The following is a 54,070-nucleotide window of genomic DNA, read 5'->3' as shown; positions in this document are numbered from 1 at the left end:
ACGAACGCCCAGCCCGCGAGATACCCCCAGAAGGGGCCCAGCCGCTCCCGCCCGTACACGTACGTCCCCCCGGAGGCCGGGTAGCGGGCCGCGAGGTCCTCCGAACAGCCCACCGAAAGGGAAACATCCCGATGGCGATCCAGGTCGGCGACAAAGCCCCCGACTTCGAGCTCAAGGACAACCACGGCCGGACCGTGAAGCTCTCGGAGTTCCACGGCGACAAGAACGTGGTCCTGCTCTTCTACCCGTTCGCCTTCACCGGTGTGTGCACCGGCGAGCTGTGCGAGCTGCGGGACAACCTGCCCAAGTTCTCCGACCGTGAGACGCAGGTGCTCGCCGTCTCCAACGACTCCATCCACACCCTGCGCGTCTTCGCCGAGCAGGAGGGCCTGGAGTACCCGCTGCTCAGCGACTTCTGGCCGCATGGCAACGTCTCGCGCGCGTACGGCGTCTTCGACGAGGACAAGGGATGCGCCGTCCGGGGCACCTTCATCATCGACAAGGAAGGTGTCGTGCGGTGGACCGTGGTCAACGGCCTGCCGGACGCGCGCGACCTGAACGCGTATGTGAAGGCCCTCGACACCCTGTAGGCCGACCGTGGCCGACACCTGTGATTCTTCGGGTCCACGGTCTGCGGGGGGCGGGAACCCGTCACTAGGATCGGCACGTTGATCCCATATCCGAAGCAGACGGGGCTTTCCGCCCCTGGACACCACATGGAGGACTCGTGGGAGTCAGCCTCAGCAAGGGCGGCAACGTATCGCTGACGAAGGAGGCCCCGGGCCTGACCGCGGTCCTCGTCGGTCTGGGCTGGGACGCCCGCACCACGACCGGCAGCGACTTCGACCTCGACGCGAGCGCGCTGCTGCTGAACAACTCGGGCAAGGTCGCGAGCGACCAGCACTTCGTCTTCTTCAACAACCTCAAGAGCCCCGAAGGCTCCGTCGAGCACACCGGTGACAACCTCACGGGTGAGGGCGAGGGCGACGACGAGGTGATCAAGGTCAACCTCGCCGGTGTCCCGGCCGACATCGAGAAGATCGTCTTCCCGGTGTCGATCTACGACGCCGAGAACCGCCAGCAGTCCTTCGGCCAGGTCCGCAACGCCTACATCCGGGTGCTGAACCAGGCCGGCGGCCAGGAGATCGCCCGCTACGACCTGAGCGAGGACGCCTCCACCGAGACCGCCATGGTCTTCGGCGAGCTGTACCGGCACGGGGCGGAGTGGAAGTTCCGCGCCATCGGCCAGGGCTACGCCTCCGGTCTGCGCGGCATCGCCCAGGACTTCGGCGTCAACGTCTGACGTACACCGGCGTCAGCGTTCTGACGTACGACGACCGAGGACCCCGCAATCCGTCCGGCGCCGCACCGTTTACGGGCGGCGCCGGACGTGCAGGACAACCAGGGAAGCACCACTAGGGGAGGACCAGCATCATGGGCGTCACGCTCGCCAAGGGAGGCAATGTCTCCCTCTCCAAAGCCGCACCGAACCTCACCAACGTCATGATCGGGCTCGGCTGGGACGCGCGTTCCACCACCGGCGCCCCCTTCGACCTGGACGCCAGCGCGCTGCTGTGCGACGCGGGCAACCGCGTGATGGGCGACGAGTGGTTCGTCTTCTACAACCAGCTCAAGAGTCCCGACGGCTCGGTCGAGCACACCGGCGACAACCTCACCGGTGAGGGCGAGGGCGACGACGAATCGATTCTGGTCGACCTCGCCAAGGTCCCGGCGCAGTGCGAGAAGGTCGTCTTCCCGGTCTCGATCCATATGGCGGACGAGCGCGGCCAGACTTTCGGCCAGGTCTCCAACGCCTTCATCCGCGTGGTGAACCAGGCCGACGGCCAGGAACTGGCCCGCTACGACCTGAGCGAGGACGCCTCCACCGAGACCGCCATGATCTTCGGTGAGCTGTACCGCTACCAGGGAGAATGGAAGTTCCGCGCGGTCGGCCAGGGCTATGCCTCGGGCCTGCGCGGCATCGCCCTGGACTTCGGGGTGAACGTCTCGTAGCCGAGGGCTGCCCCCAGGGGCCTGTGCTGTGGCTTTTCGGTGAGGGTTGCCCTGAGCGGTACCGCCGGTAGGGTGCACCTCTAGACTCGGGGTCAATGTTTAGCAAAGCCGAGTACGGCGCGGGGCAAACCCGTACCTTCACGATTGGGTAGCCAGTGCTTCTGAAAACCTTCGGCTGGTCGTTCGCGGTGACCGCGCTCGGCCTGGTCGCCGCGATCTTCTACGGGGGGTGGGAGGCCTTCGGCGTCGTGGCGATCCTCGCCGTCCTCGAGATCTCGCTGTCGTTCGACAATGCGGTGGTCAACGCCGGAATCCTGAAGAAGATGAACGCCTTCTGGCAGAAGATCTTCCTCACGGTCGGCGTCCTCATCGCGGTCTTCGGCATGCGGCTGGTCTTCCCGGTCGTCATCGTGGCCGTCACCGCCAAGCTCAACCCCTACGACGCGGTCCACCTGGCCCTCACCGACAAGGACCGCTACCAGCAGCTGGTCACCGACGCCCACCCGGCGATCGCGGCCTTCGGTGGCATGTTCCTGCTGATGATCTTCCTGGACTTCATCTTCGAAGACCGGGACATCCAGTGGCTGCGCTGGATCGAGCGGCCCCTGGCCAAGCTCGGCAAGGTCGACATGCTGGCCGTCTGCATCTCGCTGATCGCCCTGCTGATCACCTCCTTCACCTTCGCCACCCAGGCCCACCAGCACGGCGGCGCCCACGCCGACAAGGCGCAGACGGTCCTGATCGCCGGCATCGCCGGCCTGATCACGTACATGATCGTCGGCGGTCTGTCCGGCTACTTCGAGGACCGGCTGGAGGAAGAGGAGGAGCGCGAGCACGAGGAGGAGGAAGAGGCCGCCCGCACCGGCAAGAAGAAGCCGGCGGTGCTGATGGCCGGCCAGGCCGCGTTCTTCATGTTCCTCTACCTGGAGGTCCTGGACGCGTCCTTCTCCTTCGACGGCGTGATCGGCGCCTTCGCCATCACCAACGACATCGTGATGATGGCCCTCGGCCTCGGCATCGGCGCGATGTACGTCAGGTCCCTCACGGTCTACCTGGTCCGCCAGGGCACCCTCGACGACTACGTCTTCCTGGAGCACGGCGCCCACTACGCCATCGGCGCCCTGGCCGTGATCCTCATGGTCACCATCCAGTACGAGATCAACGAGGTCATCACCGGACTCGTCGGCGTCATCCTGATCGCCTGGTCCTTCTGGTCCTCCGTCCGCCGCAACCGCGCGGTGGCGGCCGAGGGCGAGGGCACCGACGAGAAGGCCGAGGTCTCCTCCGGGGTGTGACACCCTGGCAGGTGAGGAACGCTCTGAGCGGGGCGGCCGACAGGGTCGGCCGCCCCGACGGCGTTCACCACGGTCACCAGGGGGCGGGAATGGGTTTCTTCGACGGATTGCGGGGCGCCAGCGTCGCCGACTTCGACTCGGGCAGCGCCGCGACCAACTCCATCGAACTCACCAGGCGGCACCAGACGGTGTCCCTCACCAAGCAGGGCGCGTCCACCGGCCATCTGCGCATCAACCTCACCTGGCGGATGCGCACCTCCGACTTCGACGGCAACCAGCGCACCAGCCTCTTCCGGCACCCCTTCAAGGCCCTCAGGCCACCGGAGGTCCTCGGCCACGGCCAGAGCATGGTCAACGTCGACCTCGACCTGGGCTGCCTCTACGAACTGACCGACGGCTCGAAGGGCGTCGTCCAGCCGCTCGGCAACTACCTGGGCGACGTCAACGCACCGCCGTACATCAAGCTCAGCGGCGACGACCGGTTCGGCTCGGCGTCGGGCGAGACGATGTACATCAACCTCGACCACCTCGACGCCATCAAGCGCCTGCTGGTCTTCGTCTACATCTACGACCAGACCCCGGCCTTCGACCGCACCCACGCCATCGTCACGCTGTACCCGAGCAACGGCCCCCGCATCGAGATAGGCCTCGACGAACGCCACCCGCAGGCCCGCTCCTGCGCGGTCGTACTGATCGAGAACGTCAAGGGCGAACTGGTCGTCCGCCGCGAGGTGAAGTTCGTGTACGGCTTCCAGGGCGAGCTGGACCGGCTGTACGGGTGGGGGCTGCAGTGGGGCAGGGGCTACAAGACGAAGGTGGAGCGCTGAGCCGCCCGCTCACCGCCCGATGAACTGCGGCCCCTGCGGAGGCAGCCGGAAATTCGGGTCCACCGGCCCCACGGCCACCGGGACCGGTACCGGCTGGGGCTGCGGATACCCGTACGCCGGGGGCGCCGACGTCGGCTGCGGATACCCGTACGCGGGCGGCTGCTGCGGAACCGCCGGGGACATCTCCTCCGACTCGTCCACCGAGATGCCGAAGTCCGTCGCGAGCCCCTTCAGCCCGTTCGAATACCCCTCGCCCAGCGCGCGGAACTTCCAGCCCTCCCCGCGCCGGTACAGCTCACCGCAGATCAGCGCGGTCTCCGCACCCGTCTCCGGCTTGATCTCGAACTGCGCCAGCGGCTCCCCGCCGGCGACCGCGGCGTCGTACAGCAGGATGCACAGCGCCGGCACCTGGTCGAAGGTGACCCCGTCCGCGGACGCGACCAGCAGGATCCGGCCGACTTCCGGCTCGACGCCGGGCAGATCCGACTGGATCGTGTCGGTCAGCACCTCGGAGACGCGCTTCTTGCCCAGCCGCCACACCTTCCCGGACGGGTGCCGGGGCTGGTTGTAGAAGACGAAGTCCTCGTCGGAGCGCACACGGCCGTCGGGGCCCAGCAGCAGCGCCGAGGCATCCACGTCCGGAACCCCCTGTCCGGGCGTCCAGCGCAGTACGGCGCGGACCGTCTCGGCCTCCAGCGGGACGTTCGACCCCTTCAGCATCGCGTGCGTCATGCGGTCATCCTGCCTTCTCGGTCCTGGCCACGACAATGCGGGGGGTGGTGTTCCACGGCGTTGCCGACATGGTCGAGTTACCAGAAATTCATGCCCGCTGGGAACCCCTGACATGGATCCCTACGTACTATTACCGGCCACCCTTTTACCGAACACTGACTCGGGCCCGCGCCCTTGAGGGAGTCCTATGCGTCATTTCGGGCACATCGCCCCTGAGGTGCGGCAGCGCCTGTTCCACCGGGAGCCGAGCGCGTTCAGCGCCGCCTCCCCGGCCCGGCTGCTCGCCGCCGCCCTCGGCGCCACCCTGTACAGCCCGGCCACCCGGCCGCGGCTCGCCGACGACATCGTCAAACAGGCCGGGAACGGCGTGGTCTCGATGGTGCTGTGCCTGGAGGACTCGATCGACGACGCGGACGTCGTGGCCGGCGAGGAGAACCTCGTCCGGCAGTTCGCCGACCTGGCCGCCCGGCCCGGAAGCGAGCCGCCGCTGCTCTTCGTCCGGGTGCGCACCCCCGAGCAGATCCCCGACCTCGTACGGCGCCTCGGCCCGTCCGTGCGGCTGCTGTCCGGATTCGTACTGCCGAAGTTCACCGAGGAACGCGGCATCCCCTTCCTGGAGGCCCTGTCGGCCGCCGAGGCCGAGAGCGGGCACCGGCTGTTCGCCATGCCCGTCCTGGAGTCCCCGGAGCTGCTCTACCGCGAGACACGCGTGGAGACCCTGGAGGGCATCGCCCGCGCCGTCGACAAATTCCGCGACCGGGTGCTGGCGCTCCGCCTCGGCGTGACCGATTTCTGCTCCTCCTACGGCCTGCGCCGCGCCCCGGACATGACCGCCTACGACGTCCAGATCGTCGCCTCCGTGATCGCCGACGTCGTGAACATGCTCGGCCGCGCCGACGGCACCGGATTCACCGTGACCGGGCCCGTCTGGGAGTACTTCCGCGTCTCGGAGCGCATGTTCAAGCCGCAGCTGCGCCAGAGCCCCTTCCTGGAGGTGCAGGCCGTCGAGCTGCGCGAGAGGCTGATCGAGCACGCCATGGACGGACTGCTGCGGGAGATCTCCCTCGACCAGGCCAACGGTCTGCTCGGCAAGACCTGCATCCACCCCTCCCATGTGCTGCCCGTTCACGCGCTGTCCGTGGTCAGCCACGAGGAGTACAGCGACGCCCAGGACATCCTGCGGCCGGAACGCGGCGGCGGGGGTGTACTCCGCTCGGCCTACACGAACAAGATGAACGAGGTGAAGCCGCACCGGGCCTGGGCCGAGCGGACCCTGCTGCGCGCCGAGGTCTTCGGCGTGGCCCATGAGGACGTCGGCTTCGTGGAGCTGCTCGCCGCCGGAATAAGGAACGCATGAAGTACGCAGTGAACGACACGGTCTGGTCCGGCAGCTGGGTCGCCCAGCGGCTCGGGGTCGAACTGGTGGGGGACGACGGCCTGCCGGCCCTGCTGGGACTCGCCCTGCGCCGCAACCCCAAGCGGGCCCACCTGCTGGTGTCCAACGTCCTCGGCAAGCACGTCCCGCAGTCGCCGACGGTGGTGTACGAGTACGGCCACCGCCTGGGCCGGCGGGTCGCCGCGCTGCTCGGCGAGGCGTCGGCGGCCACCGCGGTCGTCCTCGGCTATGCGGAGACCGCGACCGGGCTGGGCCATGCGGTGGCCGACGGCCTCGGCACGGCGCCGTATCTGCACTCCACGCGGCGGCCGGTGCCCGGCCTCGCCCCTGCGGGCGGCTTCGAGGAGTCGCATTCGCATGCCACGTCGCATCTGCTGCTGCCGGAGAATCCCGGCCTGCTGGCCGGCGATGGTCCGCTGGTGCTCGTCGACGACGAGTTCTCCACCGGTAACACGGTGCTGAACACCATTCGCGACCTGCACGAACGGTATCCCCGGGGGCGCTATGTGGTGGTCGCCCTGGTCGACATGCGCTCACCCGAGGACACCGCTCGGATGGAACGGTTCGCCGCGGAGATCGGCGCGCGGGTGGATCTGATCGCCGCCGCGTCCGGGGCCGTACGGCTGCCGGAGGGTGTGCTGGAGAAGGGGCAGCGCCTGGTGGCGCACCATGAGTCCGCCGGGTGCGGGGCCGATGTCCCGCCGCGCGCCCCCGGGGTGGTCTCGCTCGACCTGCGCTGGCCGGCCGGCCTTCCCGACGGTGGCCGCCATGGCTTCACGCCCGCTCACCGGGACCGGCTGGAGGCCGCGCTCCCCGAGATGGCCGCCCGGATCAGCGACGCCCTGCCCGACTCCGCCCGCCGCGTCCTCGTCCTCGGCTTCGAGGAGCTGATGTACGCCCCGCTGCGGCTCGCCCGTGAGCTGGAGCAGGCCACGGACGCGGAGGTGCGCTTCTCCACCACCACCCGCTCACCCGTCCTCGCGCTGGACGACCCCGGCTACGCGATCCGCACCCGGCTGGTCTTCCCCGCGCACGACGACCCGGCCGACGGCCCCGGCGAGCGCTACGCGTACAACGTGGCGGGCGGTGGCTTCGACGCCGTCGTCGCCGTGGTCGACTCGGCCGCCGACACCCCCGCCCTGCACGCACCCGGCGGCCTGCTCGCACGCCTCGCCGCGCACACCCCGCACGTCCTGCTCGCGGTCGTCCCGTCGTACGTCCCGCCCGCTCCCGAAAGGCCGGCCATGCTGCCCGAGCCCCTCCGTGGCCCCGCATTCTCCTCGTACGCGCCCGACGAGGTCGGCTGGCTGCTCCAGGACCTCTCCGAGGTCACGCTGGAGGCGCCGACCGAGGAGCGGGAGGAGGCCATCCAGAGCGGCGGTGCGCACTACGCCGAGTCGCTGCCGGTGGAGTACCAGCCGAGCGCGCAGTACCAGGAGCTGTTCCACACCGCCCTCGACGCCTCGGCCGCCCGGCTCGCGCAGGCGGTCGGCGTGGTGACCGAGGCCGTCATCGCCGAGCGGTCACCGCGCCCCGTGCTGGTCTCGCTCGCCCGCGCGGGCACCCCGGTCGGCGTGCTCATGCGCCGCTGGGCCCGGTACCGGCACGGCCTGGACCTCCCGCACTACGCCGTGTCGATCGTGCGCGGCCGCGGTATCGATGCCAACGCGCTGCGCTGGCTCGCCGCCCACCACGACCCGCACGACATCGTGTTCGTCGACGGCTGGACCGGCAAGGGCGCCATCACCCGCGAACTCGCCCAGGCCGTCGAGGAGTTCGAGCAGGCGGAGGGCATCACCGGCTTCGACCCGGAGATCGCCGTACTCGCCGACCCGGGCTCCTGTGTGCGCACCTACGGCACCCGTGAGGACTTCCTCATACCCTCCGCCTGCCTCAACTCGACCGTGTCCGGCCTGATTTCGCGTACGGTCCTGCGCGCCGACCTGGTCGGCGCGGACGACTTCCACGGCGCGAAGTTCTACCGCGAACTCGCCGGCGCCGATGTCTCCGCGGCCTTCCTCGACGCCGTCTGCGCCCGCTTCCCCGAGGTCGCCGACGCGGTCGGCACGGCGGTCAAGGAGCTGATGGCCGAGGACCGCACCCCGACCTGGGCCGGCTGGCGGGCCGTGGAGCGGATCAGCGAGGAGTACGGCATCCACGACGTGAACCTGGTCAAGCCCGGCGTCGGCGAGACCACCCGGGTGCTGCTGCGCCGGGTGCCCTGGAAGATCCTGGCCCGGAAGGGGGCCGGGGCCGACCTGGACCACGTCCGCCTGCTCGCCGGGCAGCGCGGGGTGCCGGTCGAGGAGGTCGGCGAACTGCCGTACACCTGCGTCGGGTTGATCCACCCCCAGTACACGCGCGGTGCCACGGGCGCCGACGGCAAGGCGGTGAACCTCTGATGCCGGTGCTGGTGGCGAGCGACCTCGACCGTACGCTGATCTACTCCTCGGCGGCCCTGGCGCTGACCATGCCGGACGCGCGGGCGCCCCGGCTGCTGTGCGTGGAGGTGCACGAGGCCAGGCCGCTCTCCTACATGACCGAGACGGCGGCCCAGCTGCTGACCGACCTCGGTGACACGGCCGTCTTCGTGCCGACGACGACCCGGACGCGCAAGCAGTACCAGCGCATCAACCTGCCCGGGCCGCCCCCGAAGTACGCGATCTGCGCCAACGGCGGCCATCTGCTGGTCGACGGGGTCACCGACGCCGACTGGCACGCGGGCGTGCAGGCGCGGCTCGCCGACGAGTGCGCGCCGCTGGCGGAGGTCCGCGAGCATCTGCTGCGCTCCGCCGACCCGGTCTGGGTGCGCAAGCACCGGGTCGCCGAGGACCTGTTCGCCTACCTCGTCGTCGAGCGCGAGCTGCTGCCCGAGGACTGGGTGAAGGAGCTGGCGGTGTGGGCGGAGGTGCGGGGCTGGACGGTCTCGCTCCAGGGCCGCAAGATCTACGCCGTCCCCGGGCCGCTCACCAAGAGCGCGGCGGTACGGGAGGTCGCCCGCCGCACCGGCGCCGAGCTGACGCTGGCGGCCGGCGACTCCCTCCTGGACGCCGACCTCCTGCTGGCCGCCGACCGGGGCTGGCGCCCGGGACACGGCGAACTGGCCGACACGGGCTGGACGGCCCCGGAGATCGCGGCGCTGCCGGAGCGGGGGGTGCTGGCGGGGGAGCGGATCACCAGGGAGTTCTTGAAAGCGAGCCGCACGGCAACCCCCTAGGGGCGCGGGGAACTGCGCGACAAACCACGATGGCGCGGCAGCCGAACGACGGCGTGCCGCGGCACTCACAGTGGAGCTAGCCGCAACACCCTCCACCGCAACAACCGCCCCCGCCCCCGCCGCCCGGCGGGGTGGCGGCCGCGCCGCCCACCGACACGGCCGACAGAAGCTTCACCGTGTCGCCATGCCCGGCAGGGCACTGCGCGGGGGCGGCCGACTCGGCCATGGGCCGGCTCAGTTCGAACGTGTCGCCGCAGGTACGGCAGCGGTATTCATAGCGAGGCATGGGCACACACTAGCCGCCGTCCCCACGCTCCTGCTCGGCCGCGTCGGGATGGCGGGCCCGCCAGTACGGGTTGTCGTGCGGCAGGGTCGAGCCGACCCGGCCGTACATGCCGAAGGTCATCAGCAGCAGGCCCACGACAAAGCTGAACAGCACGTTCTGGATCTTGAACGCCAGGAAGTTGTGCGGGGTGTCGAGCAGGCCGAGGAACAGGAAGCCGTTCAGCAGGAACAGCACGCCGAGCACCATGTTCAGCGTCGATGCGACGTTCCCGCCGATCACCATGCCGATCAGCAGGATCGCCCCGATGCAGATCGAGAGCACGCTGAGCGCGCCGTTGGTGTTCAGCCCCGCGGCCGTCGCGCCACCGGTGCTGAAGAAGCCGATGTGGTTGATCAGACCCAGGATGCCGAAGGCGACGAGGAACGCGCCGATCAGGCCCGCACCGATCCGGTAGACCGTGTTCAGCCGATGGTCGACGGGCAGGTGCTTGTCGAACTCGATCCGCCGTCGCGGTCCTGTGTGCACTGCGTGTGTGGCCATGTCCGCCTCCCTCGGGCGCTAGCGGAGGCCATCCGTCCACCCAATATCCGCCTGCCCGACCCACGCGGCAACACACGTACCCCTACGGCGGGCCCCTCAGTGCCCCCCGCGCTCCTCACGAATCTGCGCCACCACCCGTGCCGCCCCCTGCCGGACGGCCTCGGTCTCGGTCAGGAAGTGCCAGTAGTCGGGATGCCGGCCGGTCTCCAGCGTCCCGATCGCCCGCTCCAGCCGGCCCACCGCGTCGTCCAGCGGCCGGGCGTGCCGGGGATCCGGGGTCGTACGGCCCGTCATGGCCAGCCGCTGGGCGTCCCGGATCGCGAACCGCGTGCGGTCGATCTCGGCCTGCGGATCCTTCTGTACGGCGTTCAGCCGGGCAAGCCGGTCCCCGGCGGCCGACACGGCCTCGTCGGTGGTGTTCAGCAGCGCCCGTACCGTCGACAGCAGCGAGGTGGCCTCCGGCCAGCGCTGGGCGTCCCGGGCGGTCTGCGCCTCGCGGAGCCTCAGCTCGGCCTGCCGTACGTTCTCCGCGGCCTGCGCGGGCACCTGCTGCAGGTCCTGCCAGCAGGCGGCTGCGAACCGGCGCCGCAGCTCGCTCAGCACCGGGTCCACCTGCCCGGCCCGGGTGGTCAGCGCCTGGGCCCGGGTACGCAGGCTGACCAGCCGGTGATCGATCTCGGCGGCCTTCTCGGGCAGCCGCTCGGCCTCGGCCCGGATCGCCCCGGCCTCCCGCTGCACCCGCTCGGCCCGCTCCAGCGTCGGTGCCACGCCGTGCTGCCCGGCGCCCTGGTTCAGCCGGGTCAGCTCGGGGGAGAGCGCGGCGAGCCGGCCGGCCAGGTCATCGGCCCGCAGTCCCTGCTCCCGTACGGCGTCCAGGGCGTTGCTTGCGCCCAGCAGCGCCTGCCGGGCCCGCTCCACGGCGGGTGCCAGCCGGGCCAGCTGGGTCTCGGCGCTGCCGAGCAGCGGCCCGAGCGAACCGCCGAACCGGTCCAGGTCCTGCTTGGCGCGGACCAGCTCGTCCTTGGCGGACGTCAGCTCCGAGCGCGCGCGAACGGCGGCCGAGGCCTCCAGGTCGTCCCGGTCCAGGTCATGGGCGTCGACGGCCTGGATGTAGCGCTGGCTGACCTCGTCGATCCGCTGTCCGAGCGCCTCGAAGTCGCTGACGACACGGCGGGCGGCGGGGGAGTCGTCCACGGCCGTGATGGTCTCGATGGAGATCCTGAGGTCCCGCTGGGCGGTGTCCAGTTCGTAGAACGCCGCCGCCGCGGCGTCCTTCGCGGCCTGCGCCTCGGCCCGCTGGCTCTCGGCCCGGCCGCCGAACCAGCGCCGGGTGCCGCCGCCGGCGAACGCGGCGGGCAGGGCGAGCGCGGCCAGCACCGGCAGGGTCATCAGGGTGAGGGTGTCGCGCAGGGCCGTGGACCCGGACCGGGTCCGAGCGGCCGACGGAGGGTGCGACCGCGTCGCTGGCGTGCCCGGTGTCGCCGTCACATCCCTCTCCCGTGTTGTGGTCCGCCGTGGGTGGTGTCATTCTCCCACCCGTAGTAGACGAACACACGGGCCGGTCAGTTCGCCGTACGGACCGTGACCTTCCCGTTCGAGGAGTCCGCGGACACGGCGTGCGGGCTCTTGTCGTCCCGGGGCACGGACACCGACACCCCTCCGTTGTCCGACTCCGCCGTCACGTGGTACGCGGCGCGGGGCAGCGCGATCGTCAGCGGGCCGTTGTCCGTGTTGACGTCCACGCGGTCCGGTACGCGGCCGAGGGTGAGGTCCACCGGGCCGTTGCTGCTCTCGGCCCGCACCCGGGGCGCGGAGACGTCGGCGCGGACCGGGCCGTTGTCCGAGTGCAGGTCCAGCGGTCCGCTGGAGTCCGTGACGCGCACGGATCCGTTGCTGGTGCGGATGCCGAGCGGATCGGTGAAGCCGCGCGCCTGCACGCCGCCGTTCCCGTCGTCGACGGTGACCCCGACGCCGTGCGGCACCTCGATGCGGTACCGGGCCGAGCAGTCGGCTATGAGCCCGGAGCAGTGCATCCGCAGCACCAGCCGGTCGTTCTGGAGGGACCACCGTACGGTCGGGCTGTGGCCGACGACGACGGAGCCCTGGAACCACCGGGTGACCTGGACCGTCCCCGCCTTGGTCCCCTTCGCGGCGACGATGTCCAGCGCCGCGTCGTCGGAGTCGACGGTGAGGGTGCGGCCGTGCAGCGCGAAGGAGCGGTGGTCGGGGTGCTTGTCGTCGTCGGCGGAGGCGCCGCAGGCGCTCACCCCGGCGACGAGCACCCCGGTGACCACGGCCATGGCGGCGGCGCGGACGGCAACGGAACGGGCCATGCGAAAATCTCCCCCTGAACTCGGTCTGCGACGACCGTAAGCGATCATCAGCCCGCCAGGGATCCGGGAGGCTCCCGGAGTCGGGGTGGGGATAACCCCCGCAACCCCCTCACGCCCCCGGACACGGTCCCTTACGGGTTTGCGGTGCACCGGTCCTGGCAAGGTAGGCTGTCGACTCGTCCTGGGCGCGGAGCCTGGGTATCGGGTGCGTAGCTCAGGGGTAGAGCGCCTGCCTTACAAGCAGGATGTCGGCGGTTCGAAACCGTCCGCGCCCACCAGTGGAGCCCCCGACCGTCGGCCGGGGGCTCTCCTTATTTCTCTCTGGAATCCTCTCCGGATTCCTCGTGCTTCAGCTTGGTGCGGGCGTCCACGCGGTCCGCTGCGGCGACCTCGGCCCAGAAGCGGTGCGTGCTGACGAACACCGCCAGTTCGTGCTCGCGGCGGCGCAGCTTCTCCACCTCGGCCTGCTCGTCCGCCGTCCAGCCCGGCGACGCGGGCCGCTCCACCTTGCGCCAGCCGTTGTTGGAGCTGAAGCCGTCCATCGGCGCCACCGACCAGGGCAGTCGCTTGAGCAGAGCCGACAGCTCGGCCCGGACCTGATGCAGCTCCTCCTGACCGGCGAGGAGGTCACTGGGGAATTCATAGGTCGTAGCCACGCGGCAATGCTACGCCTGTTCGATTTTGAGGGGCGAGCTGCTTCGTGGGGTGGAGGGGAGGTTCAGCCGAACGGGTGGCGGCGCGCTCGAACGAGTGATCGACTGGCGCGGCCGCCACGCGTTCTCAGTGGCCGGCGGCCCGCACTTCGTCCACCAGGCGCGCCGCCACCGGCACCGGCACACCGTGCCGGCCGGCCGCGCGCAGCAACGCCCCGCCGATGGCGTCGAGTTCGAGCGGGCGGCCCGCCTCGGCGTCCCGCTGCATGGACGACTTGGCGCCGGGCGGGAAGGCGTCGTACCGCGCCAGCGCCCGGGCCGGGTCGGCGGGGGCGCCGCAGGCGCGGCTGACGGCGGCGGTCTCGGCGACCAGGGACTCCAGTTCCTCGCGGTGCCGGGTGCGGACCTCGCCGAGGGGGAGGCCGTACCGGGTGGTGAGCAGGGCGAAGGGGGCGAGGAACGCCATCTTGGCCCACAGGGCCGCGGTCTCGTCCTCGGTCGCGCGGGCCGTCACACCGGCGGAGGCGAGGGTGGCCGCCAGGCCGTCGAGACGGGGGCGGGGCACGCCGTCCCCGGCCAGGTCGATCTCCGTGAACGGGCTGCCGTGCTCGATCACGCCCGGCGCGAGGCGGGTGGACTCCACGCGGATCACGGCGGGTGCCACCCGCTCGGGGCGGTAGCGGGCGCGCAGGGCCGCGGGGTGTTCGACGCCGTTCAGCAGCGGTACGACGAGCGCGTCGCCCAGGGCCGCGGGCGGCACCCGGGTGAGGGCCGCGTCGAGCGCGGTGTGCTTGACGGCGATCAGGCAGGCGTCCACGGGCTCGCGCAGCTCCGCGTCCGCCTCGATGGGGGCGGTGAAGTCGCCGAACTGGCGGCTGCGGACCTGGATGCCGGTGCGGCGCAGGGCGTCGGCCGTTTCTTCCCGGGCCAGGCAGATGACGCGGTGGCCGGAGCGGGACAGCAGGGCGGCGAGGAGGCCGCCCGTGCCGCCGGGGCCGAGGATGGCCACGGTGTTCTTGGTTGCCATGAGGCAGTTCCCTTCGACGGTCGGCCCCGGGGATCGGTGGCCGCCTTCGGCGTGATCATCGCACCGGGACGGGCCGCGCGCGAGACTGGGGGCATGTGCCGGAGCATCAAGACGCTGCGCCCGCCCGTGCTGCCGGGTGAGGCCACGGAAGACGACATCCATGCCGCCGCGCTGCAGTACGTGCGCAAGGTCTCGGGATTCCGGGCACCTGCGGCGCACAACCGCGAGGCTTTCGACCGCGCGGTGGCGGCGGTGGCCGAGGTCACCGCCGAGCTTCTCGGGAACCTGGAGGTGCGGGGGCAGTCGGTGCGGAGCGCCACCGCCACTTCCCGCGATCCGGCCTGACGGGCGGCTCCGGTCGCGGATGTCCGATGCCTCCGCCGCGTGGATTCGGTCACGCTTTCGAGTCTGGCCAAATGTTGAACTTGCAAGCATTGATAAGGTCGCCCTAATCTGGGTCCCTCGTTCGGTACCGCCGCCCCCACGACCGGCCAGCCATCCCTACGTCCCCGGCCGGCCCGACCGACACCGAAGAGGAGAACCCCCGCATGTCCGCACGTCTCAACTCCGCTCAGCCCTACGTCCTCGGGCTGTTCCGCATCGTCATAGGCCTGCTCTTCGCCGTGCACGGCGCCTCGTCCCTCTTCGGTGTCCTCGGCGGCGCCGTCGGCACCCAGGGCGGCACGATCCCGGCCGGCACCTGGCCCGGCTGGTACGCGGCCGTGATCCAGCTGGTCGCCGGCGCCCTGGTGCTCCTCGGCCTCGGCACCCGCGGGGCCGCGCTGATCGCCTCGGGCTCGATGGCGTACGCCTACTTCGACGTCCACCAGCAGGTCGCGCTCTGGCCTATCCAGAACGGCGGCGAGCTGTCGGTGCTGTTCTGCTGGGCGTTCCTCCTGCTGGTCTTCACCGGCTCCGGCGCCTTCGGCCTCGACCGGCTCGTCGCCCGCCGCACGACCGCGGGCGACAGGGCAGCCGCCGAGCAGGCCCCGATAGCGGCCTGACGCGCGTGGGCCCGGCAGCGGCCCGACAGGTGCGGCGCCCTTCCCCGTCATGAGGGGGAAGGGCGCCGCCGTGCGTCCGGTCCGCTCTGCCGGCGATTTCTCGCCTGACGAGCTTGCCTCAGGAGGAGTTCCCGCCGAACGGCACGGTGAAGCAGGCCACCCGGCTGCCCTTGGTGCCGGGCTCGCTGTGGATCACCACCGAGGCGGCCTCACCCTTCCGGAAGGTCCACTCGTGCTGCGCGGTGGCCGTGCCCGAGCCGCGGCTGTCGGACTGGAAGTCCAGCCAGACCTCGTTCTGGGCATTCACGTGGTCGGCGTCCATGCCGACCTTGTCCTGGTAGTGCGAGCCGGCCGCGGCCGGGTCCGCGCCACAGGCCTTCTGGTGGACGTGGACCCCGAAGGCGTGGCCGGGCTTGACGCCGACCACCCGCATCAGGACGGTTGTGGCGCCGCTCCGTTCGGTGTGCTGCCGGACCCGGATCCACGCGCCCTCCGGGACGAGGCTCTGGTTGTACGTCACCGCGTGCGACGACGCGTACGCGTGCGACGACGCGAACGCGGCCGGCGGGACGAACTGGCCGAGTGCCTCCACCGAGAGGCCGGGAGTGCTTGCGCTCCCGGACGCGAACAGGGCTGCGGCGAGGGCGCCGGCGTATACGGCTGCGACCATGATGTGCACCTTTTTCTGCGCTGCTGCGCCGTGTCGTTCGGATGTGTGCCTGATTCCGTGGGCAGGCCTCCCTTCGTTGCTACGGGACACGGGACGGCTTCGCCGCTCGGGGTGCGCCGACCGGGTGAAGGTTCCCAGCAGGCCTCATGAGCCCTTTGAGCCCCCCGAGACCCTCCTGTCACACCCCCGGCGTACGCTGTATGGCTGTCAACGGGGGAGTGACGGGAGTCGTCGTGTTCGAGAGTCTGGGGGCACTGGCCGCCGGACCGTGGATCTATGCCGCGGTGGCCGTGTCCGTACTGCTCGATGTGTTCGTGCCGGTGCTGCCGAGCGGCGTACTGGTCATCACGGCCGCCACGGCAGCGGCGGCGGGGTCGGGAGCGGCGGACGGCCGGGTCGCGCATTCCGTGCCGGACGTGCTGGCCCTGATCCTCTCGGCGGCGACCGCCTCGGTGCTCGGCGATCTCGTGGCCTACCGTCTGGCCTGGCGGGGCGGCGCGCGGCTGGACCGGGCGATAGCCCGCTCCCGGCGGCTGACCTCCGCGCAGGAACGTCTCGGCGATGCCCTGGCCCAGGGCGGCGGCGCGCTGGTCGTAGTGGCCCGTTTCGCCCCCGCCGGCCGCTCGGTCGTCTCCTTCTGCGCCGGCGCCGCCCACCGCCGCGCCCGCGACTTCGTGCCCTGGTCCGCCCTGGCCGGGCTCTCCTGGGCCGCCTACAGCGTCGCCCTCGGCTACTACGGCGCCCGGTGGCTCGGCGCGACCTGGATCGCCACGGCGGTCTCCCTGGTCGCGCTCTTCGGTGCGGGCGCGGTGGCCGGGTATCTGATGAGGCGCCGGCCCGCCTCCTGAGGCACCGGCCTCGGCCGGGGCCGAACCTTCGCATCCCTTACGATGGGAAGCGCAGAAGGGGAGTAGCTCTTCGCCGGACCGTCGACATACTGCTCAGCCAGCCTGAGCCGGCGCCCGGAGGCGGACCTCACGCAGGCCCGCCAGCGAGACCTTCGGCAAGCAGTGCACGTCCGTGCCCCGTGGCGCGGACGCCGAGTGTGCTGCCGTGCCGAGGTGTCATCGCGTGACGTACCGCACTCTCGGCGGGGCAGCCCCGACCGATTGAGGAACCTTGATCAGCATCACCGTGACGGCGCTCGTCTTCGGCATCATCTTCCTCGCCGAACTGCCGGACAAGACCGCGCTCGCCGGACTCGTCCTCGGCACCCGCTACCGCGCGAGCTACGTCTTCGCGGGCGTCGCCGCCGCCTTCCTGCTGCATGTCGTCCTGGCCGTCGCGGCCGGCAGCGCGCTGACCCTGCTGCCCCAGCGCCTCGTGCACGCGCTCACCGGTGTCCTCTTCCTCGGTGGCGCCGCGATGCTGCTGCTGAAGAAGGACGACGGCGAGGAGGAGATCAAGAAGCCCGCCGACCAGTCCTTCTGGAAGGTCGCGGGTACGGGCTTCATGCTCATCCTCGTCGCCGAGTTCGGCGATCTCACCCAGATCATGACCGCCAACCTCGCCGCCCGCTACGACGCCCCGGTCTCCGTCGGCCTCGGCGCGGTGCTCGGCCTGTGGGCCGTCGCCGGCCTCGGCATCGTCGGCGGAAAGGCCCTGATGAAGCGGGTGCCGCTGCGCCTGATCACCCAGATCGCCGCACTCCTGATGCTCGCACTCGGCGCGTGGAGCCTGTACGAGGCGGTCGCGGCCTGAGCGGGGCGCGACCGGTTGGCCTGGGCCGGGCAAGGGCGAGCGGCCTGGGCCGGGCTAGGGGGGCGGCTTGGGCCGGGTGCGGCTGGTCGGGCCGGGTCGGGTGAGGGCGGGTGTCCTGAGCTGGGTCAGGCTGGGCGAGCTGAGCCAGTGAGGGTGGGCGGTCGCTCTGAGCCGGGTGCGCTGGATGAGCTGAGTCGGGCGCGACCGGGTGCCCTGAGTCGAGTCCGGGCGGGGGAGCTGAACGGGTGGTGAACGCTTTTCGGGGGTGGTGGCGGGAAGCGCCATGGTTTTGTACCGTGGAGGAACAAAGTGGCTCCCGCCCGTTTACCCTGACCGGCGGGCGGGGCCGCCTTGTTCCTTCGATCTGGGCTCCGACCTGGGGTCTTCTCGTTCCTGGAGCTGCCGATGACGGCCACCGCCGCGCCCACCGTCCTCCTCGCCCGCGCCCTCCTGCTCGACATGGACGGCACCCTCGTCAACTCGGACGCCGTCGTCGAACGCATCTGGCGGGGCTGGGCCGAGCGGCACGGGCTGAACGGTGACGAGGTGATGCAGGTCGTCCACGGCCGGCAGGGGCACGCCTCCATGGCCCTGCTGCTGCCCGGCCGGCCCATGGAGCAGAACCTCGCCGACAACGCCCGCATGCTCGCCGAGGAGACCGCCGACACCGACGGCGTGGTCGAGATCCCCGGTGCGAGCGCCTTCCTCGCCTCGCTGCGCGGTCTGCCGCACGCGCTGGTGACCTCCGCCGACGCCGCGCTGTCCACCGCCCGGATGAACGCCGCCGGGCTGCCGCTGCCGGAGGTGCGCATCACCGCCGAGTCGGTGGGGGCGAGCAAGCCCGATCCCGAGGGTTTCCTGAAGGGCGCGGCCGAGCTGGGCGTGGATCCGGCCGACTGCGTGGTCTTCGAGGACTCCGGTGCCGGGATCGCGGCCGGGCGCGCCGCGGGCATGGCGGTGGTGGGCGTCGGTCCTCGCGCCGGGCTCCACGGCCCCGACGTCACCGTGCCCGACCTCACGCGGGTGCGGGTCGAGGCGGCGGGCGACGGGACGATACGGCTGCACATCGGCTGACCGGAACTGACCGGAACTCCGACCGACCGGCCTCGAACTCCCCCGCAGGGGGCACCCCCAGACCGCTGAGACGGTTCGGCTTCCCTCACGGGGCCTCCGTCTCCGCCTCCAGGCTCCTGCGTGTCGCCGGCCCGTATACGCCCGGCGTGTCGCCCTGGATGCCGCGAGCCAGTTGGTAGTTGCGTACGGAGTCCTCCACCGAGCGGGTGTAGACGCCGTCGATCCGGTCGTCGTAGAGGTTCAACTGCCATAGGCGATCCTGGAGTTCGGCCACACCCGGGCCGCGGTCGCCGGGCCGGAGCACCGGGACTGCGGCGGGGGACATCCGCGCGGTGGGGGACGCCGTCATGGACGAGGTGGGGGAGGCCGGGCGGGACGCGGTCGCGGACGCGGCGGGGGTGGGGGTCGCCGTCGGGGTCGGCGAAGCGGACGCCGTGGCGGACGGGCTCGGACGACGCACCGGCACGGGTGGGCGGGGCACGGTGGGGGAGGGGGATGCCGTCGGGGACGCCGGGGCCGGTGTGCTCACGTCCGGGACGCTCTCCCTGACCTCCTGGGCCGCCCGGTCCCGGGACGGCGCGTGGTACGAGAACAGCCCGCTCGCGAACCCGGCGGCCGCCACGACCGCGACACCGGCACCGGCGACCGACAGCAGGACGCGGGCGCTCCGCGAGGTCGGCCGTGGTGGGTCGTCGTTCGGCTGCGGGTCCGCCGTGGCCGGTCGCTCCCCCGAGTTCCCGGCTTCACTCGAACCCGGGGGGACCCCGACCCCCGTCGCGGCGGAGCCGCACATCGAAACAGCGCCCCGCACCCCTTCCATTTCCATGGTCTCGACGGCCTCGACCTTCACATACGGCCGTATCCGCAGCGGGTCGAAGTCCGCCGCCGCTGCAGCCTCGGCCGTACGCGTCTCGCGGAGCGCCTCCGCGGCGCGTTCGGTGCAGTCGCAGGACGGGCTGTGGTCCGGTCCCCTCGGTGCCCCGCACTCCGGGCAGCTGCGGCCCTCGGAATCAGTCACGCGTTCGCCCCGTCCCTCGTGTCCCCTCACGAACTCCAGAGACTATGCGGACCTTCTCCACATCCGCCGCCGGAAACGCCGGACTCAACAGGCCATAAACGGTGACACCGACCACGATGGAAGAGGTGTACCCGAGCCCCGGCCCCGGGAGGTCTCCATGGCCCTGGACACGCACGGCACGGAGAAGGAGACAGCGGCCGCCGAGCACGTCACCGGCAATGTGCTCGTCTCGATCGGCGCCCTGCTCCTCGGACTGCTGCTCGCCGCGCTCGACCAGACGATCGTGTCGACGGCGCTGCCCACCATCGTCAGTGACCTCGGCGGTCTGGAACATCTGTCCTGGGTGGTCACCGCCTATCTGCTGGCCTCGACCGCCGCGACCCCGCTGTGGGGCAAGCTCGGCGACCAGTACGGCCGGAAACGGCTGTTCCAGACCGCGATCGTCATCTTCCTGATCGGCTCCGCGCTGTGCGGCATGGCGCAGAACATGGGCGAGCTGATCGGGTTCCGGGCGCTGCAGGGGCTGGGCGGCGGCGGGCTGATGGTGCTGTCGATGGCGATCGTCGGCGACATCGTGCCGCCCCGCGAACGCGGGCGCTACCAGGGGCTGTTCGGGGCCGTGTTCGGCGCGACCAGCGTGCTGGGTCCGCTGCTCGGCGGGCTGTTCACCGAGCATCTGAGCTGGCGCTGGGTGTTCTACGTCAATCTGCCGGTCGGTGTGGTCGCGCTCGCCGTGATCGCCACCGCCCTGCGCATCCCGCGCCGCACCGCCCACCACGTCATCGACTACCTCGGCACCCTCCTGATCGCCGCCGTCGCCACCTGCCTGGTCCTGGTCGCCTCCCTCGGCGGTACGACCTGGGCGTGGGGCTCGGCGCAGATCATCGGGCTGGCCGTGCTGGGCGTGCTGCTCGCGGTGGCGTTCGTGGCCGTGGAGCGCCGGGCCGCCGAACCCGTGCTCCCGCTCAAGCTGTTCCGCATCCGCACCTTCAGCCTCTCCGCCGTGATCAGCTTCGTCGTCGGCTTCGCCATGTTCGGCGCGATGACGTATCTGCCGACGTTCCTCCAGGTCGTGCACGGCGTCTCGCCGACGATGTCCGGGGTGTACATGCTGCCGATGGTGTTCGGGCTGCTGCTGTCGTCCACGGCCTCCGGGCAGATCGTCAGCCGCACCGGCCGCTGGAAGGTCTTCCCGCTCACCGGCACCGCCGTCACCGCCATCGGCCTGCTCCTGCTGCACCGGCTCGACGAGCACAGCCCGACCGCCGAGATGGGCGCCTACTTCTTCGTGTTCGGCCTCGGCCTCGGCCTGGTCATGCAGGTCCTGGTGCTGATCGTGCAGAACGCGGTGTCGTACGAGGACCTGGGCGTCGCCACCTCCGGCGCGACCTTCTTCCGCTCCATCGGCGCCTCCTTCGGCGTGGCGATCTTCGGCACGGTCTTCGCCAGCCGTCTCGGCGACAAGCTCGCCGCCGCCTTCCGGGGCGTGACCCTGCCCCCGGGCGCGTCCGCGAACGCGCTCAAGTCCGACCCGCGCGGCATCGCCGCCCTGCCGCCCGCCCTGCGCCCGGCGGCTCTGCACGCGTACGCGTCCGCCATCACCGACGTCTTCCTCTACGCCGCGCCCGTCGCCGTCCTCGGCTTCCTGCTGGCCTGGTTCCTGAAGGAGGACCGGCTGCGCGGCTCGGTCACCGCCCCGGACGTCTCCGAGACCATCCCGCCCAACCCCGTCGAGCGGTCCTCGTACGACGAGTGCAGCCGTGCGTTGTCCCTGCTCGGCACCCGCGAGGGCCGCCGCGAGGTCTATCGGAAGATCACCGAACGGGCCGGGTACGACCTGCTGCCCGCCGCCAGCTGGATGCTGCTGCGCATCCGCAAGTACGGCTCCGTCGAGCCGGCCGTGCTCGCCGAGCACAGCACCGTCCCGCTCGACGTCGTCCTCGCCGCCGCCCGCCAGGTCGAGGAACGGCACCTCGCCGAACGCCGGGGCCTGGACCTGTACCTGACCGAGTCCGGCCGCGAGGTCGCCGAACGGCTCGCACGAGCCCGCGAGGAGTCCCTAGCCGAACTCCTCGGCGACTGGTGGCAGCCCGGCCGCTCCACCGACCTCGCCCAGCTCGTCAGGGAACTCACCGGCGAACTCTGCGGCACCGACCGCGAACGCCCGCGCGAAGGGGCGCCGCCCAGGGCCAGGTGACCGCGCGGACCACTGGAAAGAGAGATGACCGTCATGTCGGACAGGACGAGCAGCGGTGTGGCGGGTGAGAGTGCGATGCCTGATGACGGGCTGGGTGTCCCGTCCTCCGGGGAGGTGTCCGGACGCGAGGCGCACACGACCGAGTCGCGGGACCCGGACGCCTGGCCGGCGGCACCGCGCGGCATGACGGCATTCACCGGCCCTGCCACCACACCCGGCACCGGCGCCGGTGAAGCGGCCCCCGCTCCCGCCGGTCTCGGTGCGCCGCTCCTGCCCCGGGACGAGACGGAGCGGTGGGAGCAGCGGATGCGGCAGGCGGCTGCCGGGTTCGCGGATGCGCCGCGGGGTGCGGTCGAGCAGGCCGATCGGGTGCTGGAGGAGATCGCGGGGCGCTTCGAAGAGGCCGTCGAGCGTCGGCGGCGTACGCTGCGACGGTCCTGGGAGGCCTCCGAGGACCGTGGACCGGGCTCGGAGACCGATATCGAGCAGCTCAAGCTGGCCCTGCGCGACTACCGGGAACTCGCCGGGCGCCTGCTACACCTCTGACGGGGACGAGCCCGGCACCGCACCCCCGGCGACGGCCCTGCGCCGCCGCCACTCCCGTACGACCTCCTCGACGTCGTACGGCTTCTTGCCCAGCGGCGGACCGGGCGGCGGCTTGAACATCATGTCCTTGATCTTGACGTTGACGTCCTCGACGATCTTCCGCGCGATCCGCTCCGAGGGCGCCGCGTAAGCCGCCTGGAGCGCGTCCTCGGCCTCCTTGCGCAGAGCGAGGGCCGGCGGCAGCACGGACAGCCCCTCGCGCACCAACTTCCGCTTGATCCACCACAGTTCGTCATACGTGGAGTCGACCTCGATGGGCAGCGGCTCGCCCACCCCCGCCAGCCGCTCGAACTCACCGCGCCCCTGCGCGTCACGGATCTGCTTGTCCACCCACGAGTCGAACGGCACACCCGGTGGCTTTCGCTCGGTCATGGCTCCATTGTGCCGGACGCCGCCCCGCCGGGCGTTCTATCATGCGGCGGCGGCAGGGCGATCCGGCCGCAGGGCAGGACGTCGAAGGACGTCGGACCTGGAACGTCACAGGGGGAACACGCGTGCTCGAACTCACCATGGCCACCGTCTCGGGGGCGGACGCGGGCGCCACGGCCGGTATGTCGATGGCGGACGCACCGAGCGAGCCGGGCGCCGTGCTCCGGGTCGGCCGGGACGCGTCCGTGTGCCGGCTGGTCACCCCGGACGACTGGCTGTTCGTCTCCCGGGTGCACCTGGAGTTCCTCTGCGGCCCGGACGGCGGCTGGCAGTTGACCTGGCTGCGCGGTTCACAGGCCGATCCGTCGTCCGAAGTCCGGCTGATGTCAGGGGAGTTCGCACAGCCCCTCGGCTACGGCGCGACCGTACGGCTGCCGCACGGCGGGTCCGGCGAGATCGTCGTCCAGGACCGCACCGCGCCGCGCAGCGTCAACGTCGGCTTCTACCACGAGGTCTGAGCCACGACTCACCCGAGCCCGGTGGCTCAGTCCAGCACGCGGGCCAGCGCGAAACCGTCGTAGCCCTTGCTGCCGACCGTCTGGATCGCCGTACCGCTCAGCCGGGGATGCGTGGCGATCAGCTCGATCGCCGCGCGCGTGCCCACGATGTCGGGGTCGGTGCTGCCCGCGTCGGCGACCTGGCCGCCGCGCACCACGTTGTCCACGACGATCAGGCTGCCGGTGCGGGTGAGCCGCAGCGCCCACTCCACGTAGTGCGGGTTGCTGGCCTTGTCGGCGTCGACGAACACCAGGTCGAACGGGGCCGGGTTCTCGTCGGCGAGCTTGGGCAGCGACTCCAGGGCCGGGCCCACCCGCACCTCCGCGATCCGGTCCAGGCCGGCCCGGGCGATGTTCCGGGTCGCCACCTCGGCGTGCTTGGCGTTGCACTCCAGCGACACCAGTCTGCCGTCCTCGGGCAGCGCGCGGGCCAGCCAGATCGTGCTGTATCCGCCGAGCGTGCCGATCTCCAGGATGTGCCGCGCGCCCTGCACCTGGGCGAGCAGCTGGAGGAACTTGCCCTGTGCCGCCGTGACGGCGATGTGCGGCAGCCCGGCGGCGTCGTTCTCCCGCAGGGCCGCCCGCAGCGCCTCGTCATCGGGCGCGAGTTGGCTGTTGAAGTAGTCGTCGACGTCGTCCCAGAGCTGGGAGTCGCTCATCGTCCTGCTGCCTTTCCCGAGTGCCTGCCCTTCCCACCGACATGGTCTCAGCCGAGGGGCGCCGACGGAGTGATAGGAGGCGGAGCCTGTACGGGCGGCGGCGGGATCACCGGGCGCCGCCGTTGCCGTACGACGATCACGGTGACGGCGGCGGTGACCAGCAGCAGCACGCCGCCCACGGTCAGCAGCCAGGCCGGTGCCCCGGCGATCTCGCGCAGCCGGTAGTCGTAGATCACCTGCTGGACCGGGGTGTCGGCGGCGGCCCGGACCAGCTCGTGGTCGCCGGAGATACGGCGGGGGTCGGGGAACTGCTGGGTGAGCGCGGTCAGATACGGCGTGCCGGCGGCCAGTTCGCCGAGGGCGCCGGAGCGCGTGTGCAGGCGGCCCGCGAAGACCACGCCGGGCTGCGTGCCGCCGATCGCCGTGCGGGTCTGCATGCGGTGCGCGGCGAGGACGTACAGGCCGAGCGACTGCGGGAGGCCGGCCAGGCGGGACAGCCGCATCGGGTACACCGGGGCGTCCGCGGCGAAGGTCAGGTGCAGGGGGTCCAGCGAGCCGTGCAGCGCGGTGCCCGCCCGGTCGGGGGCGAGGCGGACGGCCACGTACTCCCAGTGCCGGTCGACGTACGGCTGCAGGGCCGTCTTCAGCCGGGCGGGCAGGGAGAAGCCGTGGGCGTGCAGCCAGTCGCTGAGGGCGGCCGGGTCGGTGGCGGTCAGCCGGGCCACGTCGAAGGGGCCGAGCCGCTGGCGGTCGACCACACCGACGGCGCCGCCGGCGCGGGGTGCGGGGGCGGCGGCGGACGTGTCGTCGCCGTCGAAGGGCCAGTCGCCGTTCTTCGGCCAGAAGTGATACCGGGTGCGGTGCACGGGGGCGATGGCCGTGGCCAGCTGGTTGAAGAGGGCGGGGTCGCCGAGGCGGACGGTGGCGCGGTGCGGGACGGGCATGATCCAGGCGGCGTGCCGCGCGTCGCCGTTCACCGTCAGCCGCATCACGATCTGTTCCCGCCGGCCGTCCCAGCGCAGTACGGACTGCTCGTCGCTGACGGATATCCGGGTCGCCGGGTCCGGCACCATCGCCCCGCACCCACAGGCGTAGGCCGGGGCGATGAGCCAGCTCAGCTGGATGCCGAGCAGGGCGAGGACCAGGGTGAGTATGCGGGCGCGGGCGTTTTTCACAGGCCTACAGACGGCGCGCCCCCGTGAACGGTTCCTCCGGCGCCATACAGACGTGCGGTAACTGCAACCCCCCAGGGGCGCGGGGAACTGCGCGACCAGCCACGGCGTACCCGCACCCGGCACACAGCCCGCACCCCTACGGCGCTCAGCGGCCCTCCACCGACGGCGCCGAACCCGGCAATGGCCGCCCCGCAGACTCCGACATCCGCCACACTGCAACACCGCCCACGACAGCCGCCGCCATCATGTAATACGCGGGCATCATCATGTTCCCCGTCGCCCCGATCAGCGCGGTCACGACCAGCGGTGTCGTGCCGCCGAAGAGGGAGACGGAGACGTTGAAGCCGATGGACAGGGAGCCGTAGCGGACGCGGGTCGGGAAGAGCGCGGGCAGCGCGGCCGGCATCGCCGCCGTGAAGCACACCAGCAGCAGACCCAGCGCACCCATGCCCAGCGCGACGGCGACCAGGCTGCCCTGGCGGATCAGCAGCAGCGCCGGGACGGACAGGAGCAGGAAACCCGCACAGCCCGCCGCGATCACCGGCCGCCGCCCGATCCGGTCGGTCAGCGCGCCCGCGAACGGCTGCACGATCATCATCAGCGCCATCACGCCCAGCACGACCAGCAGGCCGTGCGTCTCGTCGTACTTCAGCTCACTGGTCAGATAGCTCGGCATGTACGACAGCAGCATGTAGTCGGTGACGTTGAAGACCAGCACCAGCCCCATGCACAGCAGCAGCGCCCTCCACTGGCCCGCCACCATCTCGCGCAGCGGCACCTTCGGCCGGGACGCCTCCGCCTTCTCGACCTCCGCCGCGAACGCCGGGGTCTCCTCGAGGCGCATCCGCAGGTACAGGCCGATGATGCCCATCGGGCCCGCGATCAGGAACGGGATCCGCCAGCCCCAGGAGACCAGGTCGTGAGACGACAGCAGAGCCGTCATCAGGGTGACCAGGCCCGCACCGCCGATGTAACCCGCCAGCGTGCCGAACTCCAGCCAGCTGCCGAAGAAGCCGCGGCGCTTGTCGGGCGCGTACTCCGCGATGAAGGTCGACGCGCCCGCGTACTCACCGCCGGTCGAGAAGCCCTGCACCAGCCGGGCGGCCAGCAGGAGCAGCGGTGCGCCGACGCCGATCGTCGCGTACGACGGGATCAGGCCGATCGCGAACGTGCCCGCCGCCATCATGATCATCGTCAGGGCGAGCACCTTCTGCCGGCCCACACGGTCACCCAGCGGCCCGAAGACCATGCCGCCGAGCGGCCGGACCAGGAAGGCCGCCGCGAAGGCTCCGAACGTCGACAGCAGCTGCGCGGTCGGATTGCCGGACGGGAAGAAGACCTTGCCCAGGGTGACCGCGATGTAGCTGTAGACACCGAAGTCGAACCACTCCATCGCGTTGCCGAGCGCCGCCGCCTTCACGGCGCGCCTGACCAGCGCGGGGTCGGTGACGGTGACGTCGGCGGGGGCCTGTGCGGCCCGCGGGGCCTTCAGAAGCGGGGAGACGGCTGTGGCGGTCGCCAAAACGGGGCTCGCCTACCTTTCGACGGGGACAGGGCACGGCCTGGATCCGTACGGCGGCGCTGGGCGCTGCCGGAGGAAACGGGCCGAAAACGACCATAAGGGGACTGCGCCCTCTCGCGGTCTGTGTGTGTTCAGTTGCGCAGCGCAGTCAAACGGCGCATACGCAGGTACGTCTGCCCACCCGGCGCACGGCATGCCGCTCGCGCGCTGTGATCCTTCTCGCGCCCCGGAAGAGCAACCACACACACCGCCGACTATCGTCTTCCGGACAAAAGGAGGACGGACGTCAGGTGAAGCGGGGGTTTCCCGCGTCCTCCTCCGGGGGCTGCGCGACCCTTCATAGGGTGCGCGGAAGACCCCGGCGTGAACGGCGCCGGGACCAACGGGGCGGGAGGCCGACGGGGCGTGGCGAACGTGGAGCACAGCGGGAGAGCGGCGGACACCTTCGGAACGGCCACGACCGAGACACGGCTGCTCGCCGCCCGGCTGGGCCTGTGGGCGGTGGCGGCCGTCCTCGCCGTACGGCAGCTGACCGTCGTCCTGACCACACCGCGCACCGAGCGGCTGACCGACCTGGAGACCTGGGTCGGCCCGCACGGCGTCCTGCATGTGAACGGCTCGATCTACGACTCGACCAAGTTCACCGGCACCCCCTTCGGCGGCCTGGTCCTCAAGCCCCTCACCCGCTCCGCGCAGGCCGCCCTCGGCTGGGGCTGGACCTTCGGCACCCTCATCCTGGTCGTCGCCCTCGGCCTGGTGGCCGCCCGCGCACTGCCCCAGCCGATCGGCCGCCGCACCTCCCTGCTGGCCGCGCCGGTCGCGATCAGCCTGCTCATGCTGTCGCTGCCGGTCCGCAACGCCCTGTGGCTCGGCCAGACCAGCATCATCCCGGTCCTGCTCGTCCTCCTCGGCTGCTTCACCGTACGCGGGCAACGCGGGAGCGGCCTGTGCATAGGCCTGGCCGCCGCCCTGCAGCCGACCATGCTGCTCTTCGCCCCGCTGCTGTGGTTCACCGGCCGGCGCCGGGCCACCGCCGCCACGGCCGGCACCTTCGCCGCCTGCACCGCGCTCGCCTGGGCGGCGCTGCCGCACGACTCGTACACGTACTGGGTGCACCACATGGCCGGGACGGGCCTCGGCGGCAAGGCCGACGCCCTCGGCAACCAGTCCCTGCACGGCGCCCTGCTCCGCCTCGGCCTGACTGGCCCGCTGGAGATCGCGCTCTTCCTGGTGCTCGCCGCCGCCGTCGCGGCCCTCGCCCTGCGCCGCGCCGTCCGCTACGCCCACGACGGCCAGCTGCTGCTCGCCGTCGCCATCACCGGCTGCGCCGCCATCGCCGTGTCGCCGACGGCCTGGCAGTACCAGCTGCTGTGGGTGCTGCTCGCGCTGGTCGGCCGGGTCGGCAAGCGGGCCTCCGACCGGTACGTCTGGCCGGTGGCGGTCGTCCTCGTCACCTCCCTCCCGGCGAAGATGATGCTGCCGAACATGCCGGCGATGTACCCGCTGCGCGACAACCTCGTCCTGCTCGCCGCGCTGGCCGCCGCCGCGGCCGTCCCCTTCCTGTCCCGGACGTCCCCCTCCTACCAGACCCCGATCCCGACGCGGTACGCGCCGGCCGTCCCCGCCCGCTTCCGGCGCATCCCCCTCCTCCCGTTCCTCAGCCGCGTCCTCACCCGCCCGAACCTGCTCCTCGAACTGCTGCTCATCCGGGTCGTCTACGCCGCCTACCAGCAGGTCCGGCTCGCCGCGACCGGCGGCACCAACTCCGGCGGCCGGGCACGCGCCGAGCACCACGGGCACATCGTGCTGGACATCGAACGCTTCCTCCACATCGACATCGAGCACGCGGTCAACCACGCCGTCGTGAAGATCGGCTGGCTGCGGCACTTCTTCGACTTCTACTACGAGTCCTTCCACTTCGTAGTGCCCCTGACAGTCCTCGCCGTCCTCTACTGGCGCCGCCCCGTCGACTACCGCTGGGCCCGCGCCTCCCTCGGCTTCGCCACCTTCCTCGCCCTGATCGGCTTCTGGCTCTTCCCGCTGGCCCCGCCGCGCCTGATGCCCACCCTCGGCATGATCGACACCGTGCACGGCGTCCAGGACTTCTCCAAGCCGGACTACGGCACCCTGACCGCCCTCACCAACCAGTACGCGGCGATGCCGTCGCTGCACTTCGGCTGGGCTCTGTGGTGCGGCGTGGTCATCGCGGTCATCGCCCCGAAGTGGTGGATGAAGGCCCTCGGCCTCCTGCACCCCCTCTTCACCGTCTCGGCCATCGTCGCCACCGGCAACCACTGGGTGCTCGACGCGGTCGGCGGCGCGGCGGTGGTGAGTGCGGGCTTCGGCCTGTCGTACCTCCTCCAGGGCCCACGCGCGGCCGCGGGTCCGACGGCGGTGAAGATCCCCGGGAGGCGGCGCTACGAGGACACCGAACTGTCCGCCGACACGATCGGCTCATGACACTCGAACCAGACCGTCTTGCCTCCGGCGGTACCGGCCGACACACCCCACTTGTCGACCACGGCGTCCAGTAGGGCGAGGCCGCGTCCGCTTTCCGACTCCTGGTCCAAGTCGCCCTTGGCGAGCGGGAGTTGAGCGAAGGTGTCGGTCACCTCGGCCCGAACGCCCGCGGTCTGCCGCGCGAGCAGTACGGTGCAGCGGCGGTCCGGCACATGTCGTACGACGTTGGTGACCAGCTCGCTGACGCCCAGCTCCACGGCGAACGTCAGCTCCGTCAGCCGCCATTCGTGGAGCAGTGAGCGGACGATGCGGCGGATGTGGCGTACCGAGTGCTCGCCGGCGGTGAGGTTCATGCGGTACTGGGGAGTGTGGGGAAAGTTGAGGTTCACAGGACGAGGTTGACCTCGCGTCACTACGCTGGGCTACAGAACGAACACAACGGGTCCCGCAGTGGTGGGGCCCCGTTGCCGGAGAGGGGATCCACCGTGGTCAACGTCAACACCCTCGACCCGAGCGCCTCACCGCTCGACTACTACGGCTTCGAATTGCGTCGCTTCCGAGAAGCGGCGGGCCTGACACAGAAGCAGCTCGGGGACATCATCAACTTCACCGCGTCGCTGGTGGGCCAGGTGGAGACGGCACGGAAGCTGCCCACGCTGGACTTCAGCCAGCGGTCGGACGCGGCGCTGTGCACGGGCGGTTTACTGACCCGGCTCCACCCGCTGGTGATGCGGAGCCAGCTTCCGGCGTGGTTCCGGGAGGTGGCTGAGCTGGAGGTGCGGGCGACGGAGATCTGCACGTTCCAAACCCACATGATCCACGGTCTGCTTCAGTCCCCGTCCTATGTACGCGCGGTGCTCGGAGTGCTGGATCAGGACAAGTTGGAGGATCGCGCGGCCGTTCGGCTCGCTCGCCAGCGCATCTTCGAGAAGGAGGAGCCGCCGGTCTTCTGGACGATCCTCAGCGAGGCCGCGCTGCGTCAAGAGATCGGTGGCCAGGAGGTCATGCGCGAGCAGCTTGCCCGCCTGTTGTCCTTCGAGGACGACCCCCGGATCAACGTGCAGATCCTGCCGTACTCGGTCGGGGAGCACCCGGGACTCCAAGGCTCGTTCACCGTCTTCCGCTTCGTCAGCGACCCGAGCATCGTCTACACCGAGGGCTACGGCAGCGGGCATCCGACCGCGAACCCGGACACCATCAAGGACTGCTCGCTCCGTTACGATCATCTTCGAGCCGCCGCGCTCTCTATCAAGGACTCGGCGGGGCTGATCCGACGGGTGATGGAGGACCGCTATGGGGAGCAAGTGGCGTAAGTCCAGCTACAGCGGCGACCAGGGCGGCGAATGTGTCGAGTGCGCGCCGCTCGGCCCGCTCGCATGGCGCAAGTCGTCGTACAGCGGCGACCAGGGCGGTGATTGCGTAGAGATCGCCGACACCCCCTGCGCCACTGTCGCGATCCGTGACTCCAAGACCCCGGCGGGGCCGATCCTCACGATCGACCCCGTCACTTTCACCACCTTCGTGAACTGGGCGTCTACAGGCGCTGAATGATCGTCCCGGTCGCCAGCCCACCGCCCGCGCACATGGTGATGAGCGCGAACTCCTTGTCCGCGCGCTCCAGTTCGTGCAGGGCGGTGGTGATCAGGCGGGCGCCCGTCGAGCCGACGGGGTGACCCAGGGCGATCCCACCGCCGTTCACGTTGACCTTGTCCAGGTTCTGTTCGAAGACCTGGGCCCAGCTCAATACCACGGACGCGAAAGCCTCGTTGATCTCGACCAGGTCGATGTCCTTCAGGGACATCCCCGCCTTGCCGAGCACCGCGCGCGTCGCGTCGATCGGGCCGTCGAGGTGGAAGTGCGGGTCGGCGCCGACCAGGGCCTGGGCGACGATCCTTGCCCTCGGCTTCAGCTTCAGGGCGCGAGCCATCCGCTTGGACGCCCACATGATGGCTGAGGCGCCGTCCGAGATCTGCGACGAGTTGCCCGCCGTGTGGACGGCCGTGGGCATCACCGGTTTCAACCCCGCCAGCGCCTCCATCGACGTGTCCCGCAGGCCCTCGTCCTTGTCCACGAGCCGCCACATGCCCTGCCCGGCGTACTGCTCCTCCTCGGTCGTCGGCACCTGGACGGCGAACGTCTCCCGCTTGAAGCGTTCCTCGGCCCAGGCGAGGGCGGCCCGCTCCTGGGAGAGGAGGCCCAGCTTGTCGACGTCCTCCCTCGTCAACCCCCGGTGCCGGGCGATCCGTTCGGCCGCCTCGAACTGGTTGGGCAGGTCGACGTTCCACTCGTCCGGGAACGGCTTTCCGGGGCCGTGCTTCGAACCCGACCCCAGCGGTACCCGGGACATCGCCTCGACGCCGCAGCTGATGCCGACGTCGATGACACCGCCCGCGACCATGTTGGCGACCATGTGCGAGGCCTGCTGGGAGGAGCCGCACTGGCAGTCGACGGTTGTGGCGGCCGTCTCGTAGGGGAGGCCCATGGTCAGCCAGGCCGTGCGCGCGGGGTTCATGGACTGTTCGCCGGCGTGGGTGACCGTGCCGCCGACGATCTGCTCGACCGCGTCGGCGGGGATGCCGGTGCGGCCGAGGAGTTCACGGTAGGTCTCGCCCAGGAGATAGGCGGGGTGCAGATTGGCGAGCGCGCCGCCGCGCTTGCCGATCGGGGTGCGGACGGCTTCGACGATCACGGGTTCGGCGGCCATGGGTGCGGGTCCTCTCCGAGGGCTCTCCTCCGGAACGTGCCAGAACTAGTACGCGTTCTAGTTCTTTTCAGCAGTCTGCTGACGTGATGTCCATCACCGCAAGGGTCTTGCAGGTGCCGAAGTTTCGATCTGCACGAATTCCGCACCAATTGGGGTTGCCGTACCCCTTGCCACTTGTAGAACCGGTTACTACCTTCACGGCACCCGCTGATGGACCGTCAGGACTTAACGACGGGAGCCGACGATGCACTGCCCCGCGCTGCCCGACGGGTTCGACCTCACCGACCCCGACCTGCTGCACCACCGTGTGCCCCTTCCGGAGTTCGCCGAGCTGCGCCGTACCGAACCGGTCCGCTGGATCCCGCAGCCGCACGGCATCGCGGGCTTCGCCGACACCGGCTACTGGGCCGTGACCCGGCACGCGGACGTCAGATACGTCTCCACGCACCCGGAACTCTTCTCCTCCACCCTCAACACCGCGATCATCCGCTTCAACGAGCACATCGAGCGCGACGCGATCGACGCCCAACGCCTCATCCTGCTCAACATGGATCCTCCGGAACATACGCGTGTCCGGCAGATCGTGCAGCGAGGCTTCACGCCACGTTCCATCCGTGCCCTGGAGCAACGGCTCCGGGAGCGCGCGGAGGCGATCGTCGCGGGTGCCCGCGCCCGCTCCGGGCCCTTCGACTTCGTCACCGAGGTCGCCTGCGAGCTGCCGCTGCAGGCCATCGCCGAGCTGATCGGCGTCCCGCAGGAGGACCGGTCCAAGATCTTCGACTGGTCCAACAAGATGATCGCCTACGACGATCCCGAGTACGCCATCACCGAGGAGGTCGGCGCCCAGTCGGCCGCCGAGATCATCGCGTACGCGATGAACATGGCCGCCGAGCGGAAGAAGTGCCCGGCCCGGGACATCGTCACGACGCTCGTCGCGGCGGAGGACGAGGGCAACCTCAACTCCGACGAGTTCGGCTTCTTCGTGCTGATGCTGGCGGTGGCCGGGAACGAGACCACCCGCAACGCCATCACCCACGGGATGCACGCCTTCCTCACCCATCCCGAGCAGTGGGAGCTGTTCAAGCGGGCGCGGCCCGGGACGGCGGCCGAGGAGATCGTGCGCTGGGCGACCCCGGTCAACGCCTTCCAGCGGACGGCCACCCAGGACACGGAACTGGGCGGGGTCCGGATCAGGAAGGGCGATCGGGTCGGGCTGTTCTACGCCTCCGCCAACCACGACCCCGAGGTCTTCGCCGACCCCGACGCCTTCGACATCATCCGCGACCCCAATCCTCACCTGGGCTTCGGCGGGGGCGGCCCGCACTTCTGCCTCGGCAAGTCCCTGGCGATCCTGGAGATCGACCTGATCTTCGGCGCGATCGCCGACGCCATGCCCGGCCTGCGGCTGGCCGAGGCTCCCCCGCGCCGGCTGCGCTCGGCCTGGATCAACGGGGTCAAGGAACTCCAGGTCACCACTGGCTGACCCGGCGGGTCGGCCCACCCCGAGGGAGGCAGGAGCACCCCTACCCCAACGCCCCGTTCCTGCCTCCCCCGAGGTCAGCGGGGTCAGTGGGGTCAGTGAGGCTCATTCCCGTCCCGATGCCAGCACCGCCAGCGCCCCGGAGGCGAGGGCCGCGATCAGCAGCGGGATGCCGAGGCCGTGGTGGAGGGCCAGCAGCGCGCCCAGGCAGGCGCCCGCGATCATCGCGATCACCGCGGCCGTGCGGCGCGGTGAGCGGTGGCCGGTGGCGTCGCCGAGGGGGGACTCGGCGGCCAGGCCGGTGAGGGTCATGGTCAGGACGGTCGTGGTGGTGAGATGGGCGATCCCCAGCTTGCGGACGGTCGCGTTGCGCAGGCCCATCGCGAAGGCGGTCAGCGCGATCAGCGCGTAGCGGGTGCCGGAGGTGTCCGGCCAGGCGAAGGCCACCGCCGCCGAGGCGCCGATCAAGGCCGCCTCGGCGCTCAGCGTCAGCCGGGCCCACCGGCGCCGGGAACCTCCTGAGGCGCGGGCCGCCACCCGGCCGCCCGCCGCCGCGCCGAGCAGGAAGCAGGCCAGCGAGGTGGCCGTGTGCGGGACGGAGAAGCCGGGCGCGCCGGCCGCGGCGAAGCCCAGGACGACGACGTTGCCGGTCATGTTGGCCGTGAAGACGTGGCCGAGGCCCAGATAGCTGACGGCGTCGATCAGCCCGCTGACCACCGTCAGGATCACCAGCACCGGCACCAGCCGCAGCCCGCGCGCCTCGGGGTCGTACGTCCCGTCCGCCGATGCCCCTTTCCTTTCCCTTGCGCTCACCGGCCCAGTGCACCATGCGGAGGTCCCGCGCGGAGGTCGGGGAACGCCGAAGGCGGCGGCCCCGGGGATCGGGGCCGCCGCCTTCAGAGGCTTTGGTGTGAAGCGCCGCTGGTGGCTCAGTACCAGCCGTTCGCCTGCCAGAAGCTCCAGGCCTTGACCGGGCTGCCGTAGCGGGAGTTCATGTAGTCCAGGCCCCACTTGATCTGGGTGGCCGGGTTGGTCTTCCAGTCGGCACCGGCGGCAGCCATCTTCGACCCCGGCAGGGCCTGGACCAGGCCGTACGCGCCGGAGGAGCTGTTGGTGGCGGACGGGTTCCAGCCGCTCTCATGCGAGACGATCTTGCTGAACGCGTTGAACTGCGCGGCGTCCGGGATCATCTTCTTCGCGATCGCCTGAGCGGAGGAGGCCGAGGCCGGAGCGGCCTGGGCGGGCGCCGCGGAGAGCGCCATACCGGCGGTGGCGGCGGCCACGGCGGCGGCGGTGAGGGCCTTCTTCGGGGAAGCGATGCGGCGGATGAAAGAGACGGACACGGAGAACCTCTTGCGTCGGGGACAGGGGATCGCCCGTATGACCGAGCCACACGCGGTGGCCCCATACGTCGGCGCCGCGGCCCGTGAGGGCTCGTGGCGCCTGGCGACGTCATCCAGACAAGCAGGCCCGAAGTCGGTCCGCAATGACCCCTTTTACTAGTTGTGGCCGGATCGATGGGATACGTCGCCTCTGTGGCGTGGATCTCAAAGCGCAGGTCAGCGGGGGTGTATTGGGGGATGTATCGGACATTGGGGACTACTACCCAGGATCGTGGGTGACCTGGGTCATGTGGGGTGCTTCACCGCTTCCGTAGCGCTGTGCGAGGTGCCGTATCCGCCCGGTGAGGGTCACCGGCCGTCGAATGTGACCGCGGTCTCGAAGGCGGCCCGCCGCGTGGCCCGGCGCAGCGCACGCAGCACGGCCGGGCCGAGAGCGAGGGTCAGCACCACCGTGCAGACGGCCCGGCCCAGGTCCCAGCCGAGCGAGGTGGCCAGGCAGTACGCGAGGAAACGGGCCAGGTTGGCGGGGACGGAGGCATGGGCGTCGAAGGAGATGTTCGAGGCGGCGGCGCCCATGAAGGGCCAGCCCGCCATATTCATGACCGTGCCGTAGGCGAGGGAGGCGAGGAAGCCGTAGGCCGCGAGGAGGAGCAGTTCGAGACGGCCGCGCAGCCGGACCGGGCCCGGCAGCAGCCCGGCGCCCATCGTGAACCAGCCCATCGACAGCATCTGGAACGGCAGCCACGGCCCGACCCCGCCCGTGAGCAGCGCGGACGCGAACATCGTCACCGAGCCCAGCGTGAAGCCGAAACCGGGGCCCAGCACCCGCCCGCTGAGCACCAGCAGAAAGAACATCGGCTCGATCCCGGCCGTCCCCGCGCCGATCGGCCGCAGCGCCGCCCCCGTCGCGGCCAGCACGCCCAGCATCGCCACGGCCTTCGGCCCGAGATCCGACTCGGAGATCGTCGCCGCCACGACCGCGACCAGCAGCACCAGCAGCCCCGCGAAGAGCCAGGGCGCGTCCTGGGCGTGCGCACTCAGCCCCGAGGCGGGCGGGGCGAGGAAGGGCCAGCCGAAGGCGATCACACCGACCGCGCTGACCAGCGCCAGCGCGGCGAGCGAGCGGGGGCGGAGGCGGATGACGTGCAGCCGGGCCGCCGGGCGCGGGTGGCTTTCCGGGGGCGGAGTGCTCATCGGGGAGGGGGTGCTCATGCGAGGGCCTCGCGCACCTCGGCCACGGTGAGCCACTGCTGCGGGGCGAGGATCTTCGTCACCTGCGGCGCGAAGGACGGCGAGGAGACGACGATCTGCGCGGTCGGCCCGTCGGCGATGACGTCCCCCTCGGCGAGCAGCACCACCCGGTGCGCGATCTCGGCCGCCAGCTCCACGTCATGCGTGGCCAGCACGATCGCATGCCCCTCGGCGGCGAGGCCGCGCAACACGGTCACCAGGCGGGCCTTCGCCGCGTAGTCCAGTCCGCGCGTCGGCTCGTCGAGCAGCAGCAGGGGCGGCCGGGCCGTCAGTACGACGGCCAGGGCGAGCGCGAGACACTGCCCCTCGGACAGGTCGCGGGGGTGTGTGCCGTCCGTGATCCCCGGGAGCAGCTCGGACACCAGCGCCCGGCAGGTCCCCGGCTCGGCGCCCGCGTCCCGGTCGGCCGCCGCGCACTCGTCGGCCACGGTGTCGGCGTACAGCAGATCACGCGGTTCCTGCGGCACGAGTCCGACGCGGCGGACGAGGTCGGGGGGTGCGGTGCGGTGGGGTTCCACCCCGCCGACACGGACGCCTCCGGCGCTGGGCGGGACGAGTCCGACGAGGGAGGAGAGGAGGGTGGACTTGCCGGCGCCGTTGCGGCCCATGAGGGCGATGGTCTCGCCGGGGGAGACGGTCAGGTCTATATGGCGCAGGGCGTGTACGCGGCCTCGGCGGATGGCGAGGCCGTTGGTCTCCGCGATGTGGGTGTGCGTGGCTTCCGCCGCGGGGGTGCGGGTGGTGCGGCGACGGAAGAGGGAGCGGGGTCCGGTGCTGGTGCCGGTGTTGGTGCGGGCCGGGGGCGGTGGCGGGGTCGCTTGCCGGTGCCGGCCGCCCGTGGCTGCGGGGGCGTTCGCCAGGCGCTCTCGCAGTTCACCGGCTCGGCGGCGGGCGTCTCGGACGGTCAGCGGGAGGGGGGACCAGTCGGCCAGGCGGCCCAGGGCGACGACCGGGGGGTGGACCGGGGACACGGCCATCACCTCGGCGGGCGTGCCGACGATCGGGGGCTCGCCGGGGGCGGGGAGCAGGACGATGCGATCGGCGTAGTGGATCACGCGCTCCAGGCGGTGCTCGGCCAGCAGTACCGTCGTACCGAGGTCGTGGACGAGACGCTGGAGCACGGCAAGGACTTCCTCCGCCGCGGCCGGGTCCAGCGCCGAGGTCGGCTCGTCCAGGACCAGCACCTGGGGGTGCGGGGTGAGGACCGAGCCGATCGCGACCCGCTGCCGCTGTCCGCCGGACAGGGCGGCGATCGGACGGTTCCGGAGCCCGGCGAGGCCCAGCAGATCCAGGGTCTCCTCGACCCGGCGCCGCATGACGTCCGGCGCGAGCCCCAACGACTCCATGCCGTAGGCGAGTTCGTCCTCCACCGTGTCCGTCACGAAATGGGCGAGCGGATCCTGTCCCACCGTGCCGACCACGTCGGCGAGTTCGCGCGGCTTGTGGGTGCGGGTGTCCCGGCCCGCCACCGTGACGCGGCCGCGCAGGGTGCCGCCGGTGAAGTGCGGCACCAGCCCGCTCACCGCGCCGAGCACGGTCGACTTGCCCACCCCGGACGGGCCGACGAGCAGCACCAGTTCGCCTTCCGGCACCTCGAAGTCGACGCCCCGGACGGTGGGTTCGGCCGCGCCGTCGTACGTCACGCTGACATCCTCGAAGCGGATCACGACGGCTCCTTGGGGGCCCTGGGGTTCTTGGGGTTCGTGGGGTTCTTCGGGACGACGAAGGCGGGGAGGAGAGCGAGGAGGACCGCCGCGGCGGGCCACAGGGGGAGGGTGGGGGCGACGAGGGGCAGGACACCCGGGTGCAGGGCTTCCGGGTCGTCGGCGGAGGCGAGCGTGAGAAGCGCGGCCACCGCGGCGCCGGACGCGGTCACCAGCCAGGCCCGCGCGTCCCAGGGGTCCGGGCGGTACCGGGTGCGCAGCGAACGCCGGCCGCCGAGCCGGAGCCCGGCGAGCGCGGCGGCGACACCGGCGAGCAGCAGCGGGATGCCGTATGTGCCGCCCTCCGCGGTGAGCAGCCCGTACGTTCCCGCGCACACGCCGAGCAGACCGCCGAGGGTGAGCGCGGCCGTCGTACGGCGGACGCGGGCCGGGACCTCGGCACTGCGGCCGTAGCCGCGGGCCTCCATCGCGGCGGCGAGCGCGACCGAGCGCTCCAACGCGCCCTCCAGGACTGGCAGTCCGACCTGCAGCAGGCCGCGCAGGCCCCGGTCCGGGCGGCCGCGCAGCCGGCGGGCGGCGCGCAGCCGCTGGACGTCGGCGATGAGATGCGGCGCGAAGGTGAGCGCGACGACCACGGCGACGCCGGTCTCGTACAGCGCGCCGGGCAGGGATTTCAGCAGCCGGGTGGGGCCGGCGAGGGCGTTCGCCGCGCCGACGCAGATGAGGAGGGTGGCGAGCTTGAGCCCGTCGTAGGCGGCGAATACGAGGGCCTCCGCCGTGACCCTGCCGCCCAGCCGGATGCCCTGCGCCCAGTGGGGGAGCGGGACTTCGGGGAGGGTGAGGAGGGTGTGGGTGCCGGGGATGGGGGAGCCGAGGGCGGTCGCGAAGAGGAGGCGGACGAGGAGAACGGCGACGGCGAGCTTGGCGAAGGCGGCGTAGGCGTGCGAGGCGGGGGTGTCGGTGCGGTGCGTCGCCACGACGTACGCGGAGGCGGATATGAGGAGCGCGAGGAGGAGGGGGTTGGTGGTACGGGTGGCGGCGGTGCCGAGGGAGAGGGCCCAGAGCCACCAGGCACCGGGGTGAACGGCACTTCGCAGTGTGCGGTGCTGCAACTCCCCAGGGGCGCGGGCCGTATCGATATGCGGCTCCGCCACGATGGGGGTCCCCCCGGGTTCGAGCGAAGCCGAGAACTTGGGGGAGCGACCAGCCACATCCGGCCCGCAGTCATCCCGAGACATTGCGCCGCCGTTGGAACTGCCACACCGCCGCGCCTCCCAGAAGGACGATCACCCCCGCACCGATCGGCAACCCCAGAGAAGGCCCGCTGTCCGAGCCGCTCTTCCGGCCGGAGGTCACCTGCTCCCCGCACCCCTCCTTCGGATACCCGGAGATCGCGCACAGCAGGGCGTTGGTGTCATAGCGGAGGGGCTTGGCCACGGCTGCCAGGGCGTCGGCGGCCGTCGCGTCGGCCGAGACCCTCGCGCAGGCCGTACGACGCGCCGGCGGCCGCTCGCCGGACGGCGCGTCCGCCGGGGTGCCGAAGTCGAGGACCAGGGCCACCCGCTTCATCCCGGACCTGGCCGGTGTGGCCGCGCAGATCGTGCCGAAGTCCGCCGCCCCGCCCGGCCGGCTCGCGTCCGCCGAGTCCGCGCTCACCGCGAAGCGGAAGCCCTCCACGGCCCCGTCGTCGGGGCGCGCGCTCGACGGGCCCTGCGTGGCGTACGTCCAGTGCCCGCCGTCGCGCTCCCAGAAGGACCAGTAGCGATAGCCGGTGGCCTGTGCCTGGCCCGCCGCCCCGGCCATGAGGACCAGCGCGGCGCACAGGGCGCCCGCGGCGCGGCGGACGGCGGTCACGGCTGCCGCTTCTTCCGGCCGCTGAGCAGGAAGCCGACGCCGATGCCCGCGACGAGGCAGACGCCGACGAACCACCAGACGCCGAACTTCGAGCCGCCGTCGGACTTCTCGGACTTCTTGGTGTCGTGCGCGGCGGACTCCAGGTGCGGGGCCGGGCCCAGCTCGTTGAGGGACCGGATCAGGCTGGTGCCGCCGAAGTCACCCGGCTGCGCGCCGAGCGCGTGCGCGGCGAGGATCAGCTGGGCGTACGCGGCCGGGCCGCTCTGCGCCGCCCACTTCCCGGCGTTCTTCTCCAGCCAGGTGTATGACTGCAGCGCCTGCGCCGACCGCCCGTCAGCGGCGAGCGCGACGACCGTGTCCGCCGTGTTGCCGTAGTCCGGCTGGTCCATGGTGCCGGGCAGCGTGGACGTCAGATGCCCGGTCTTCGCGACGACCGACGCGAGGTGCGCGCCCGCGTTGTCCGCGACCTGTGCCGGGGTGAGGTGCTTGCCGGTGGCACACGCGTTGCCGCCGGGCGCCTTGCCGGTCACCGCGTCGAACCCCTTGCCGAGCGCACCGAGCACGCCCGCCGCCGTGGCGTCCGCGTTGGCGTACAGCTTGCCCTTCTTGTCCGGCTGGTAGGCGAGTCCGCCGCCGCCGGTCTCGCCGCAGGGGATGGACATGGCGGCGAGCAGGTCGTAGGGGGACTTGCCCGCCTTGTGGACGTCCGCCGGGTCCGAACCGGCGGCGGCCAGCGCGCCGATGACGACCGAGGTGGAGTTGGTGTCGCTGGCGCCGCCCGGCGCGTAGCCCCAGCCACCGTCCTTGTTCTGCACGGACTTCAGCCAGGTCACCGCCTTGCCGACGGCGGCGCCGTGCCCGCCGGTGGCCTGCAGGGCCTGGACCGCGGCGCCGGTGCTGTTGCTGTCCACCATGACCTTGCTGTCGCAGGTCTTGGCAGGGTCGGCGCGGAAGGCGGCGAACGCGCCGTTCGCGCACTGCTGTCCGGCGAGCCAGTCCACGGCCTGCACGGCAGGCCGGTAGCCGACGGTCCGTTGGGCGATCAGCGTCAGCGACTGCCGCCACACGCCGTCGTAGGTCGGGTCGGAGGTGCCGTACAGCCCGGACGGGACCGTGACCTTCGGCGACGGGGACGGGCCGGCGGCCGTGGCGGGCGCGGCGGCGGCCAGTACGCCTACGGCGGCGAGAGCCGCGGCACAGCGGCGGACGTTCATGGTCGGCGACTGCCTCTCCTGCGGGGAACCGGCAGCGCACGGGTCAGACCCCGGGCGGCTCGGCTCCGTAGACCTCGACGGTGCCGTGCACGGCGGGCCGCCGACGCACGTGAGCCGGTCAACGTCCCGTGCGGGGCAGTCCGGCTCACCGTCCAGTGGCAGTCGGACGGCTCACGGATGGGGGTACCCCCGGCTCGAGCGAAGCCGAGAGTTGGGGGAGGGCCAGCGCCGGAATTGCACCGGCTTTCCCCCGTACGGGTGTGATGACGACCCCGCCACTTTACGTCAGGCTAGACCTTCGGCGTGTCGCCCCCGAAGGGCAGGCGCAGGGTGCGGGAGGCGATCAGCCACGTGCCGTCGACCCGGCGGAAGGTGTCCTCGTAGTGACCCACCTGGACGGGCGGCCCGGCAGGGACGGGGCCGCCTCCCTGCCAACCGTCGACGCGGTACGTCGCGAAGGACGAGGTGGCGCTCGCCGAGTCCGGGCCGGTGACGGTGACCAGCACATTGGACATCAGACGGCAGGAGAGCCGGTCGGCGGGGCGGGAGCCGAAGTACGCACGCAGCGCCTCCCGGCCCTCGATCCGGCGCCCGTCCCCCGGCGGAGGCCACTCCCAGACGCCGTCCTCGGTGAACAGGTCGGCCACGTCGGCCGGTTCACCGAGGTCGAGGCGGCGGACGAAGTGCAGGATGACGTGTTCGCAGGCGTGCTGGGCGAGAAGCGCTTCGACGAGGTCCATGCGCCTGTTTAACAGGGCCGCCGCACACAAGACGACTCATTAAGACCGCAGGACCACTAGACGGCTGGACCACTGGACGGCTGGACCCCCAGTCCACTGGCCCCCTACACCACTGGACCGCTTCACACCGCCACGTACGCCACCGGCTCGCTCCCCGCCACCGGTTCCGCCCGGCCCTGCTTGACCAGTCGGCGCAGATGGGACTCGGCCTCCGAGACGGCGATGTTCCGGGAGCCGTAGCGGATCTCGTCCCAGGGGCGGTTCCACTCCATGCGCTCGGCGAGCTGCCAGGGCGTGAGCGGCTCGGTGAGCAGCGCGAGCAGACCGGCCAGCCGCTCCTCGTGATGGGCGAGCAACTCCCGCACCCGGCCGGTCGCGTCGGTGAAGGCGTGCTGATGGGCGGGGAGCACCTCGGCGGGTGCGAGCCGGCCGATCCGCTCCAGGGAGTCGAGGTAGTCGCCGAGGGGGTCGGTCACGGTCGCGTCGTCCGGGTCCTCGTACAGGCCGATGTGCGGGGTGATCCGGGGCAGGAGATGATCCCCGCTGAACAGTCGCCCATGCCCCGGCAGCCGGGCCGGGTGCTCCTCCTCCAGGTGCAGGCAGACGTGGCCGGGGGTGTGGCCAGGGGTCCATATCGCGCGCAGCCGGCGGCCGGGCAGGTCGAGGAGTTCGCCGGGGACGATCTCCCGGTCGGGGAGGGCGGGGGCCAGGCCGGGCAGGCCCCGGCCGCGGGCGGTGCGCAGCGGTGCCACATGCTCCTCGGGCGCCCCGGCGGCCGTCAGCTTGGCGGCCATGTACGTGAACCACCGCTCGGGCCGCGTCCCGCGCGTCCGGCGCACGATCGCCGCGTCGGCCGCGTGCAGCGCCACCCAGGCACCGGAGGCCTCGCGCACCTTGGCCGACAGGCCGTGGTGGTCGGGGTGGTGGTGCGTGATGACGACGCCGTACACCTCCTCCGCCGCCGTACCGCAGGCCGCGAGCCCCGCCGCGAGCGTGTCCCACGACGCCGGATCGTCCCACCCGGTGTCGATGAGCACCGGGCCGCGGTCGGTGTCCACGACGTACACCAGCGTGTGCCCGAGGGGGTTGTCCGGGATGGGAACCGCCACGGACCGTACGCCCCCGCCGTGATCGAACGTCTTCCTCATCAGCCCTCCGCCCCACCACCCGCACCCCACGGCCATTGCCCACTATAACTAGAACTGATATCAGTTCTGAAACAGCGTCAGAAACGTGCGGTGCGGTGGGAGGCGGACGGCCATGGCCGAGCTTGTGGAACACGGACAGCTGTTCATCGGCGGGGAGTTGACCGACCCCGTGGGCAAGGACGTCATCGAGGTGGTCTCCCCGCACACCGAGGAGGTCATCGGCCGGGTGCCGCACGCCGCCCGGCAGGACGTGGACCGGGCCGTGGCCGTCGCGCGCCGCGCCTTCGACGAGGGCCCCTGGCCCCGCACGTCCCTGGCGGAGCGCATCGAGGTCGTCACCCGCATCAAGGACGGCATCGCCGCGCGCCACGAGGAGATCGCCCGGGTCATCTCCGCCCAGAACGGCTCCCCGTACTCCTGGAGCGTCCTCGCGCAGGCGCTCGGCGCGATGATGGTGTGGGACGCGGCGATCAGGGTCGCGCGGGACTACACCTACGAGGAGCGCCGGGACGGGGTCCTCGGCCCGATCCTCGTCCGGCGGGAGCCGGTCGGGGTGGTCGCGGCCGTGGTCCCGTGGAACGTCCCCCAGTTCGTCGCCGCCGCCAAGCTCGCGCCGGCGCTGCTGACCGGCTGCACGGTCGTACTGAAGCCGTCCCCGGAGTCCCCCCTGGACGCCTATGTCCTCGGTGAGATCGCGCGGGAGGCCGGCCTCCCGGAGGGTGTCCTCTCCATCCTCCCGGCCGACCGCGAGGTCAGCGAGTACCTGGTCGGACACCCCGGCATCGACAAGATCTCCTTCACCGGCTCGGTCCCGGCCGGCAAGCGGGTGATGGAGGTCGCCGCCCGCCATCTCACTCGGGTGACACTGGAGTTGGGCGGGAAGTCGGCGGCGCTCGTCCTCCCTGACGCGGACGTGCGGGCGGCGGTGGCCGGTATCGTCCCGGCGGCCTGGATGAACAACGGGCAGGCGTGCGTGGCCCAGACCCGCATCCTCGTCCCGCGCGCCCGCTACGACGAGTTCGCCGACGCCTTCGCCGCCGCCGCGAGCGCGCTGCGGGTCGGTGACCCGCTGGACCCGGCGACCCAGGTCGGCCCGCTCGTCGCCCGCCGCCAGCAGCAGCGCAACCTCGACTACATCCGGCTCGGCCAGGAGGAGGGCGCCAAGATCCTCACCGGCGGCGGCCGCCCGGCCGGTCTTGAGTGTGGCTGGTACGTCGAACCGACCCTCTTCGGCGACGTCGACAACAGCATGCGCATCGCCCGCGAGGAGATCTTCGGCCCGGTCATCTGCCTGCTCCCGTACGGCGGTGAGGAGGAAGCGGTGAAGATCGCCAACGACTCGGACTACGGGCTGTCCGGCAGCGTGTGGACGGCCGACGTGGAACACGGCATCGAGGTCGCCCGGCAGGTCCGCACCGGCACCTACTCGGTCAACACCTTCAGCCTGGACATGCTCGGCCCGTTCGGCGGCTACAAGAACTCCGGACTGGGAAGGGAGTTCGGCCCGGAGGGCTACGGCGAGTATCTCGAACACAAGATGATCCACCTCCCGGCGGGGGCCTGACTCATGGGCGACCGCTGGCACGTCGAGGTCGACCGGTCGGTGTGCATCGGCTCGGCCCAGTGCCTCCATCACGCCCCGGACCACTTCCGTCTCGACACCGCCCGCCAGTCCCACCCGGTGGCCCCGGACACCGACGCGAACGAACCGATCCTGCAGGCCGCCGAGAGCTGCCCGGTGGAGGCCATCCTGATCACCCTGCTGGGCAGCGGGGAGGCGGTGTTTCCGCCGGAGGAGTAGCCGCCGGAGCGTCATGGTGACGTCGTTCCCGGCCCGCGCCAGGCCTGCTCCACCTCCTCGAACCGCTCGGCGTGGGCGCCCGGGGGCAGCGCCGCGCGCAGGTAGGGCAGGTCGGAGGGACGGAGCAGGCCGAAGGCCGGGGCGGGGAGCGCGGCGAGGATCTCCGCCGCGTGGTCGGCCAGCCAGCCGGTCAGGCCGAGTTCGGCGGCGAGGCGGAGGAGGTCTATGAGCGCGGAGGGGTGGGTGGTGGCGACCGAGGGGAGGTCGAGGTCTGCGATCAGTACGTCGAACCGAAAGGCCGCGTCCTCGCCGCGCGGGGGGCCGGACCATCGCCAGCCGTGGGTGGAGCGGCTGAGGCGGGTCAGCGCCAGGAGGGCCTGCTCGGCAGTCCCGTCGTACCGGCTCACAAGGTTGCGGACTGCATCGACCGCTCCGGTCAGGCGGGGGCTTCCGCGGTCCAACGCCTGGCAGAGGCAGACCAGGAGAGCGCGGTCCATGGCCTCGGTGAACGACACCCCACGGTCGAGGGTCACTTCCCCCAGGTGGTGAAGGACGAACGCGAGCGCTTCGTCGGGCAGAGCGGGCGCGTCCTGGGCCAGATGGCACAGGACGGCCTCCAGATACGAGCTGCACTCATCCGGCGTCATGGAGCCTACGACGTCCAGGCATTCGCCGTACAGGGCGGGCAGTGCGTCGGCGGCGTACACATCGCGGGTCAGAAGGGCGACGAGGGGGCGCGTCGGCGAGTGGACCCGCTTGCCGAAGTGGACGATCTCCGTGCTGACGCGCGGCCACTGAAGCAGCAGCGGATAGCCGGTGTGCAGCAGAAGCTCGGTATCGAAATCGCAGGTGAACAGAGACTGCCTGATCGTGTTCATCGTGTCCGGCGCGGTGAGCGAGATCCGCTGCTCCAACCTGTCCGACAGGGGCATGCCCGCCTCGGGTGATGACGGCCGCACCACCATCCAGTCGAAACTGTGGTCGGCGAGCGGAGCCCGACGCGTGGTGATCCGCAGATCGAGCTTCTGGTCGTCAGGGCCCCCGGGATCAGCGTGCCGGAAGCGCTCAGGGCGGAAGAACGAGGTCAGCGCCGCCCATGATTCCCTGGACAACTGCCCCTGCCAGCCCAGGGCGTGCCGTCGCCAGACCGCCACCGTGTCGGTCGTCTCGTTCTCGGCGCCCAGGAGTTCCGAGGCGACCACCTCACCGCCCGCCGCCAGCACCGCGAGCAGCAGCAGGTTCACCTCGTACACCGCGTCCCGGTACGCCCGGCGCAGCCGGACCGGGGCGTATCCCGTGGCGGTGGTGCGTTCGGGGTCCCACTCCGCGGCGCGGAACAGTTCGAAGAGCGCGGGGACCAGGACCGTGCGTGCGCGGTCCGTCGGGTCGGTCGCCAGCATGTCCCGGAGGTTCTGCACGAGTTGGGCCCGGTCGGTGAGCGGGGCGAAGGACAGCAGGGCGTACAGCTCGCCGTCGTCCAGGCGTCGTAGCGCCCCCTCGATCAGCCGGGCGGCCAGATGCTCGCCGAAGGTCGCGTGCATGAACTCGTAGGAGCGCAGCCGTTCCTCCGTGACGACGGCCTGCGCCTCGTGCACGAAGAAGAAGCGGCCGAACAGCAGCCCCGAGCTGTCGTCGGCCTCACCGAGCGCCCGTAGGTCCCCGTCGGCCTCCTCGCCGCTGATGGCCTGGGCGCCGCGGTGGAACATGGAGAGGGCGATCACGGACAGCCGGTGGAGTTCGCGGTCCACGGCGGCGGTCGCCTCGGTCGGAGGCAGCGGGCCGTCCTTGTCGACCTGGCGGCGCACGAACTCCCGCAGCAGCCGGTCGTACAACTCGGTGCGGCTGATGTCCTGGTCCCGCATCAGGTTCAGGGCGTTGTCGACCGCGTCGTACAGCGCCAGCATCAACAGCAGCAACGGCTGGGCGGCGAGTTCCAGGTGGGGGAGGACTACCTCCGGGGTGAGCGGCAGCAGGCCCTCCCGGGTGAAAAAGCCCGCGTTCTTGGCGTTCCAGACGCCGAGCCAGTGTTCGATCTTCGGCTCGTCGAAGGGTTCGAGGCGGATCACCGTGCTGGTGTAGGGGAGTTCGGCGCGATCGGCCACCACCGTGCGGCTCGTCACGAGCACGACGAGCGGGCGGCCCTGCCCCGCCTCACGCCGCTGGAACTCCTTGATCTCCTGCAGATAGCCCCACTGATGTGCCTGGTCGAGCCTTTGGGCGCTGGCTTGGAGCAGTTCGTCGAAGCCGTCCAGCAGGACCACGGGAAGAGCGCTGGACTCCTCGGACCAGTCCGGCCAGCTCGTCTCCCGTCCCGTGTCCCGTTTCAGCGTGTGTTCCAGCTGGGTCTGCAGGTCGGCGTCCGCCGGTGTGTGCCGCAACTCCACCCGCAGGGGCCGGAACTCGGCGGCCGGGAGCCGTTCCTTGAGCAGTTTCGTGAGCAGCGACTTGCCGGCACCGGGGTGGCCGAGCACGACGAGCGGCGCCAGCAGCGCGGGGAGACCGAGGAAGTGGGCTGCGAGAAACCGCTCCAGGCAGTCGTGCAGGGGCTGCTCGTCCCACCACTTGTCCGAGGCGATCCCGGACCGTGCGCTCCGGCCCGGTCCTGCCAGCCGGAAGCCCGGGGTGACATAGCCCTCCGCGAGGCTGGGCAGCCGCGGGCCGGGAGAGTCGAGTGAGGCGATCGGGTCGCGCAGCAACGCTCCGCGGGGAGTCGATCCCCTTTCCCGTCCGGTGAAATCCGAGAGCAGGTTCCCGAGGCCCGCGAGCCCGGTGCCGACCGCCCCGCTGTCCTCGGCGGCTCCGGGTAAGGCCGCGAGCGTGAACTCGGGGCAGGCCTTGGCCAGTGGGGTGGCCAGCCGCAGGTACTCCTGTGTGATGTGCTCGTCCCTGTCGGCCTCAAGGCTGTCCCGGTACGCGAGCGGGTCGGTGTGGGCCACATGCCAGCCGTCTGCCAGGTCCAGGATCAGCTCGCGGGCTTCCTCAGGAATCGCCGCCCCCGTCTCCGTCACCGCCGCCGCCACCAGCACCACACGCGCGGCCTGGATCAGGGCGGCGCGCTCCAGGCCGTGTGCCGCGCGTACCCGGGCCGGGAAGTGGCTCAGCAGATCGAGCGCAAAGGTGCGCGGCGCGTTGGGCCAGCCCGGCGGCGCGGTCGTGAGCGTGTCGGCGATGGACGCCGCGTCCCCGATTCCCTCGCGCAGGAGACGCACCGCCTCCTCGACGCCCATCTCGACGCACTCCGTCGCGTCGAGCCTCGGGGCGGTCGACGAGGCCGTCGGCGCACAAGCCCGGCCGGTCCGTCCGCGTGCCGTCTCCGCGGTGCGTTCCAGCTCCGCGTGTCTGCTCTTCCAGTAGCGGATGTTCAGGCTCATGCCCGGGGGCGGTGACTCAAGTCCCTTCTCTGCGCACAGGCCCACGATCTTCCGGACCACGTCCCAGTCCGGCACCCTCCGCCGCTGCCCGCTGAGCAGCTCCGAGACCGAACTGGTGCTGCTCCAGCCGAGCGCCTCGGAGATCTCCCGTTGGGACACACCGCACTTGACCACGAGCCGGTGCAGTTCGCTGCAGAAGTCCGCGACGGGACCCACCGTCGGTGCGGCCAACTCCCCATCCTTTTCGGCGTCGTTCGGCGTCGTTCGGTGAATGTCTCCGAAGCGTACGGCCTGACCTGCGCCTTTCGCCGGGACTTCGGCGGGATTCGGGGTTCGGCGAGTGTCCGCGCCCGGCGCCCGACGGTGTTCACGCAGGCCCCGAGTCCCGGAAGGAACACCATGAACGCCCAGCTGCCCGTCCTCCTCGCCGCCCTCGTCTTCCTCGCCGTCTACGCCGGCGTCGTACTCCCCGCCGTATGGTCCCGTCGGCCGGCCCGCCGTACCGCCGCGCTCACGGTGCTCACCCGGCTCCTGGACGCTCTACGGCGTCGGCGGCGGTGATCACGGGTGGGCGCCCGGCTCCGTGAGGTCGATGAGGCGGCACACCGTCTCGATGTCGATCTTCACCTGGGCGATGGAGGCGCGGCCCGAGAGCCAGGTGATGAGGGCCGAGTGCCAGGTGTGCTCGATGACGCGGACCGCCGAGAGCTGCTCGGGTGTGGGGTCCGCCAGGCCCATCGCGTCCAGGATGATCAGGGTCGTCTGGCGGGAGACCTGGTCGACCTCCGGCGAGACGCTGCGGTCGGCGAAGGTCAGCGCGCGGACCATCGCGTCGGCCAGGTGCGGTTCCCGCTGCAGGGCGCGGAAGGCCCGCATCAGGGTCTCCGCGACCCGCTCGGCCGCCGTGTCGCCCGCCGGGGGCTTCTTGCGCAGGGTGCCGTGCATGTGCTCCAGCTGGTCCTGCATCGTCGCCACCAGCAGGTGGACCTTGGAGGGGAAGTAGCGGTACAGGGTGCCGAGGGCCACCTGGGAGGACTCGGCGACCTCGCGCATCTGCACCGCGTCGAAACCGCCCCGGCTGGCCAGCTGGGCGCTCGCGTGCAGGATCCTGCGGCGGCGGGCCTCCTGCCGCTCGGTGAGAGGCGGAGACGCTGGCGTACTGGTTTCCGCAGGCATGGGTCCCGTTCCGTGACAGTCGGTGAAGGCGTCTGTAGGGCACGTGATCAGACAGCATGGCAGGGCGACGCGCCGTGGCGCGAATCACCTGATCCACTGCTCACAGCGCCCCTACCTGCCGGTAGATTCGGAGCCTCTTGAACGATCAAGTCTGAAACTTGTTCTAGATTAGCGTCCCGTCGTAGTCTCGCGGGACAGTGCAGGCAGAAGGGGGCACGGAGTGACCGCTGAGGCCCGGGGTGCGGGTGCCCGGAAGGACCCCGCTGCCGACGGCGGGCGACCGCTCGACATCGCGCTCCTCACCTATAAAGGGAACCCGTTCTGCGGCGGTCAGGGCGTCTACGTCCGGCACCTCTCGCGTGAGCTGGCCCGCCTCGGCCACCGGGTCGAGGTCATCGGCTCACAGCCGTATCCCGTCCTCGACGAGGGATACCCCGGGCTCACCCTCACCGAGCTGCCCAGCCTCGACCTCTACCGCCAGCCCGACCCCTTCCGCACGCCGGGCCGGGACGAGTACCGGGACTGGATCGACGCCCTGGAAGTCGCGACGATGTGGACCGGCGGCTTTCCCGAGCCGCTGACCTTCTCGCTGCGCGCCCGCCGCCATCTGCGCGCCCGGCGCGGCGAGTTCGACGTCGTCCACGACAACCAGACCCTGGGATACGGGCTGTTGGGGGACATCGGCGCGCCCCTGGTGACCACCATCCACCATCCCATCACCGTCGACCGGCAGCTGGAGCTGGACGCGGCCGAGGGCTGGCAGCGGCGGTACTCGGTCCGGCGCTGGTACGCCTTCACCCGGATGCAGAAGCGCGTCTCGCGTCGGCTGCCCTCCGTCCTCACCGTCTCCGGCAGCTCCCGGCAGGAGATCGTGGACCACCTCGGCGTCCGCGACGACCGCGTCCACGTCGTGCACATCGGCGCCGACACCGACCTGTTCTCGCCGAATTCGGCGATCCCCGAGGTGCCGGGCCGGATCGTCACCACCTCCAGCGCCGACGTGCCGCTGAAGGGACTGGTGTTCCTGGTGGAGGCGCTGGCCAAGGTGCGCACCGAGCACCCGGCCGCCCATCTCGTCGTCGTCGGCAAGCGCCCCGAGGAGGGGCCGGTCGCGGCGGCGATCGAGCGCTACGGCCTCCACGGCGCCGTCGAGTTCGTCAAGGGCATCTCCGACGCCGAACTGGTCGACCTGATCCGCTCGGCCGAGGTCGCCTGTGTGCCCTCGCTGTACGAGGGCTTCTCGCTGCCCGCCGCCGAGGCCATGGCCACCGGCACCCCGCTGGTCGCCACGACCGGCGGCGCGATCCCCGAGGTGGCCGGCCGCGACGGCGAGACCTGCCTCGCGGTGCCGCCCGGCGACGCGGGGGCGCTGGCCGCCGCGCTCACCCGGCTGCTGGCCGACCGCGAGCTGCGCAGGCGGCTCGGTACGACGGGCCGGGAGCGGGTGCTCCGGCACTTCACCTGGGCCCGCGCCGCGGAGGGCACGGTGGCCCACTACCGCGAGGCCATCGCCCGCTCCGGCCGCTCCACGGTGAGCGCCGGCCGCCCCCACGCTCCCACGGGCCCGCGCGGAGGAACCCCCACCGCGGCCCAGAATCCCGGCCGCTCCGCGGCCCCGGCAAGTGTTGCAGGCGTCTCTTCCGAAAGCAGGGCCACGTGCTGACCGTCGACTTCTCCCGGTTCCCGCTCGCCCCCGGCGACCGAGTCCTGGACCTCGGCTGCGGCGCCGGCCGGCACGCCTTCGAGTGCTACCGGCGCGGCGCCCAGGTCGTGGCCCTGGACCAGAACGGCGAGGAGATCCGCGAGGTCGCCAAGTGGTTCGCGGCGATGAAGGAGGCCGGGGAGGCGCCGGAGGGTGCCACCGCGACGGCCATGGAGGGCGACGCCCTCGCCCTGCCCTTCCCCCACGAGTCCTTCGACGTCGTCATCATCTCCGAGGTGATGGAGCACATCCCCGACGACAAGGGCGTGCTCGCCGAGATGGTCCGGGTCCTCAAGCCGGGCGGCCGTATCGCCGTCACCGTGCCGCGCTACGGCCCCGAGAAGGTCTGCTGGGCGCTGTCCGACGCCTACCACGAGGTCGAGGGCGGCCACATCCGCATCTACAGGGCCGACGAGCTGGTGGCGAAGATCCGCGAGGCGGGCCTGAAGCCGTACGGCAGCCATCACGCGCACGCGCTGCACTCGCCGTACTGGTGGCTGAAGTGCGCGTTCGGCGTCGACAACGACAAGGCGCTGCCGGTGCGGGCGTACCACAAGCTGCTGGTCTGGGACATCATGAAGAAGCCGCTCGCCACCCGGGTCGCCGAGCAGGCGCTGAACCCGCTGATCGGCAAGAGCTTCGTCGTCTACGCGACCAAGCCGCACCTGCCGCGCCTCTCCGAAGAGGCGGCCGCCGAGTGACCACCCCCCGGACAGAACACCTCGTCCTGCCCGGGGTCCTCACCGCCGAGCAGGCCGCCGCGACCGTCCGCGGCATCCTCGCCGTGCAGCGGGAGGACGGCGCGATCCCGTGGTTCCGAGGGCACCACCTGGACCCGTGGGACCACACCGAGGCCGCGATGGCCCTGGACGCGGCCGGCGAGCACGAGGCCGCCGGGCGGGCCTACGACTGGCTGGCCCGGCACCAGAACGAGGACGGCTCCTGGTACGCCGCGTACGCCGACGGCGCCCACGACGACATCACCGACCGCGCCCGCGAGTCCAACTTCGTCGCCTACATAGCCGTGGGCGTGTGGCACCACTACCTGTCCACCGGCGACGACACCTTCCTCGACCGCATGTGGCCGACCGTCTACGCGGCCATGGAGTGGGTGCTCGCCCTCCAGCAGCCCGGCGGCCAGATCGGCTGGCGCCGCGAGGACGACGGCACGCCCACCGCGGACGCCCTGCTCACCGGCAGCTCCTCGATCCACCAGGCGCTGCGCTGCGCGCTCGCCATCGCCGAGCAGCGCGAGGAGCCGCAGCCGGACTGGGAGTTGGCGGCGGGCGCACTGCGCCACGCGATCCGCCGGCACCCGGAGCGCTTCCTGGACAAGGACCGCTACTCGATGGACTGGTACTACCCGGTCCTCGGTGGCGCGCTCACGGGCGAGGAGGCCGAGGCCCGGATCGCGGGGTCCTGGGACCGGTTCGTCGTGCCCGGCGCCGGCGTGCGCTGCGTGGTCCCGAACCCCTGGGTCACCGGCGGCGAGTCCAGCGAACTCGCCCTGGCCCTGTGGGCGGTGGGCGAGTCCGACCGCGCCCTGGAGATCCTCCAGTCCATCCAGCACCTGCGCGACCCGGACAGCGGCCTGTACTGGACCGGCTACGTCTTCGAGGACGACGCGATCTGGCCCCGCGAACTCACCACCTGGACGGCCGGCTCCCTGCTGCTCGCAGTATCGGCTCTGGGCGGCCACGAGGCGACGTGCGCGGTCTTCGGAGGGGAGCACCTGCCAGGGGGCCTGGACCCGGACTGCTGCGGCTAGGGCCTGTCCGGCGGATCCCGCCGCAGACGCAGACGCAGGCCGCCGGCCTTTCAGTGCCGGTGCATCCGGTTGGCGATGGCGTGGCCCACGAACAGGTACACGACCGCGGCCAGGCCGTAGTCGGCGACCACTCGTGCCCACTCCTGGTCGAAGGTGAAGATGCCCTGGGCCCAGCCCGCCAGCCAGGTCGCCGTGTCGTGGACGAACCGGACCGCGCCGTTGGACTGGTTGGCGTCCAGCAGGAACAGCAGGATCCACAAGCCGATGATCAGCGCCATGACGTCGGCGACGGCTGCGATGACCCTCCCGGCCGGATGCGCGCCGTAGGAGAGATAGCGAGGGATCATACCAGCCGGATTACCGCGAAACGGACGTTGAAACCCGAACCGTGTCCCCGAGTGGCGGATCCGGCCGCCCGGGGTGAGTCTGCCGGAGGAAGCACACCGCTCGGGGAGGACACGTCCGGAGGACCCCGTGCCCGTACCCATACGGCGCCTCTTCGTGGCGCTCACGCTGTCCTGTGCCCTGCTCGCGGGTTCCGTCGCCTGCGGCAGCGGCGAGACGACCAGCACGAAGGACACGCGGGCGGTCCAGGCCGTCCCCGCCGCCGACACCCCCAGCCCGACCACGTCCGCCGAACGGCAGAAGTTCGCCAAGACCCGGTTCGTGGCGAACGCGGGCCTCGCGGCCGGCGCGACCTACCAGTGGATCGTGAAGCCCTGGAAGGCCGGCACGTTCAAGAAGGGCGCCAAGGGCCGTAGGACGGCCCTGGTGAAGGCCGGTCTGGCCGGCACCTTCACCTACAACCGGCTCAAGGCGGCGCAGCGCAACGCGCAGGGTGACCCGACGCTCGCCAAGGCGCTCGCGCCGCTCGGCGCCGGCATCGAGGCCCTGAAGAGCCTGCCCGCCAAGCTCCGCAGCGGCGACGCCGGTGCGGCCGGTTCCTTCGACGACATCATCGGCAAGGTGAAGGACGCGGGCGCGAGCGCCGGCGCACCGGTCAAGGAACAGGTGCCCTCCGCGTCCCAACTCGCCAAGGGAAGCTAGTGCGGCACTAGGAGTTCAGCTCCGCCAGCACCCTGAGGCTGTGCGGGTCCGGGGACAGGGCCAGCAGGTCCGTCACCGGGCCCGCGCGCCACAACTCAAGCCGCTCGGCGATGCGTTCGCGCGGGCCGACCAGTGAGATCTCGTCGGCGAAGGCGTCCGGGACGGCCAGCACGGCTTCCTCCCGCCGCCCCGCGAGGAACAGTTCCTGGATCCGCCGGGCCTCCTTCTCGTACCCCATGCGCGCCATCAGGTCGGCGTGGAAGTTGCGGGCCGCGTGCCCCATCCCGCCGATGTAGAAGCCGAGCATGGCCTTGACCGGCAGCAGCCCCTCGGCGACGTCGTCACACACCTGCACCCGGGCCATCGGAGCCACCAGGAACCCCTCGGGCAGCCGGCGCACCACGTCGCCGTACACCTCGGGCCGGCTCGGCGCCCAGTACAGCGGCAGCCAGCCGTCGGCGACACGGGCGGCCTGC

At 71.5% G+C, this 54,070-nt stretch carries 55 protein-coding genes, 1 tRNA gene and 1 riboswitch (1 of these 57 cut by a window edge); of the genes, 28 read left to right on the top strand and 28 right to left on the bottom strand.

Translation table 11 applies throughout. From position 1 onward, the window contains the following. The first annotated feature begins 131 nt into the window (after positions 1-131). From AB0L75_RS21605 to AB0L75_RS21585, 5 genes are all read left to right on the top strand, one after another. The gene (locus AB0L75_RS21605; RefSeq protein ID WP_365183102.1) at positions 132-590 is read left to right on the top strand and encodes a peroxiredoxin; all 459 of its coding nucleotides are present in this window, start codon (positions 132-134) and stop codon (positions 588-590) included. A gap of 137 nt (positions 591-727) precedes the next feature. Beyond that, positions 728-1,303: a TerD family protein gene (locus AB0L75_RS21600; RefSeq protein WP_351020721.1), complete on the top strand. Its 576-nt coding sequence runs from the start codon at positions 728-730 to the stop codon at positions 1,301-1,303. A gap of 131 nt (positions 1,304-1,434) precedes the next feature. Beyond that, positions 1,435-2,013 (top strand): TerD family protein, encoded by a 579-nt coding sequence (locus AB0L75_RS21595; protein ID WP_365183100.1) that lies wholly within the window; start codon positions 1,435-1,437, stop codon positions 2,011-2,013. 155 nt (positions 2,014-2,168) lie between these two features. After that, the gene (locus AB0L75_RS21590; RefSeq protein ID WP_365183097.1) at positions 2,169-3,308 is read left to right on the top strand and encodes a DUF475 domain-containing protein; all 1,140 of its coding nucleotides are present in this window, start codon (positions 2,169-2,171) and stop codon (positions 3,306-3,308) included. Positions 3,309-3,397: 89 nt separating this feature from the next. Further along, complete coding sequence (locus AB0L75_RS21585) at positions 3,398-4,135, top strand: Tellurium resistance (protein WP_365183095.1); 738 nt, start codon at positions 3,398-3,400, stop codon at positions 4,133-4,135. A 9-nt stretch (positions 4,136-4,144) separates the two neighbouring features. Here AB0L75_RS21585 and AB0L75_RS21580 read toward each other — a convergent pair whose 3' ends face one another. Beyond that, positions 4,145-4,867: a TerD family protein gene (locus AB0L75_RS21580; RefSeq protein ID WP_365183093.1), complete on the bottom strand. Its 723-nt coding sequence runs from the start codon at positions 4,865-4,867 to the stop codon at positions 4,145-4,147. A gap of 187 nt (positions 4,868-5,054) precedes the next feature. Here AB0L75_RS21580 and AB0L75_RS21575 point away from each other — a divergent pair, with 187 nt between their 5' ends. The 3 genes from AB0L75_RS21575 to AB0L75_RS21565 are packed head-to-tail and all read left to right on the top strand — an operon-like array spanning position 5,055 to position 9,480. Continuing rightward, positions 5,055-6,224, top strand: a complete 1,170-nt coding sequence (locus AB0L75_RS21575) for an HpcH/HpaI aldolase/citrate lyase family protein (protein ID WP_365183091.1) — start codon at positions 5,055-5,057, stop codon at positions 6,222-6,224. Continuing rightward, positions 6,221-8,665, top strand: a complete 2,445-nt coding sequence (locus tag AB0L75_RS21570; protein WP_365183088.1) for a phosphoribosyltransferase — start codon at positions 6,221-6,223, stop codon at positions 8,663-8,665. Before AB0L75_RS21575 ends, AB0L75_RS21570 begins: the two co-directional genes overlap by 4 nt. Beyond that, positions 8,665-9,480 (top strand): HAD family hydrolase, encoded by an 816-nt coding sequence (locus AB0L75_RS21565; protein ID WP_365183085.1) that lies wholly within the window; start codon positions 8,665-8,667, stop codon positions 9,478-9,480. The genes AB0L75_RS21570 and AB0L75_RS21565 overlap by 1 nt, the downstream gene beginning before the upstream one ends. A 76-nt stretch (positions 9,481-9,556) precedes the next feature. Here the strand turns inward: AB0L75_RS21565 and AB0L75_RS21560 are convergent, their stop codons facing one another. From AB0L75_RS21560 to AB0L75_RS21545, 4 genes are all read right to left on the bottom strand, one after another. Beyond that, the gene (locus AB0L75_RS21560; protein ID WP_365183082.1) at positions 9,557-9,766 is read right to left on the bottom strand and encodes a zinc ribbon domain-containing protein; all 210 of its coding nucleotides are present in this window, start codon (positions 9,764-9,766) and stop codon (positions 9,557-9,559) included. A gap of 9 nt (positions 9,767-9,775) precedes the next feature. Continuing rightward, on the bottom strand, positions 9,776-10,306 hold the full coding sequence (locus AB0L75_RS21555) for a DUF4383 domain-containing protein (protein WP_365183079.1): 531 nt from the start codon (positions 10,304-10,306) through the stop codon (positions 9,776-9,778). 96 nt (positions 10,307-10,402) lie between these two features. Further along, positions 10,403-11,794: a hypothetical protein gene (locus AB0L75_RS21550; RefSeq protein ID WP_365183077.1), complete on the bottom strand. Its 1,392-nt coding sequence runs from the start codon at positions 11,792-11,794 to the stop codon at positions 10,403-10,405. A gap of 74 nt (positions 11,795-11,868) precedes the next feature. Then, entirely contained in the window at positions 11,869-12,639 is a 771-nt protein-coding gene (locus AB0L75_RS21545; protein ID WP_365183074.1) for a DUF4097 family beta strand repeat-containing protein, read from the bottom strand. Between the two features lie 203 nt (positions 12,640-12,842). Between AB0L75_RS21545 and AB0L75_RS21540 the strand changes: the two genes are divergently transcribed. Then, positions 12,843-12,917, top strand: a tRNA-Val gene (locus tag AB0L75_RS21540). Positions 12,918-12,950: 33 nt separating this feature from the next. On the opposite strand, the gene AB0L75_RS21535 is transcribed toward AB0L75_RS21540, so the two are convergent. Together AB0L75_RS21535 and AB0L75_RS21530 are read right to left on the bottom strand one after the other, a co-directional pair. Beyond that, positions 12,951-13,295 carry a hypothetical protein gene (locus tag AB0L75_RS21535; RefSeq protein WP_365183072.1) on the bottom strand — a complete coding sequence of 115 codons (345 nt, stop codon included), beginning with the start codon at positions 13,293-13,295 and terminating at the stop codon, positions 12,951-12,953. A gap of 124 nt (positions 13,296-13,419) precedes the next feature. Further along, the gene (locus tag AB0L75_RS21530; RefSeq protein WP_365183069.1) at positions 13,420-14,319 is read right to left on the bottom strand and encodes a ketopantoate reductase family protein; all 900 of its coding nucleotides are present in this window, start codon (positions 14,317-14,319) and stop codon (positions 13,420-13,422) included. Positions 14,320-14,412: 93 nt separating this feature from the next. Between AB0L75_RS21530 and AB0L75_RS21525 the strand changes: the two genes are divergently transcribed. Both AB0L75_RS21525 and AB0L75_RS21520 read left to right on the top strand, forming a co-directional pair. Continuing rightward, positions 14,413-14,664 (top strand): DUF2277 domain-containing protein, encoded by a 252-nt coding sequence (locus AB0L75_RS21525; RefSeq protein WP_365183135.1) that lies wholly within the window; start codon positions 14,413-14,415, stop codon positions 14,662-14,664. Between the two features lie 203 nt (positions 14,665-14,867). Then, a complete protein-coding gene (locus AB0L75_RS21520) occupies positions 14,868-15,323 on the top strand; it encodes a DoxX family protein (RefSeq protein ID WP_365183066.1) in 456 nt (151 codons plus the stop codon). Positions 15,324-15,441: 118 nt separating this feature from the next. Here the strand turns inward: AB0L75_RS21520 and AB0L75_RS21515 are convergent, their stop codons facing one another. Further along, positions 15,442-15,993, bottom strand: coding sequence for a superoxide dismutase family protein (locus AB0L75_RS21515; RefSeq protein WP_365183063.1), 552 nt, complete (start codon positions 15,991-15,993; stop codon positions 15,442-15,444). A gap of 233 nt (positions 15,994-16,226) precedes the next feature. Here AB0L75_RS21515 and AB0L75_RS21510 point away from each other — a divergent pair, with 233 nt between their 5' ends. The 3 genes from AB0L75_RS21510 (at position 16,227) to AB0L75_RS21500 (ending at position 18,768) form a co-directional block, all read left to right on the top strand. Then, complete coding sequence (locus AB0L75_RS21510) at positions 16,227-16,841, top strand: VTT domain-containing protein (RefSeq protein WP_365183061.1); 615 nt, start codon at positions 16,227-16,229, stop codon at positions 16,839-16,841. Positions 16,842-17,112: 271 nt separating this feature from the next. Continuing rightward, positions 17,113-17,694, top strand: a complete 582-nt coding sequence (locus tag AB0L75_RS21505) for a TMEM165/GDT1 family protein (RefSeq protein WP_365183058.1) — start codon at positions 17,113-17,115, stop codon at positions 17,692-17,694. 405 nt (positions 17,695-18,099) lie between these two features. Then, positions 18,100-18,768: an HAD-IA family hydrolase gene (locus AB0L75_RS21500; RefSeq protein ID WP_365183055.1), complete on the top strand. Its 669-nt coding sequence runs from the start codon at positions 18,100-18,102 to the stop codon at positions 18,766-18,768. A gap of 85 nt (positions 18,769-18,853) precedes the next feature. Here the strand turns inward: AB0L75_RS21500 and AB0L75_RS21495 are convergent, their stop codons facing one another. Continuing rightward, positions 18,854-19,786, bottom strand: coding sequence for a peptidoglycan-binding domain-containing protein (locus tag AB0L75_RS21495; protein ID WP_365183053.1), 933 nt, complete (start codon positions 19,784-19,786; stop codon positions 18,854-18,856). A gap of 157 nt (positions 19,787-19,943) precedes the next feature. Here AB0L75_RS21495 and AB0L75_RS21490 point away from each other — a divergent pair, with 157 nt between their 5' ends. Further along, complete coding sequence (locus AB0L75_RS21490) at positions 19,944-21,983, top strand: MDR family MFS transporter (protein WP_365183050.1); 2,040 nt, start codon at positions 19,944-19,946, stop codon at positions 21,981-21,983. A 75-nt stretch (positions 21,984-22,058) separates the two neighbouring features. Further along, positions 22,059-22,529: a hypothetical protein gene (locus tag AB0L75_RS21485; protein WP_365183047.1), complete on the top strand. Its 471-nt coding sequence runs from the start codon at positions 22,059-22,061 to the stop codon at positions 22,527-22,529. Here the strand turns inward: AB0L75_RS21485 and AB0L75_RS21480 are convergent. Further along, entirely contained in the window at positions 22,518-22,961 is a 444-nt protein-coding gene (locus AB0L75_RS21480; protein WP_365183045.1) for a DUF1992 domain-containing protein, read from the bottom strand. The genes AB0L75_RS21485 and AB0L75_RS21480 overlap by 12 nt on opposite strands. Before the next feature lie 122 nt (positions 22,962-23,083). Between AB0L75_RS21480 and AB0L75_RS21475 the strand changes: the two genes are divergently transcribed. Further along, entirely contained in the window at positions 23,084-23,476 is a 393-nt protein-coding gene (locus AB0L75_RS21475; protein WP_365183042.1) for an FHA domain-containing protein, read from the top strand. A 26-nt stretch (positions 23,477-23,502) separates the two neighbouring features. On the opposite strand, the gene AB0L75_RS21470 is transcribed toward AB0L75_RS21475, so the two are convergent. From AB0L75_RS21470 to proP, 3 genes are all read right to left on the bottom strand, one after another. Then, positions 23,503-24,174: an O-methyltransferase gene (locus AB0L75_RS21470; protein ID WP_365183039.1), complete on the bottom strand. Its 672-nt coding sequence runs from the start codon at positions 24,172-24,174 to the stop codon at positions 23,503-23,505. A gap of 47 nt (positions 24,175-24,221) precedes the next feature. Continuing rightward, the gene (locus AB0L75_RS21465) at positions 24,222-25,349 is read right to left on the bottom strand and encodes a DUF2330 domain-containing protein (protein WP_365183036.1); all 1,128 of its coding nucleotides are present in this window, start codon (positions 25,347-25,349) and stop codon (positions 24,222-24,224) included. Between the two features lie 145 nt (positions 25,350-25,494). After that, entirely contained in the window at positions 25,495-26,841 is a 1,347-nt protein-coding gene (proP, locus tag AB0L75_RS21460; RefSeq protein ID WP_365183132.1) for a glycine betaine/L-proline transporter ProP, read from the bottom strand. A 435-nt stretch (positions 26,842-27,276) separates the two neighbouring features. Here proP and AB0L75_RS21455 point away from each other — a divergent pair, with 435 nt between their 5' ends. Then, complete coding sequence (locus tag AB0L75_RS21455; RefSeq protein ID WP_365183033.1) at positions 27,277-29,331, top strand: bifunctional glycosyltransferase 87/phosphatase PAP2 family protein; 2,055 nt, start codon at positions 27,277-27,279, stop codon at positions 29,329-29,331. Here AB0L75_RS21455 and AB0L75_RS21450 read toward each other — a convergent pair. Beyond that, positions 29,289-29,684, bottom strand: a complete 396-nt coding sequence (locus AB0L75_RS21450) for an ATP-binding protein (RefSeq protein WP_365183129.1) — start codon at positions 29,682-29,684, stop codon at positions 29,289-29,291. The genes AB0L75_RS21455 and AB0L75_RS21450 overlap by 43 nt on opposite strands. A 132-nt stretch (positions 29,685-29,816) precedes the next feature. Here AB0L75_RS21450 and AB0L75_RS21445 point away from each other — a divergent pair, with 132 nt between their 5' ends. Together AB0L75_RS21445 and AB0L75_RS21440 are read left to right on the top strand one after the other, a co-directional pair. After that, positions 29,817-30,644, top strand: a complete 828-nt coding sequence (locus tag AB0L75_RS21445) for a helix-turn-helix transcriptional regulator (RefSeq protein ID WP_365183030.1) — start codon at positions 29,817-29,819, stop codon at positions 30,642-30,644. Then, the gene (locus AB0L75_RS21440) at positions 30,625-30,882 is read left to right on the top strand and encodes a DUF397 domain-containing protein (protein ID WP_365183027.1); all 258 of its coding nucleotides are present in this window, start codon (positions 30,625-30,627) and stop codon (positions 30,880-30,882) included. The genes AB0L75_RS21445 and AB0L75_RS21440 overlap by 20 nt, the downstream gene beginning before the upstream one ends. On the opposite strand, the gene AB0L75_RS21435 is transcribed toward AB0L75_RS21440, so the two are convergent. Then, complete coding sequence (locus AB0L75_RS21435; protein ID WP_365183024.1) at positions 30,866-32,035, bottom strand: steroid 3-ketoacyl-CoA thiolase; 1,170 nt, start codon at positions 32,033-32,035, stop codon at positions 30,866-30,868. The two genes, AB0L75_RS21440 and AB0L75_RS21435, sit on opposite strands and share 17 nt — an antisense overlap. A gap of 244 nt (positions 32,036-32,279) precedes the next feature. Here AB0L75_RS21435 and AB0L75_RS21430 point away from each other — a divergent pair, with 244 nt between their 5' ends. Then, positions 32,280-33,518, top strand: a complete 1,239-nt coding sequence (locus tag AB0L75_RS21430) for a cytochrome P450 (RefSeq protein WP_365183021.1) — start codon at positions 32,280-32,282, stop codon at positions 33,516-33,518. A 102-nt stretch (positions 33,519-33,620) separates the two neighbouring features. On the opposite strand, the gene AB0L75_RS21425 is transcribed toward AB0L75_RS21430, so the two are convergent. The 9 genes from AB0L75_RS21425 to AB0L75_RS21385 all read right to left on the bottom strand — a co-directional run bounded on the left by AB0L75_RS21425 (position 33,621) and on the right by AB0L75_RS21385 (position 42,729). Further along, the gene (locus AB0L75_RS21425) at positions 33,621-34,328 is read right to left on the bottom strand and encodes a YoaK family protein (RefSeq protein ID WP_365183018.1); all 708 of its coding nucleotides are present in this window, start codon (positions 34,326-34,328) and stop codon (positions 33,621-33,623) included. A 116-nt stretch (positions 34,329-34,444) separates the two neighbouring features. Beyond that, entirely contained in the window at positions 34,445-34,858 is a 414-nt protein-coding gene (locus tag AB0L75_RS21420) for a transglycosylase SLT domain-containing protein (RefSeq protein WP_365183016.1), read from the bottom strand. Positions 34,859-35,206: 348 nt separating this feature from the next. Continuing rightward, entirely contained in the window at positions 35,207-36,052 is an 846-nt protein-coding gene (locus tag AB0L75_RS21415) for an ECF transporter S component (protein WP_365183127.1), read from the bottom strand. A gap of 14 nt (positions 36,053-36,066) precedes the next feature. After that, the gene (locus AB0L75_RS21410) at positions 36,067-37,776 is read right to left on the bottom strand and encodes an ATP-binding cassette domain-containing protein (RefSeq protein WP_365183015.1); all 1,710 of its coding nucleotides are present in this window, start codon (positions 37,774-37,776) and stop codon (positions 36,067-36,069) included. Beyond that, positions 37,773-38,912 (bottom strand): CbiQ family ECF transporter T component, encoded by a 1,140-nt coding sequence (locus tag AB0L75_RS21405; RefSeq protein ID WP_365183124.1) that lies wholly within the window; start codon positions 38,910-38,912, stop codon positions 37,773-37,775. Before AB0L75_RS21405 ends, AB0L75_RS21410 begins: the two co-directional genes overlap by 4 nt. 85 nt (positions 38,913-38,997) lie before the next feature. Continuing rightward, positions 38,998-39,627 carry an SCO2322 family protein gene (locus tag AB0L75_RS21400; protein ID WP_365183012.1) on the bottom strand — a complete coding sequence of 210 codons (630 nt, stop codon included), beginning with the start codon at positions 39,625-39,627 and terminating at the stop codon, positions 38,998-39,000. Then, on the bottom strand, positions 39,624-40,841 hold the full coding sequence (locus AB0L75_RS21395) for a prenyltransferase/squalene oxidase repeat-containing protein (protein WP_365183010.1): 1,218 nt from the start codon (positions 40,839-40,841) through the stop codon (positions 39,624-39,626). The genes AB0L75_RS21400 and AB0L75_RS21395 overlap by 4 nt, the downstream gene beginning before the upstream one ends. Positions 40,842-40,957: 116 nt before the next feature. Further along, positions 40,958-41,131, bottom strand: a riboswitch (cobalamin riboswitch). Further along, positions 41,132-41,581: a nuclear transport factor 2 family protein gene (locus tag AB0L75_RS21390; RefSeq protein WP_365183008.1), complete on the bottom strand. Its 450-nt coding sequence runs from the start codon at positions 41,579-41,581 to the stop codon at positions 41,132-41,134. Between the two features lie 122 nt (positions 41,582-41,703). Continuing rightward, positions 41,704-42,729 carry an MBL fold metallo-hydrolase gene (locus tag AB0L75_RS21385; protein ID WP_365183005.1) on the bottom strand — a complete coding sequence of 342 codons (1,026 nt, stop codon included), beginning with the start codon at positions 42,727-42,729 and terminating at the stop codon, positions 41,704-41,706. Between the two features lie 112 nt (positions 42,730-42,841). Between AB0L75_RS21385 and AB0L75_RS21380 the strand changes: the two genes are divergently transcribed. Continuing rightward, positions 42,842-44,293: an aldehyde dehydrogenase gene (locus AB0L75_RS21380; protein ID WP_365183003.1), complete on the top strand. Its 1,452-nt coding sequence runs from the start codon at positions 42,842-42,844 to the stop codon at positions 44,291-44,293. Between the two features lie 3 nt (positions 44,294-44,296). Further along, positions 44,297-44,530: a ferredoxin gene (locus AB0L75_RS21375; protein WP_365183000.1), complete on the top strand. Its 234-nt coding sequence runs from the start codon at positions 44,297-44,299 to the stop codon at positions 44,528-44,530. A gap of 11 nt (positions 44,531-44,541) precedes the next feature. Here the strand turns inward: AB0L75_RS21375 and AB0L75_RS21370 are convergent, their stop codons facing one another. Next, positions 44,542-48,132 carry a hypothetical protein gene (locus AB0L75_RS21370; RefSeq protein WP_365182997.1) on the bottom strand — a complete coding sequence of 1,197 codons (3,591 nt, stop codon included), beginning with the start codon at positions 48,130-48,132 and terminating at the stop codon, positions 44,542-44,544. A gap of 168 nt (positions 48,133-48,300) precedes the next feature. Here AB0L75_RS21370 and AB0L75_RS21365 point away from each other — a divergent pair, with 168 nt between their 5' ends. Then, complete coding sequence (locus tag AB0L75_RS21365; RefSeq protein ID WP_365182995.1) at positions 48,301-48,462, top strand: hypothetical protein; 162 nt, start codon at positions 48,301-48,303, stop codon at positions 48,460-48,462. Here AB0L75_RS21365 and AB0L75_RS21360 read toward each other — a convergent pair whose 3' ends face one another. After that, positions 48,463-49,077, bottom strand: coding sequence for a TetR family transcriptional regulator (locus AB0L75_RS21360; RefSeq protein ID WP_365182992.1), 615 nt, complete (start codon positions 49,075-49,077; stop codon positions 48,463-48,465). A gap of 220 nt (positions 49,078-49,297) precedes the next feature. Here AB0L75_RS21360 and AB0L75_RS21355 point away from each other — a divergent pair, with 220 nt between their 5' ends. From AB0L75_RS21355 to AB0L75_RS21345, 3 genes are read left to right on the top strand one after another with little or no spacing between them, the layout of a single operon-like run. Continuing rightward, positions 49,298-50,740 carry a glycosyltransferase family 4 protein gene (locus AB0L75_RS21355; protein WP_365182990.1) on the top strand — a complete coding sequence of 481 codons (1,443 nt, stop codon included), beginning with the start codon at positions 49,298-49,300 and terminating at the stop codon, positions 50,738-50,740. Continuing rightward, positions 50,734-51,480, top strand: coding sequence for a methyltransferase domain-containing protein (locus tag AB0L75_RS21350; RefSeq protein WP_365182987.1), 747 nt, complete (start codon positions 50,734-50,736; stop codon positions 51,478-51,480). Before AB0L75_RS21355 ends, AB0L75_RS21350 begins: the two co-directional genes overlap by 7 nt. Continuing rightward, complete coding sequence (locus tag AB0L75_RS21345; protein WP_365182984.1) at positions 51,477-52,547, top strand: prenyltransferase; 1,071 nt, start codon at positions 51,477-51,479, stop codon at positions 52,545-52,547. Before AB0L75_RS21350 ends, AB0L75_RS21345 begins: the two co-directional genes overlap by 4 nt. A 50-nt stretch (positions 52,548-52,597) precedes the next feature. Here the strand turns inward: AB0L75_RS21345 and AB0L75_RS21340 are convergent, their stop codons facing one another. Next, positions 52,598-52,894 carry a hypothetical protein gene (locus tag AB0L75_RS21340; protein WP_365182981.1) on the bottom strand — a complete coding sequence of 99 codons (297 nt, stop codon included), beginning with the start codon at positions 52,892-52,894 and terminating at the stop codon, positions 52,598-52,600. A 127-nt stretch (positions 52,895-53,021) separates the two neighbouring features. On the opposite strand from AB0L75_RS21340, the gene AB0L75_RS21335 reads away from it, so the two are divergent. Further along, a complete protein-coding gene (locus AB0L75_RS21335) occupies positions 53,022-53,594 on the top strand; it encodes a hypothetical protein (protein ID WP_365182979.1) in 573 nt (190 codons plus the stop codon). A gap of 7 nt (positions 53,595-53,601) precedes the next feature. On the opposite strand, the gene AB0L75_RS21330 is transcribed toward AB0L75_RS21335, so the two are convergent. Further along, positions 53,602-54,070, bottom strand: partial view of an LLM class F420-dependent oxidoreductase gene (locus tag AB0L75_RS21330; RefSeq protein ID WP_365182976.1) — the end only. 542 nt of this gene lie beyond the right edge of the window; 469 of the gene's 1,011 nt are visible here — the last part of the coding sequence; its start codon lies beyond the right edge, outside the window; its stop codon occupies positions 53,602-53,604.

Origin of the sequence: Streptomyces sp. NPDC052101 (genome assembly GCF_040680235.1) — a bacterium.
Classification (GTDB): Bacteria; Actinomycetota; Actinomycetes; order Streptomycetales; family Streptomycetaceae; genus Streptomyces.
Note: the sequence above shows the minus strand (reverse complement) of the source record. Positions and strands in the feature narration are given on the sequence as shown.

What these genes read in the sequence shown, in the direction of transcription:
- AB0L75_RS21605 (WP_365183102.1), top strand. Translation starts at nt 132, where the DNA reads ATGGCGATCCAGGTCGGCGACAAAGCCCCCGACTTCGAGCTCAAGGAC.
- AB0L75_RS21595 (WP_365183100.1), top strand. Translation starts at nt 1,435, where the DNA reads ATGGGCGTCACGCTCGCCAAGGGAGGCAATGTCTCCCTCTCCAAAGCC.
- AB0L75_RS21585 (WP_365183095.1), top strand. Translation starts at nt 3,398, where the DNA reads ATGGGTTTCTTCGACGGATTGCGGGGCGCCAGCGTCGCCGACTTCGAC.
- AB0L75_RS21580 (WP_365183093.1), bottom strand. Translation starts at nt 4,867, where the DNA reads ATGACGCACGCGATGCTGAAGGGGTCGAACGTCCCGCTGGAGGCCGAG.
- AB0L75_RS21575 (WP_365183091.1), top strand. Translation starts at nt 5,055, where the DNA reads ATGCGTCATTTCGGGCACATCGCCCCTGAGGTGCGGCAGCGCCTGTTC.
- AB0L75_RS21570 (WP_365183088.1), top strand. Translation starts at nt 6,221, where the DNA reads ATGAAGTACGCAGTGAACGACACGGTCTGGTCCGGCAGCTGGGTCGCC.
- AB0L75_RS21565 (WP_365183085.1), top strand. Translation starts at nt 8,665, where the DNA reads ATGCCGGTGCTGGTGGCGAGCGACCTCGACCGTACGCTGATCTACTCC.
- AB0L75_RS21560 (WP_365183082.1), bottom strand. Translation starts at nt 9,766, where the DNA reads ATGCCTCGCTATGAATACCGCTGCCGTACCTGCGGCGACACGTTCGAA.
- AB0L75_RS21555 (WP_365183079.1), bottom strand. Translation starts at nt 10,306, where the DNA reads ATGGCCACACACGCAGTGCACACAGGACCGCGACGGCGGATCGAGTTC.
- AB0L75_RS21545 (WP_365183074.1), bottom strand. Translation starts at nt 12,639, where the DNA reads ATGGCCCGTTCCGTTGCCGTCCGCGCCGCCGCCATGGCCGTGGTCACC.
- AB0L75_RS21530 (WP_365183069.1), bottom strand. Translation starts at nt 14,319, where the DNA reads ATGGCAACCAAGAACACCGTGGCCATCCTCGGCCCCGGCGGCACGGGC.
- AB0L75_RS21525 (WP_365183135.1), top strand. Translation starts at nt 14,413, where the DNA reads ATGTGCCGGAGCATCAAGACGCTGCGCCCGCCCGTGCTGCCGGGTGAG.
- AB0L75_RS21520 (WP_365183066.1), top strand. Translation starts at nt 14,868, where the DNA reads ATGTCCGCACGTCTCAACTCCGCTCAGCCCTACGTCCTCGGGCTGTTC.
- AB0L75_RS21515 (WP_365183063.1), bottom strand. Translation starts at nt 15,993, where the DNA reads ATGGTCGCAGCCGTATACGCCGGCGCCCTCGCCGCAGCCCTGTTCGCG.
- AB0L75_RS21500 (WP_365183055.1), top strand. Translation starts at nt 18,100, where the DNA reads ATGACGGCCACCGCCGCGCCCACCGTCCTCCTCGCCCGCGCCCTCCTG.
- AB0L75_RS21490 (WP_365183050.1), top strand. Translation starts at nt 19,944, where the DNA reads ATGGCCCTGGACACGCACGGCACGGAGAAGGAGACAGCGGCCGCCGAG.
- AB0L75_RS21485 (WP_365183047.1), top strand. Translation starts at nt 22,059, where the DNA reads ATGCCTGATGACGGGCTGGGTGTCCCGTCCTCCGGGGAGGTGTCCGGA.
- AB0L75_RS21480 (WP_365183045.1), bottom strand. Translation starts at nt 22,961, where the DNA reads ATGACCGAGCGAAAGCCACCGGGTGTGCCGTTCGACTCGTGGGTGGAC.
- AB0L75_RS21470 (WP_365183039.1), bottom strand. Translation starts at nt 24,174, where the DNA reads ATGAGCGACTCCCAGCTCTGGGACGACGTCGACGACTACTTCAACAGC.
- AB0L75_RS21450 (WP_365183129.1), bottom strand. Translation starts at nt 29,684, where the DNA reads ATGAACCTCACCGCCGGCGAGCACTCGGTACGCCACATCCGCCGCATC.
- AB0L75_RS21440 (WP_365183027.1), top strand. Translation starts at nt 30,625, where the DNA reads ATGGGGAGCAAGTGGCGTAAGTCCAGCTACAGCGGCGACCAGGGCGGC.
- AB0L75_RS21435 (WP_365183024.1), bottom strand. Translation starts at nt 32,035, where the DNA reads ATGGCCGCCGAACCCGTGATCGTCGAAGCCGTCCGCACCCCGATCGGC.
- AB0L75_RS21430 (WP_365183021.1), top strand. Translation starts at nt 32,280, where the DNA reads ATGCACTGCCCCGCGCTGCCCGACGGGTTCGACCTCACCGACCCCGAC.
- AB0L75_RS21415 (WP_365183127.1), bottom strand. Translation starts at nt 36,052, where the DNA reads ATGAGCACTCCGCCCCCGGAAAGCCACCCGCGCCCGGCGGCCCGGCTG.
- AB0L75_RS21395 (WP_365183010.1), bottom strand. Translation starts at nt 40,841, where the DNA reads ATGAACGTCCGCCGCTGTGCCGCGGCTCTCGCCGCCGTAGGCGTACTG.
- AB0L75_RS21390 (WP_365183008.1), bottom strand. Translation starts at nt 41,581, where the DNA reads ATGGACCTCGTCGAAGCGCTTCTCGCCCAGCACGCCTGCGAACACGTC.
- AB0L75_RS21385 (WP_365183005.1), bottom strand. Translation starts at nt 42,729, where the DNA reads ATGAGGAAGACGTTCGATCACGGCGGGGGCGTACGGTCCGTGGCGGTT.
- AB0L75_RS21380 (WP_365183003.1), top strand. Translation starts at nt 42,842, where the DNA reads ATGGCCGAGCTTGTGGAACACGGACAGCTGTTCATCGGCGGGGAGTTG.
- AB0L75_RS21375 (WP_365183000.1), top strand. Translation starts at nt 44,297, where the DNA reads ATGGGCGACCGCTGGCACGTCGAGGTCGACCGGTCGGTGTGCATCGGC.
- AB0L75_RS21365 (WP_365182995.1), top strand. Translation starts at nt 48,301, where the DNA reads ATGAACGCCCAGCTGCCCGTCCTCCTCGCCGCCCTCGTCTTCCTCGCC.
- AB0L75_RS21360 (WP_365182992.1), bottom strand. Translation starts at nt 49,077, where the DNA reads ATGCCTGCGGAAACCAGTACGCCAGCGTCTCCGCCTCTCACCGAGCGG.
- AB0L75_RS21340 (WP_365182981.1), bottom strand. Translation starts at nt 52,894, where the DNA reads ATGATCCCTCGCTATCTCTCCTACGGCGCGCATCCGGCCGGGAGGGTC.